At 68.1% G+C, this 56929-nt stretch carries 53 protein-coding genes (2 of these 53 running past the window's edge); 17 read left to right on the top strand and 36 right to left on the bottom strand.

Going from position 1 to position 56929, the window contains the following annotated elements; translation table 11 throughout:
- A protein-coding gene (locus tag AC1DR1_RS07770) for a ferredoxin reductase (RefSeq protein ID WP_229995123.1) crosses the window boundary here: on the bottom strand, window positions 1–25 show its 5' end (the start). It extends 1058 nt beyond the left edge of the window; 25 of the gene's 1083 nt are visible here — the first part of the coding sequence; its start codon is at window positions 23–25; its stop codon lies beyond the left edge, outside the window.
- 97 nt (window positions 26–122) lie between these two features.
- On the opposite strand from AC1DR1_RS07770, the gene AC1DR1_RS07765 reads away from it, so the two are divergent.
- The gene (locus AC1DR1_RS07765; protein ID WP_476966056.1) at window positions 123–1331 is read left to right on the top strand and encodes a PucR-like N-terminal domain-containing protein; all 1209 of its coding nucleotides are present in this window, start codon (window positions 123–125) and stop codon (window positions 1329–1331) included.
- 100 nt (window positions 1332–1431) lie between these two features.
- On the opposite strand, the gene AC1DR1_RS07760 is transcribed toward AC1DR1_RS07765, so the two are convergent.
- Window positions 1432–2790: a protein kinase domain-containing protein gene (locus AC1DR1_RS07760; protein ID WP_229994142.1), complete on the bottom strand. Its 1359-nt coding sequence runs from the start codon at window positions 2788–2790 to the stop codon at window positions 1432–1434.
- Between the two features lie 176 nt (window positions 2791–2966).
- A complete protein-coding gene (locus AC1DR1_RS07755; protein WP_229994141.1) occupies window positions 2967–4580 on the bottom strand; it encodes a peptide chain release factor 3 in 1614 nt (537 codons plus the stop codon).
- 332 nt (window positions 4581–4912) lie between these two features.
- Between AC1DR1_RS07755 and disA the strand changes: the two genes are divergently transcribed.
- A complete protein-coding gene (disA, locus tag AC1DR1_RS07750) occupies window positions 4913–5989 on the top strand; it encodes a DNA integrity scanning diadenylate cyclase DisA (protein WP_229994140.1) in 1077 nt (358 codons plus the stop codon).
- A gap of 144 nt (window positions 5990–6133) precedes the next feature.
- On the opposite strand, the gene AC1DR1_RS07745 is transcribed toward disA, so the two are convergent.
- On the bottom strand, window positions 6134–6505 hold the full coding sequence (locus AC1DR1_RS07745) for a hypothetical protein (protein WP_356815750.1): 372 nt from the start codon (window positions 6503–6505) through the stop codon (window positions 6134–6136).
- Window positions 6506–7119: 614 nt separating this feature from the next.
- Between AC1DR1_RS07745 and AC1DR1_RS07740 the strand changes: the two genes are divergently transcribed.
- Window positions 7120–7956, top strand: coding sequence for an HhH-GPD family protein (locus tag AC1DR1_RS07740; RefSeq protein WP_476992476.1), 837 nt, complete (start codon window positions 7120–7122; stop codon window positions 7954–7956).
- A 16-nt stretch (window positions 7957–7972) separates the two neighbouring features.
- Window positions 7973–8470, top strand: coding sequence for a hypothetical protein (locus AC1DR1_RS07735; protein ID WP_229994137.1), 498 nt, complete (start codon window positions 7973–7975; stop codon window positions 8468–8470).
- Between the two features lie 88 nt (window positions 8471–8558).
- Here AC1DR1_RS07735 and dhaM read toward each other — a convergent pair whose 3' ends face one another.
- From dhaM to lysS, 9 genes are all read right to left on the bottom strand, one after another.
- Entirely contained in the window at window positions 8559–9230 is a 672-nt protein-coding gene (gene dhaM / locus AC1DR1_RS07730) for a dihydroxyacetone kinase phosphoryl donor subunit DhaM (protein ID WP_364746897.1), read from the bottom strand.
- A complete protein-coding gene (dhaL, locus tag AC1DR1_RS07725) occupies window positions 9227–9853 on the bottom strand; it encodes a dihydroxyacetone kinase subunit DhaL (RefSeq protein ID WP_229994135.1) in 627 nt (208 codons plus the stop codon). Before dhaL ends, dhaM begins: the two co-directional genes overlap by 4 nt.
- A 2-nt stretch (window positions 9854–9855) precedes the next feature.
- A complete protein-coding gene (gene dhaK / locus AC1DR1_RS07720) occupies window positions 9856–10857 on the bottom strand; it encodes a dihydroxyacetone kinase subunit DhaK (protein ID WP_229994134.1) in 1002 nt (333 codons plus the stop codon).
- 623 nt (window positions 10858–11480) lie between these two features.
- On the bottom strand, window positions 11481–12014 hold the full coding sequence (locus AC1DR1_RS07715; RefSeq protein ID WP_229994132.1) for an amino-acid N-acetyltransferase: 534 nt from the start codon (window positions 12012–12014) through the stop codon (window positions 11481–11483).
- A gap of 61 nt (window positions 12015–12075) precedes the next feature.
- On the bottom strand, window positions 12076–14199 hold the full coding sequence (locus tag AC1DR1_RS07710) for a S9 family peptidase (RefSeq protein WP_476992419.1): 2124 nt from the start codon (window positions 14197–14199) through the stop codon (window positions 12076–12078).
- Between the two features lie 337 nt (window positions 14200–14536).
- Entirely contained in the window at window positions 14537–17029 is a 2493-nt protein-coding gene (locus AC1DR1_RS07705; protein WP_229994130.1) for an ATP-dependent Clp protease ATP-binding subunit, read from the bottom strand.
- Between the two features lie 392 nt (window positions 17030–17421).
- Complete coding sequence (locus AC1DR1_RS07700) at window positions 17422–17748, bottom strand: histone-like nucleoid-structuring protein Lsr2 (protein WP_229994129.1); 327 nt, start codon at window positions 17746–17748, stop codon at window positions 17422–17424.
- 135 nt (window positions 17749–17883) lie between these two features.
- On the bottom strand, window positions 17884–18081 hold the full coding sequence (locus tag AC1DR1_RS07695) for a hypothetical protein (protein ID WP_229994128.1): 198 nt from the start codon (window positions 18079–18081) through the stop codon (window positions 17884–17886).
- Window positions 18082–18083: 2 nt separating this feature from the next.
- Window positions 18084–19616 carry a lysine--tRNA ligase gene (gene lysS / locus AC1DR1_RS07690; protein WP_229994127.1) on the bottom strand — a complete coding sequence of 511 codons (1533 nt, stop codon included), beginning with the start codon at window positions 19614–19616 and terminating at the stop codon, window positions 18084–18086.
- A gap of 75 nt (window positions 19617–19691) precedes the next feature.
- On the opposite strand from lysS, the gene AC1DR1_RS07685 reads away from it, so the two are divergent.
- From AC1DR1_RS07685 to AC1DR1_RS07675, 3 genes are all read left to right on the top strand, one after another.
- The gene (locus AC1DR1_RS07685) at window positions 19692–20642 is read left to right on the top strand and encodes an alpha/beta fold hydrolase (protein ID WP_229994126.1); all 951 of its coding nucleotides are present in this window, start codon (window positions 19692–19694) and stop codon (window positions 20640–20642) included.
- 46 nt (window positions 20643–20688) lie between these two features.
- Window positions 20689–21315 (top strand): thymidine kinase, encoded by a 627-nt coding sequence (locus AC1DR1_RS07680; protein WP_229994125.1) that lies wholly within the window; start codon window positions 20689–20691, stop codon window positions 21313–21315.
- A gap of 126 nt (window positions 21316–21441) precedes the next feature.
- Window positions 21442–22275 (top strand): alpha/beta fold hydrolase, encoded by an 834-nt coding sequence (locus AC1DR1_RS07675; RefSeq protein WP_229994124.1) that lies wholly within the window; start codon window positions 21442–21444, stop codon window positions 22273–22275.
- Between the two features lie 4 nt (window positions 22276–22279).
- On the opposite strand, the gene AC1DR1_RS07670 is transcribed toward AC1DR1_RS07675, so the two are convergent.
- The 15 genes from AC1DR1_RS07670 to dacB form a co-directional block, all read right to left on the bottom strand.
- On the bottom strand, window positions 22280–23782 hold the full coding sequence (locus AC1DR1_RS07670) for a DHA2 family efflux MFS transporter permease subunit (RefSeq protein ID WP_476966053.1): 1503 nt from the start codon (window positions 23780–23782) through the stop codon (window positions 22280–22282).
- A gap of 116 nt (window positions 23783–23898) precedes the next feature.
- Window positions 23899–24801: a pantoate--beta-alanine ligase gene (gene panC / locus AC1DR1_RS07665; RefSeq protein ID WP_229994122.1), complete on the bottom strand. Its 903-nt coding sequence runs from the start codon at window positions 24799–24801 to the stop codon at window positions 23899–23901.
- A 1-nt stretch (window position 24802) separates the two neighbouring features.
- Window positions 24803–25723 carry a Rossmann-like and DUF2520 domain-containing protein gene (locus tag AC1DR1_RS07660; protein WP_364746891.1) on the bottom strand — a complete coding sequence of 307 codons (921 nt, stop codon included), beginning with the start codon at window positions 25721–25723 and terminating at the stop codon, window positions 24803–24805.
- The gene (locus tag AC1DR1_RS07655) at window positions 25716–27317 is read right to left on the bottom strand and encodes a PH domain-containing protein (RefSeq protein WP_229994120.1); all 1602 of its coding nucleotides are present in this window, start codon (window positions 27315–27317) and stop codon (window positions 25716–25718) included. The genes AC1DR1_RS07660 and AC1DR1_RS07655 overlap by 8 nt, the downstream gene beginning before the upstream one ends.
- 18 nt (window positions 27318–27335) lie before the next feature.
- Entirely contained in the window at window positions 27336–27848 is a 513-nt protein-coding gene (locus AC1DR1_RS07650; RefSeq protein ID WP_229994119.1) for a PH domain-containing protein, read from the bottom strand.
- Entirely contained in the window at window positions 27829–28353 is a 525-nt protein-coding gene (locus AC1DR1_RS07645) for a DUF3180 domain-containing protein (protein ID WP_476966052.1), read from the bottom strand. Before AC1DR1_RS07645 ends, AC1DR1_RS07650 begins: the two co-directional genes overlap by 20 nt.
- Window positions 28350–28919 carry a 2-amino-4-hydroxy-6-hydroxymethyldihydropteridine diphosphokinase gene (folK, locus tag AC1DR1_RS07640; RefSeq protein WP_476966051.1) on the bottom strand — a complete coding sequence of 190 codons (570 nt, stop codon included), beginning with the start codon at window positions 28917–28919 and terminating at the stop codon, window positions 28350–28352. The genes AC1DR1_RS07645 and folK overlap by 4 nt, the downstream gene beginning before the upstream one ends.
- Window positions 28916–29275 carry a dihydroneopterin aldolase gene (folB, locus tag AC1DR1_RS07635; protein ID WP_476966050.1) on the bottom strand — a complete coding sequence of 120 codons (360 nt, stop codon included), beginning with the start codon at window positions 29273–29275 and terminating at the stop codon, window positions 28916–28918. The genes folK and folB overlap by 4 nt, the downstream gene beginning before the upstream one ends.
- A gap of 13 nt (window positions 29276–29288) precedes the next feature.
- Window positions 29289–30239: a dihydropteroate synthase gene (folP, locus tag AC1DR1_RS07630; protein ID WP_229994115.1), complete on the bottom strand. Its 951-nt coding sequence runs from the start codon at window positions 30237–30239 to the stop codon at window positions 29289–29291.
- An 11-nt stretch (window positions 30240–30250) separates the two neighbouring features.
- On the bottom strand, window positions 30251–30895 hold the full coding sequence (gene folE, locus AC1DR1_RS07625; RefSeq protein ID WP_229994114.1) for a GTP cyclohydrolase I FolE: 645 nt from the start codon (window positions 30893–30895) through the stop codon (window positions 30251–30253).
- A gap of 9 nt (window positions 30896–30904) precedes the next feature.
- Window positions 30905–32971, bottom strand: coding sequence for an ATP-dependent zinc metalloprotease FtsH (ftsH, locus tag AC1DR1_RS07620; protein WP_229994113.1), 2067 nt, complete (start codon window positions 32969–32971; stop codon window positions 30905–30907).
- A 201-nt stretch (window positions 32972–33172) separates the two neighbouring features.
- Window positions 33173–33724, bottom strand: a complete 552-nt coding sequence (gene hpt, locus AC1DR1_RS07615) for a hypoxanthine phosphoribosyltransferase (RefSeq protein WP_091564803.1) — start codon at window positions 33722–33724, stop codon at window positions 33173–33175.
- Between the two features lie 30 nt (window positions 33725–33754).
- Window positions 33755–34792, bottom strand: a complete 1038-nt coding sequence (tilS, locus tag AC1DR1_RS07610; protein WP_229994145.1) for a tRNA lysidine(34) synthetase TilS — start codon at window positions 34790–34792, stop codon at window positions 33755–33757.
- Window positions 34793–34890: 98 nt separating this feature from the next.
- On the bottom strand, window positions 34891–36048 hold the full coding sequence (locus tag AC1DR1_RS07605) for a zinc-dependent metalloprotease (RefSeq protein ID WP_414645516.1): 1158 nt from the start codon (window positions 36046–36048) through the stop codon (window positions 34891–34893).
- Between the two features lie 111 nt (window positions 36049–36159).
- Window positions 36160–37662 carry a D-alanyl-D-alanine carboxypeptidase/D-alanyl-D-alanine endopeptidase gene (dacB, locus tag AC1DR1_RS07600; protein WP_229994111.1) on the bottom strand — a complete coding sequence of 501 codons (1503 nt, stop codon included), beginning with the start codon at window positions 37660–37662 and terminating at the stop codon, window positions 36160–36162.
- A gap of 141 nt (window positions 37663–37803) precedes the next feature.
- Here dacB and AC1DR1_RS07595 point away from each other — a divergent pair, with 141 nt between their 5' ends.
- Both AC1DR1_RS07595 and AC1DR1_RS07590 read left to right on the top strand, forming a co-directional pair.
- Window positions 37804–38295, top strand: a complete 492-nt coding sequence (locus AC1DR1_RS07595; RefSeq protein WP_018774943.1) for an inorganic diphosphatase — start codon at window positions 37804–37806, stop codon at window positions 38293–38295.
- Between the two features lie 100 nt (window positions 38296–38395).
- Window positions 38396–39148 (top strand): DUF429 domain-containing protein, encoded by a 753-nt coding sequence (locus AC1DR1_RS07590; RefSeq protein WP_476966046.1) that lies wholly within the window; start codon window positions 38396–38398, stop codon window positions 39146–39148.
- A gap of 14 nt (window positions 39149–39162) precedes the next feature.
- Here the strand turns inward: AC1DR1_RS07590 and AC1DR1_RS07585 are convergent, their stop codons facing one another.
- On the bottom strand, window positions 39163–41574 hold the full coding sequence (locus AC1DR1_RS07585) for a phosphoketolase family protein (protein WP_364747073.1): 2412 nt from the start codon (window positions 41572–41574) through the stop codon (window positions 39163–39165).
- Between the two features lie 189 nt (window positions 41575–41763).
- On the opposite strand from AC1DR1_RS07585, the gene AC1DR1_RS07580 reads away from it, so the two are divergent.
- Entirely contained in the window at window positions 41764–42363 is a 600-nt protein-coding gene (locus AC1DR1_RS07580) for a hypothetical protein (RefSeq protein WP_229994109.1), read from the top strand.
- A 40-nt stretch (window positions 42364–42403) separates the two neighbouring features.
- On the opposite strand, the gene AC1DR1_RS07575 is transcribed toward AC1DR1_RS07580, so the two are convergent.
- Entirely contained in the window at window positions 42404–43234 is an 831-nt protein-coding gene (locus AC1DR1_RS07575) for an HAD family hydrolase (RefSeq protein WP_476992475.1), read from the bottom strand.
- Here AC1DR1_RS07575 and AC1DR1_RS07570 point away from each other — a divergent pair.
- Window positions 43134–43430: a pentapeptide repeat-containing protein gene (locus tag AC1DR1_RS07570; RefSeq protein WP_476966099.1), complete on the top strand. Its 297-nt coding sequence runs from the start codon at window positions 43134–43136 to the stop codon at window positions 43428–43430. The two genes, AC1DR1_RS07575 and AC1DR1_RS07570, sit on opposite strands and share 101 nt — an antisense overlap.
- A gap of 87 nt (window positions 43431–43517) precedes the next feature.
- Here AC1DR1_RS07570 and serS read toward each other — a convergent pair whose 3' ends face one another.
- The gene (gene serS / locus AC1DR1_RS07565; protein ID WP_229995923.1) at window positions 43518–44798 is read right to left on the bottom strand and encodes a serine--tRNA ligase; all 1281 of its coding nucleotides are present in this window, start codon (window positions 44796–44798) and stop codon (window positions 43518–43520) included.
- A 77-nt stretch (window positions 44799–44875) separates the two neighbouring features.
- Here serS and AC1DR1_RS07560 point away from each other — a divergent pair, with 77 nt between their 5' ends.
- Window positions 44876–45940: a diacylglycerol/lipid kinase family protein gene (locus AC1DR1_RS07560; protein ID WP_229995922.1), complete on the top strand. Its 1065-nt coding sequence runs from the start codon at window positions 44876–44878 to the stop codon at window positions 45938–45940.
- 25 nt (window positions 45941–45965) lie between these two features.
- Here the strand turns inward: AC1DR1_RS07560 and AC1DR1_RS07555 are convergent, their stop codons facing one another.
- The 3 genes from AC1DR1_RS07555 to AC1DR1_RS07545 all read right to left on the bottom strand — a co-directional run bounded on the left by AC1DR1_RS07555 (window position 45966) and on the right by AC1DR1_RS07545 (window position 47610).
- Window positions 45966–46187, bottom strand: coding sequence for a hypothetical protein (locus AC1DR1_RS07555; RefSeq protein ID WP_018774949.1), 222 nt, complete (start codon window positions 46185–46187; stop codon window positions 45966–45968).
- Between the two features lie 94 nt (window positions 46188–46281).
- Complete coding sequence (gene pheA, locus AC1DR1_RS07550) at window positions 46282–47265, bottom strand: prephenate dehydratase (RefSeq protein WP_229995921.1); 984 nt, start codon at window positions 47263–47265, stop codon at window positions 46282–46284.
- 18 nt (window positions 47266–47283) lie between these two features.
- The gene (locus AC1DR1_RS07545) at window positions 47284–47610 is read right to left on the bottom strand and encodes a rhodanese-like domain-containing protein (RefSeq protein WP_229995920.1); all 327 of its coding nucleotides are present in this window, start codon (window positions 47608–47610) and stop codon (window positions 47284–47286) included.
- Window positions 47611–47898: 288 nt separating this feature from the next.
- On the opposite strand from AC1DR1_RS07545, the gene AC1DR1_RS07540 reads away from it, so the two are divergent.
- Entirely contained in the window at window positions 47899–49371 is a 1473-nt protein-coding gene (locus tag AC1DR1_RS07540; RefSeq protein ID WP_229995919.1) for an amidase, read from the top strand.
- Window positions 49372–49697: 326 nt separating this feature from the next.
- Here AC1DR1_RS07540 and AC1DR1_RS07535 read toward each other — a convergent pair whose 3' ends face one another.
- Window positions 49698–51641 carry a sialate O-acetylesterase gene (locus tag AC1DR1_RS07535; protein WP_476992418.1) on the bottom strand — a complete coding sequence of 648 codons (1944 nt, stop codon included), beginning with the start codon at window positions 51639–51641 and terminating at the stop codon, window positions 49698–49700.
- A gap of 366 nt (window positions 51642–52007) precedes the next feature.
- On the opposite strand from AC1DR1_RS07535, the gene AC1DR1_RS07530 reads away from it, so the two are divergent.
- From AC1DR1_RS07530 to AC1DR1_RS07520, 3 genes are all read left to right on the top strand, one after another.
- On the top strand, window positions 52008–53153 hold the full coding sequence (locus tag AC1DR1_RS07530; protein WP_364746875.1) for an alcohol dehydrogenase catalytic domain-containing protein: 1146 nt from the start codon (window positions 52008–52010) through the stop codon (window positions 53151–53153).
- A gap of 128 nt (window positions 53154–53281) precedes the next feature.
- Entirely contained in the window at window positions 53282–54787 is a 1506-nt protein-coding gene (locus AC1DR1_RS07525) for a peptide MFS transporter (protein WP_364746873.1), read from the top strand.
- Between the two features lie 4 nt (window positions 54788–54791).
- A complete protein-coding gene (locus AC1DR1_RS07520) occupies window positions 54792–55646 on the top strand; it encodes an aminoglycoside phosphotransferase/kinase family protein (protein ID WP_229995629.1) in 855 nt (284 codons plus the stop codon).
- A gap of 30 nt (window positions 55647–55676) precedes the next feature.
- Here the strand turns inward: AC1DR1_RS07520 and AC1DR1_RS07515 are convergent, their stop codons facing one another.
- Window positions 55677–56420: a DUF4190 domain-containing protein gene (locus AC1DR1_RS07515; protein WP_229995630.1), complete on the bottom strand. Its 744-nt coding sequence runs from the start codon at window positions 56418–56420 to the stop codon at window positions 55677–55679.
- A gap of 148 nt (window positions 56421–56568) precedes the next feature.
- On the opposite strand from AC1DR1_RS07515, the gene pgm reads away from it, so the two are divergent.
- On the top strand, window positions 56569–56929 hold the 5' end (the start) of the coding sequence (gene pgm, locus AC1DR1_RS07510; RefSeq protein ID WP_229995631.1) for a phosphoglucomutase (alpha-D-glucose-1,6-bisphosphate-dependent). Its footprint extends 1289 nt past the window's final position; 361 of the gene's 1650 nt are visible here — the first part of the coding sequence; it begins with the start codon at window positions 56569–56571; its stop codon lies beyond the right edge, outside the window.

The following is a 56929-nucleotide window of genomic DNA, read 5'->3' as shown; positions in this document are numbered from 1 at the left end:
GCGCCAGCTTACGGAGCCGGATCATTCACCAAGCTTATGTCAGATTGGGCCATACTTCTTCACCCAAGGCATACGATCGACTCGAGAAAACTATCCCGCCGCAACAACTCATCGGATTGTCCATGAACGCATCCCCTGCCAGGGAGCCCGCCGGCCCCGCCCCCGCCTACGATCCGCCATGGCTGGCCCTGCCGCGGGAGGTCAGCGACATGCTGCGTCCCAGGATGCCCGGCATCGTCGAGGCGATCATCGAGGCCGTCCCCCAGCTCGTTCCGGCGTACGCCAGGCCGATTGAGGGGCGCTTCGGCAGGGGCCTGAGAAGGGGCGTGGCCGCGGCGCTGGACCGGTTCCTGCAACTGCCCGGGACCCGGCTGCCGGCGTTGTCCGAGGAAAGCCGGGAGCTGGTGGCCGGGCTGGGCAGCGGCGAGTTCCGGCAGGGGCGGAGCATGGACGCGCTCCTGAGCGCCTACCGGATGGGTGCCCGCGTGACCTTCCGGGAAATGTCCAAGGTTTCCGTGGAACACCACCTGGGCCAGGGCGTCGTGGTGGATCTGGGCGAATCGATCCTCGCGTACATCGATGAGCTGTCGGCGGTCAGCGCCGAGGCCTACGCCTTTGAACAATCCGAACGCGCCGGAGCGGTGGACCGGCGACGCACAGAACTGCTGGACCTGCTCCTGCTCGGCCAGGCCGACGAGGCGGCCCTGCGCCAGACGGCGGCGATGGCGGACTGGTCCCTGCCCCAGCGCATGGCGGTGGTGACGCTTCCGCTGGACCGGGCAGCCGGGCTGCGGCTGCGCCTCGGTCCAGGCACCCTAGTGATTGAGCGCGAGACCGACGTCGTGGCCCTGGTTCCGGCGCGGAAATCGCAGTCCGCCCGGGAGGACCTGGACCGTGCCCTGAAGGGGCGCGGCGCCTCCGTGGGGCCGTCCGGCGGCTGGGAGAGGGTTCCGGATTCACTGCGGCTGGCCGTGCTGGCGGCCGCGGCGCTGCCTCCGCGCGAAGGGCCGGACGATCCCCCGATCTGGGCCGACGAGCATTTGGCGCAGGTGATTCTCGGAGCGGAGCCCTCGGCAATCACCGAACTGGCCACCCGGCGGCTCGCGCCGCTCGAAGGGCTCCGGCCCGCGCAACGCGAGCGGCTCGCCGAAACGCTGCTCTCCTGGCTGCGGCACTGGGGCCAGCGGGCACCTGTGGCCGCCGAGCTCGGGATCCACCCGCAGACCGTGGGCTACCGGGCCGCGCAGCTGCGCGAGCTCTTCGGCGACGCCCTCGAGGATCCAACGGCGCGCTTCGAACTCGAACTGGCCCTGCACGCCGGCCGGCGGTAGGCGGCCGGGCGAGGCCGGCGTTCGACGTCGGCACCGACTTCGGGGGCCGGCGGCGGGCAGCAGCGGCCGGCGAGGCCGGCGCCCGGCGGCGGGCCCCGGATTACCCGGCGAGCGCCCGCCGGCTGTGGAGCCGCAGCTCCAGGTCGTGCATCACGAGCGCCGCCAGGTCCTCCAGCGCAGCGGTGTCCTCATCGCTGAAGTCTCGGGGCTCACGGTCCAGGATGCACAAGGTGCCCAGGTTGTAGCCGTCCGGAGTGCGCAACGGCACCCCTGCATAGAACTGCAGGCCGAACTCGCCGGCCACGAGAGGGTTGGACAGCGTCCGGGGATCGTTGATGGCGTCCCGGACAATCCAGGCATCCCCTTGCAGGACGGCGGAGGCGCACAACCCGGGGTCCCGGCCGATCTCGGTAACGTCCGTGCCGTGGTGGGACTTGAACCAGATCCGGTCATGGTCCACAACACTGACAATTGCCACGGGCACCGAGAACATGCGTGCGGCCAGCGCCGCGATCCGGTCGAAGGCGCCATCCGCGGGAGTGTCGAGGATCCCGTACCGCCCGACCGCCTGCATCCGCCCGTCTTCGTCGGTCAGCAGCGCGGCCGCTTCCCTGCGGTGGCGACCCGCGCCATTGATGACTTCCTGGCGCAGGGCCAGGGACACTTCCCGGGCCGGCGGGCGGGCCGCCGGATCCCTGTCCAGCATGGAGGTCAGCAGGACCGACCACAGGGGCGCCAGCTCTTCGGGGATGTGCGGGTCCTGGAGCAGCCGGGCCAGGGCGGACTGGACCGGCGCGCCGGGGTACGCCATTTTCCCGGTCAGGCCTTCCAGCAGGACCAGCCCCAGCGAATAGACATCGCTGGCAGGGCCGGCCGGTTCACCGGCGGCCTGTTCGGGGCTGAGGTAGGCCGGGGTGCCGGAGCTGTCGTCGGGGTCGCCGCAGTGGCCCTCGCGGACGGTGATGGCCACGCCGAAGTCGCTGAGTTTGGCGCGTGGACGCCGGTCCTCGGCGCTGTAGTCCACCAGCAGGATGTTGGCCGGTTTGACGTCCCGGTGGATGATGCCGTGGTGGTGGATGTGCGCCAGTCCGTCGGCGAGATCGTGCCCGATCAGCGCCATGTGGGCCGCCGAAAGCGGGCCCTCGGCCGAGCGGCGCCGGAGGTCGGGGCCGCGGACGAGTTCCATCACCAGATAGCTGAGCCGGCGGCTCGGGTCACTCAGGTCGGTCCCGGCGTCGAACAGTGTCACGAGGGCGTGGTGGGCCATCCCTGCCAGGATCCGCACTTCCTCGCTTTGCCTGCGGGTCCGTTCCTCGTCCACAGTGCCGTCGCGGAAAAGTTTGACCGCCACTTCGCGTCCCAGGACCTCGTCCGTGGCACGGTACACACTCGATTGGCTGCCCCGGCCAATGAGTTCTTCGATCCGGTAGCGCCCGCTGAGCAGGAAACCGGGGTCCATGGTTGTCAAAAGGTCTACGTGGTCCCTCTAATGGGGCCGCCGCTGGAATCGGGCGGATCAGTCCAAAGCCGGAAAACTGATCCCGGCACCCGCATCATAAGCAAGCTTACTTATGATAGCGCGGAAACCGGATTTCGGAAGACGTCCGGGCGGTCTTCCGGCCCGGCGTCCTGCCGCTATTTCGCGGGGTTGTGGGTCCCGATCGGCACCAGGGTGAGGTCAGGGTGGTTCTTTTCGATCCGGCGCAGGGCCCAGACGTCGTTGAACAGGGCCAGATATTCCCCGTCAGAGCGCAACAGGACTTCGGCGCCGGGGACGTTGGCCAGCGCCGGCATGGCGTCGGCGGTCGAGATCCGGGCCATGGAATACGGGAGTCGTTCCAGCCGCATCGGGGCGCTGAAGTCGTGTGCCATGCGGTCTTCGACGACTTCGAACTGCATGGGGCCGACGGCGGCAAGGACGGGCGCCTGGTCGCCGCGGATATCGGAGCGGAGCACCTGGATAACGCCCTCGTGCTCGAGTTGTTCGATGCCGCGGCGGAACTGCTTGAACCGGCTAGGGTCCTTGGAGCGCGCCACCTGGAAGTGCTCCGGGGCGAACAGCGGGATCGCCGGGAACTCCACCGGCTGGTCCAGGAACAGGCTGTCCCCCACCCGGAGGGAGGAGGCGTTGACGAGGCCAACCACATCGCCCGGGAATGCCTCGTCGATCACCTCGCGTTCGCGGCCGAAGACCTGCTGGGCGTATTTGGTGGCGAAGGATTTCCCTGTCCGGCTCTGGGTGACCACCATGCCGCGCTCAAACATGCCGGAGCAGACCCGGATGAAGGCAACGTGGTCCCGGTGGGCCTTGTTCATGCCGGCCTGGACCTTGAAGACGAATCCGGCGAACGGGGCATCGACCGGGCGGGGCTCGCCTTCGACGTCGGGCCGCGGGGCAGCGGGCGGCGCAAAGTCGACGAGGGCGTCGAGGATTTCCTTTACGCCGAAGTTCAGCGCGGCCGAGCTGAAGAGGATCGGCGTCGCCTTGCCGGCATGGAAGGCCTGGACGTCGAACGCCAGGTTGGATTCGATGACCAGCCCGGCCTCGTCCACGGCGTTGGACCAGTCCTCGCCCTGGCTGGCCGCGGCCTCGTCCGGGGTGAAGTATTCGGTGAGGGCGATGTTGGCGCCGGAGTTGTTCCGCTTGAACTGCGCGAAGCGGTCGTTGCGCAGGTCCCAGACGCCCCGGAAGTCGCCGGAGATGCCCACGGCCCAGGTCAGCGGCATGGGCTGCAGTCCGGTGCGCTCGGTGATCTCGTCCATGAGGGCCAGGGCGTCCAGGCCGGGCCGGTCCCACTTGTTGATGACCGTGATGATGGGCAGGTTCCGCTGCTTGCAGACCTCGAAGAGCTTCATGGTCTGGGTTTCCAGGCCCTTCGCGGCGTCGACCAGCATGACGGCGCAGTCCACGGCTGCGAGCACGCGGTAGGTGTCCTCGGAGAAGTCCGCGTGGCCCGGGGTGTCCAGGAGGTTGATGACGGTGTCCCGGTAGCCGAACTGCAGGGCGGCGGAGCTGATGGAGATGCCGCGGTCCTTTTCCATCTGCATCCAGTCCGAGACCGTTTCCTTGCGGTTGGCCTTGCCGCTGGAGGCGCCGGCCGTGCCGATCACCTTTGCGTGCAGCGCAAGGGCCTCCGTCAGGGTGGATTTGCCGGCGTCGGGGTGCGAAATGACCGCGAAAGTCCGGCGCCGGGCCGCCTGCTTGTGAATCTCCTGGACTCGGGCGGGGCTGAGGACTTCTTGAGACACGATGCTACTTTCGCTGCGGCTGTGGACGGGTCACGGCGCGGAGAGCCCGCGGTACACCCAAGGACTCAAGTTTATCGCAGGCCGCGGACCGCGCACGAAGCGGCGGCCATTCAGCGCCAAAATGCCTTCGCGGACGGGACCCGGGACAGCCGTTCCGGGGGCTTCCGGCGGCATGCCGCAATGGACCACTTTAAGGCTTGCCTGTGCGGAAGTTGCGGTACTTTGCCCCTATCATGGGGAGAGCGGGGAACTGAGTACTTTTGATCCTGCCGGGGGACCCTGGAAACCGGCGCACTTGCAGGCTCTCGCCTGCACCTTTGAAGGGGAAATCTATGGCTCGGAGCCCTGAAGATGCGCTCAAGGCGACTCTGGCCAGGGTGGCACCGGGCACAGCCCTCCGCGACGGCCTGGAACGCATCCTCCGCGGACGGACCGGCGCGCTGATCGTGCTGGGCATCGACAGGACCATCGAGTCCATCTGTTCGGGCGGCTTCGAGATCGGCATCGACTTCTCCCCCACCCGGCTGCGGGAACTGGCGAAGATGGACGGTGCCATTGTCTGCGACAAGGATGCCAGCAACATCCTGCGCGCGGCGGTCCAGCTCGTCCCGGACTCGAGCATCGAAACGCAGGAATCGGGCACCAGGCACCGGACCGCGGAACGAGTGGCCATCCAGACGGGTGTCCCGGTCATCTCAGTCAGCCAGTCAATGCAGATCATCGCCCTGTACGTGCACGGACTACGCCACGTCCTGGAGGGCTCCGAGAAAGTCCTGGCCCGCGCCAACCAGGCCCTGGCAACCCTGGAACGCTACCGCTCGCGCCTGGACCAGGTGACCAGCTCGCTCTCCGCCCTGGAAATCGAGGCCATGGTGACGGTCCGCGACGTCGCGGTCACGCTTCAGCGCCAGGAAATGGTGCGCAGGATCTCCGAGGAAATCTCCCAGTACGTCCTGGAACTGGGCGAGGACGGCCGCCTGCTCTCCCTGCAGCTGGACGAGCTCACCGTGGGCCGCGGCCCGGGCAGCGACGTCATCATCCGCGACTACTCCGGCCCGGCCGCAACGGCGGAGGACATCGACGACGCGGTCAAAGCCCTTGTCAGCCTGGGCCCAACCGAGCTGATTGACCTCGGCAAGATCGCCGGGATCGTCGGCTTCGCCGGCGGCGAGGCCAACCTCGACGCCGTCGTCCAGCCGCGCGGCTACCGGCTGCTCTCCGGCCTTAAGGCCGTGCCGAAGGCAGTCGCCGACCGGCTCGTCGACCACTTTGGCGGCCTGCAGTTCCTGATGGCGGCAACGATCGATGACCTCATGACCGTGGACGGGATCGGTGACCAGCGCGCCAGGACCGTCAGGGAAGGCCTGAGCCGCATGGCCGAGGCCAGCCTGCTGGACCGGTTCCTCTAACCCCCTCCAACACCCGTCGGGTGCTCCCCGCCGGCCCCCTCGCCTCGCAAGCTCGGCCAGGGAACCCTGCCGGCGTGGGCCCAGATGCCCTTTTGATCGCCCAAAAGGGCACCTACCGACGGGGGTTAGCGGGGCTGACTGGGGTTAGTTGAGTTGGAACACGGCCTTGGGGCTGGTCTTGTTCGCCAGCCGGGCGGTGAAGACATAGTAGGCGCCGCCGGCACCGGGCTCGGCCTCGACGGGTTCGCAGCCCTGCACCGTGCGGTTGCGCTGCCACGGGAAGTTGGCGGTCTCGCTCTTGCCCGGCGCAATGGTCTTCGTCAGGTCCGTGCTCTCCGCCTGACAGTCCTTGGAAGAGAAAATCCGGTCCGAGCCGCTGGTGATCATGTATTCCATCTGGGAAGTGCCGATGTTGACCTCGCACGGCACTTTGTTGTTGTTAGTCACCTTGAGGCTCAGCAGCGGCTTCTCCCCCGCGGCATAGACCTGCTTGTCGGTGGCAGCTGTGACTATCACCAGGTTCTGCTCGCAGCCATCGCCCGATGATGCGGCGGGTGACGCCGAAGGATCCCTGGACGCCTTGGGGCTACCGGACGCGGACGCGGCCGGCAGGCTCGCCGGCGCCGCTGCGGACGGCTGGTCGCCAGAAGACTGGCCGCCGCTCATGGCACTCGAGACCGCGACGAAGCCACCGAAGACCACGGCGATGACGAGCAGCAGGACCAGGCCAGCAAACAGCCGGCGACGGCGGTATACCGGGCGGAGTGGTGGCCGTCCGGTTTTCCGCCCGGATTGTCCTGGGGGCGAACCTTTCGTCCTCGAACCGCCCGTTCCTGAATTGCCTTGCCTGACCATTCTTCTAGCCTAGAGAACCGTGCGGGCTATGGCGCCCGACCACGCCGCGGGACCTGCCGCCGTCCCGATCCGTTACCCCGATCTATTACGCTGAATGGATCGAAACTCTAACCCCAACACCCCCCGTATCCGCTCCGGCACAGCGGCAACCCCTGCCCGCCGGGCCGCGCGCCCGCGCCGCCGATCTCACCGCGCTTCATGCCGCCTTGGACGACTGGTTCGCAGCCAATGCAAGGGAACTGGCATGGCGGGCTGCGGAGTGCACGCCCTGGGGCGTGCTGGTCAGCGAGGTCATGCTCCAGCAGACGCCGGTGGTCCGGGTCCTGCCGGTCTGGGAGGAATGGCTGCGCCGCTGGCCGGAGCCGTCCGATCTGGCGCGCGAGCCCGCCGGGGAAGCCRTCCGGTCCTGGGGCCGGCTGGGGTATCCCCGGCGCGCCCTGCGCCTGCACGCGGCCGCCGTCGCCATCAGGGACAGCCACGACGGCGCCGTCCCCGACGCCTACACCGAGCTCCTGGATCTCCCCGGCGTGGGCAGCTACACGGCCGCGGCCGTCGCGGCGTTCGCCTACGGACGCCGCGAAACAGTGGTGGACACGAACATCCGCCGGGTCCATGCGCGGCTTCTCACCGGCTCGGCCCTGCCGGCGCAGGCCCTGACCGCTGCCGAAATGCGGCTGGCGGCGTCCCTGCTCCCGGACGACCCCGGCGCCTCGGTGCGCTGGAACGCCTCCGTCATGGAACTCGGTGCACTGGTCTGCACGGCGCGGGCCCCCAAGTGCGGCCAGTGCCCTGTCCGGGAGTCCTGCGCCTGGCTGGCTGCCGGCGAGCCGCCGCCAACGTACACGCCCAAGGGACAGGCCTGGCACGGCACGGACCGGCAGGTGCGCGGCGCCGTGATGGCCGTCCTGCGCGTAGCCGAGGACCCCGTGTCGCCGGTGCTGTTCCACGAGGCCCCTGCGGACCTGGGCTTCGAACCGCAGGGAATCGGGATCCCGCTCGCGGCCCTGCACCGGCTCAACGCGGCTCCCGAGCAGCTGGAACGGGCGCTGGCCGGCCTGCTGGGCGACGGCCTCGCGGAACTGCACCGGGGCGGCTTCCGGCTTCCGGGCTGAGGATCTACGCTGGAGCATGCGCAAGCTGGCGGCCGCGGCCGCACTGGCCCTCACCGCCGTCCTGGTAACCTCGTGCCGGCCGGAGGCCGCCTGCCCGGCGATCGCTCAGGCGCCCGTCGTGTCCCTGACCGTGGACCGGGAATACGCACCGTCGGTGCGGACCATCCACCTTTTGGCCTGCCAGGACGGCCGCTGCAAGGAAGCGGACCTGGAACTGGTTCCCGGGAGCACCACCGTGGACCAACGCTGCGAACCCGGCCGTTACGGCGGCGACGGCGTCTGTTCGGCCACGTCTTCGCCCGACGGCACCCTGACCGGCATGTTGATGATGGAGACGCTGACGGCCAGCCCCATCGGGGTGACGGCCACGGGCACGGATACCGCCGGGAACCCGCTGCCGGCACGGACCGCGGCCTTCACGCCCCGCGCGGCGCAGCCGTTTGGCGAGCAGTGCGGAACCTTCATCACGGCCGGCGTGGTGCTGGACGCGGCCGGCCTTCGGCAGGCACCCTAACCCCGGCACCCCGGAACCCCAGCCCCGGACGCTCGGCCAGCCAGACCCGCACGGCCCGCCAGGTTTGCCTGCGAAATCCAGGCCCCGCCTACGGTTCTCCGAACCCCGAACTGACCAGGCGCTCCAGGTAGCCGACCGCCTTGGCGGCGTCCGGGCCGCTGGCCTCCACATGCAGGACTGTTCCCTTGCCCGCGGCGAGCATCATGAGCTCGGTCATGGAGGCGCCATCGGCGCCGTTGACGGTCACGTCGGCGTCCATGGCGGACAGGCCGCCGGCAATCTTCGCCGCCGGCCGGGCGTGCATGCCAGCCTGGTTGACGAGCTCGAAGTCCCCCGTGGCGTCCGGCGGCTGCTGGTGTACGTGCTCGGCCTCCGCGGGGTGGGCCGGGGGCCGGTAGACGGCCTCGGCCGCGTCCTTCACCGCCGCCGCTTCGGCCCCCGCCTGGGCAGCCACCGCTGCTGCAACCAGTCCTTCCACCAGGGGTGCGTCCGCGAGCAGCACCGATCCCGGATCCGGCGCGAACTCCGCTGCGGACTCGGCCGTCATCACGGCGGATCCGAGGTCCGTGAGTACCACGACGCCGTCACCGGCGGCCTGCTCGAGCGCAGCCATGACCTTCTCCAGGCTCGTGCCGATCCGGCCGTCGTCGGTACCACCGGCGGGGAGGATCAGGACGTCGGGGGCCATCTGGGCAGCGAGCTCGGCGGCGCCGTCCGCGATCTTGGCGCTGTGCGAGACAACGACTAGCCGGACTGTCATTCGGCTGCCCCGGCGGCGGCGCGCAGGATCAGTGCGCTGGAGACCGCTCCCGGGTCACGGTGGCCGATGCTGCGCTCCCCGAGGTAGCTGGCGCGGCCCTTGCGGGCGAGCATCGGATCCGTGGACACGGCGCCGGCTTCGGCGGCCTCCGCCGCGGCAAGCAGCACCTTCCGGACGTCGCCGTCGCCAGCCGCGGCAGCGGCGGCCTCGATCGCGGGCGTCCACGCGTCCACCATGGTCTTGTCCCCGGACTCGGCCTTACCGCGGACGACGATGCCGTCGCGGGCGGCCTGCAGGGCGGCGGCCAAGGTGGCGGCGTCGACGTCGGAGGTGTTGCCCAGCGCTGTGGCGGCCCGCAGGAATGCCGTGCCGTACAGCGGACCGGCCGCCCCTCCCACCTTGGACATCAGCGTCATGGCCGTCAGTTTCAGGGCGGCGCCCGGGGTTTCCGGCGGTGTCTCGGCGAGTTTGTCCATCACGGCCTTGAAGCCGCGGTCCATGTTCTCACCGTGGTCCGAGTCCCCGATAGGCCGGTCCAGCTCGATCAGCTCCACCCGGTGATCCGCCATGGCCTGCGCCGAAAGGGTCAGCCAGCGCACGGCCCAGCCGACATCCAGCCCCACCGTCAGACGCCCCAGCGGAGGGCCGGAGTGTGGACGGGAGCGTCCCAGAGCGACGTCATTTCGTCATCGAGGCGCAGGACCGTGATGGAGCAGCCCTGCATTTCCAGGGACGTGATGTAGTTGCCCACGAGGGAGCGTGCCACGGTGACGCCCTGCTCCGCCAGTCTCTGCGCGGCCCGGCGGTACACGATGTACAGCTCGCTTGCCGGGGTGCCGCCCATGCCGTTGACGAAGAGGAGCACCTGGTCCCCGGAGCTAAGTCCGAGGTCGCTGACCACCGGGTCCAGGAGGCGGTCGGTGATGCCGTCGGCGTTTTCCATGGCAATCTTGTGCCGTCCCGGCTCGCCGTGGATGCCGATCCCGATCTCGATCTCGTTTTCCTCGAGCTCGAAGCTGGGGACTCCCGCGTGCGGAACGGTGCAGGCGGACAAAGCAACGCCCATGCTGCGCACGTTCTGGTTGACGCGGTCACCGATCGCGGCGACGGCGTCCAGGTTGTCGCCGCGTTCGGCGGCCGCCCCGGCGATCTTCTCGACCAGGACAGTACCGCCGACGCCCCGGCGGCCGGCCGTGTACAGCGAATCCTGCACGGCGACGTCGTCGTTGACCAGGACGGTGCGGACCTCGACGCCTTCTGCTTGCGCGAGTTCGGCGGCGGTTTCGAAGTTCAGGACGTCACCGGTGTAGTTCTTCACGATGTGCACGACGCCGGCGCCGGAGTTCACGGCCAGCGTGGCCGGCAGGATCTGGTCCGGGGTGGGCGAGGTGAACACGGCGCCCGGAACGGCGGCGTCGAGCATGCCCATTCCCACGTAGCCGCCGTGCAGCGGCTCATGTCCGCTGCCGCCGCCGGAGACGAGTCCGACTTTCCCCGCCACGGGCGCGTCTTTGCGCACGATGTATTTCGGGTCCGGAAAGACGGTCACGAGGTCGGCGTGTGCAAGCCCGAACCCTTCCACTGACTCGTCGACCACGGCTTTGGGATCATTGATGAGTTTCTTCATGGCGGTGCTCCCTGGATGGTGTCCTGGCTGCTTGCTTAGACCCTACTACCGGGGCACGGCCGGCGGTAGGCTCCCGATTCCCTCGGCCCGGGGGCTCCTGGCGGGGCTTCGAATCCCGGACCGGCGGGTTGTTGCGGTGCGTTCCTGCGGATGCTTCAGGCTTGTTTGTCGGCCCACGCCGGGAAATGCGGCCAGGCGTCGACGCCCAGCCATGAGAACGGCGGCGCTGCGAGCCGGCCTTTGCGGGCGCGGGACGTGGCCGGTGGCGCTGCGGCTGCAGGCGCCGGGCCAGCGGTTTGTCCCGTCACGGGAGCACCCGTGCCGGGCGAGGAGCGGTTGGTGGATTCTACCGGTGGCGCTTCCAGCGGCTGGCCGGGCAGCTGGACCGGCGGCACTGCCGGAGCGCTGGCTATTGTCCTGTGAACGGCGGAGAAATCGGGAAAAATCACGTCTTTATGCAATTTTTTGCCTCCGAAAGTATGGCGGCCCACCCCCTGGGCCGGGATCAGTTTATCCACCAAATTTATTGAAGGGAAGCCCCGGGCGGACGTCGTGTTCCAGGCGGCTGCGGGTGCCGGCCGGAATCCGCCGAAAGTTCCCCGGACGGGCACAGCCGGCGGGCGCTACAGCTCCTTGATCATCCTGGTGTTGCCGAGCGTGTTCGGCTTGACCCGGGCCAGGTCCAGGAACTCGGCCACGCCTTCGTCATGCGAGCGCAGGAGTTCGGAGTACACCACGGGATCGACCGCGCTCTGGTCAGCCATGACTTCAAAGCCGTGTTTCTTGAAGAAATCCACTTCGAACGTCAGGCAGAAGACGCGCGAGACTCCCAGCGCGCGGGCATCCCCCAGCAGACGCTCCACCAGCGCGTGGCCCACGCCCTTGCCGCGCCAGGCATCCGAAGCCGCGAGGGTGCGCACCTCGGCGAGATCCTCCCACATGACATGCAGCGCTCCGCAGCCGATCACCTCGCCGTCTTGCGATTCGGCGATCCGGAATTCCTGCAGGCTTTCGTAGTAGGCCACGGTTTCTTTGGCCATGAGGATCCGCTGGTCGGCCAGCGGCGCCACGAGCGTCTTGATGGCGCCAACGTCGCCGGTGCGGGCAGGGCGGATGCGGATCGTCTCAGTCGCGGTCTCAGTCACGGTCTCAGTCACAGCCCAATCTTACGGGTGCCCCGGGTCCGGCCGGCTCGCGGCCGGTCCCGGGGACGGAGTGTCAGAGACCCAGTTCGTCGGGGACGGGAATGTCCTTGTCCAGCAGGTTCCTGGCCAGGAAGTGCTCCACCACGCCGTACCAGACCTTGGCGTGCTGCGGCTGCAGGATCCAGTGGTTCTCGTCCGGGAAGTACAGGAAACGGTGGTCCGTTTCGCCGTTCCCGTCTGCCGCCAGTTGTGACTTGGCGAGCAGCTCGTACCAAAGCCGGAGCCCCTCACCGATCGGGACACGGTAGTCCTTGTCGCCATGGATGACCAGCATGGGAGTCCGGATGTTTTCCACGTGCAGATGCGGGGAGTTCTCCAGCGCCATCTCGGCCGTCATCTCCTTGAGCCAGTACTGCGCGGCGTCGGTGGTGGGACCGAACTGGTCGAGGGCCCAGAGGCTGGCGTGCGTGACGATTGCCTTGAAGCGGTCCGTATGCCCGGCTACCCAGTTGGCCATGTACCCGCCGAAGGAACCGCCCATGGCGGCGGTACGCGTCTCGTCGATGTCCGGGCGCTGCACGACGGCGTCGGTGATGGCCATCAGGTCGGTGAAGGGAGCCTTGCCCCATTCCCCCCAGCCGCGCTGGATGTGCTCCTGGCCGTAGCCGGTGGAGAGGGCAGGGTCCGGGAGCAGCACCGCGTAACCGCGGGCCACCAGCAGCCACGGGTTCCAGCGCCAGGTCCAGGCGTTCCAGGATCCCAGCGGGCCGCCATGGATCCACAGCAGCAGCGGGGCCGGGCTCGCGGCGGACGCGCCCTCGGGCAGGGCCAGGTACGCGGGCACACGGGCGCCGTCGGCCGCCGTCGTCTCCACGCGCTCCAGCGTCCCCGTGAAGTGCGGGCGCTCAGCGGGTGCGGGCAGGCGGACGACGCCGCCGCCGGCGAGGTCGATCCGCACAGGTTCGGCGGGGAATTCGTAGGAGCTGCGCAGGGCGTAGGCGCTGCGTCCGTCCGGCGAGACGACGACGTCGGTGTACGCGGCGGCGTCGTCCGTCAGGCGGAGCACCTGGCCAGCCTGGCCCGGGTCCCCCGCGACACCGATCCGGAATATCGGCGATGCGCCGTCCTCGTCGGCGGTGACCAGCAGGGCCGATCCGTCCGGCAGCCACGCGGCGGGGCGGGCCCAGCGGTCCCAGTCATGGGCGAGCGGCGTCAGGGCGGCCTCGCCTGTTGCCGGGCCGGCGACGTCGAGGAGGTGCAGCTTGACCTGCGGGGCCGCCAGCGGCGTGGTGTCGCTTTCACTGACCACCACCAGGCTCCGCCCGTCCGGACTGACCGGGCCCGGGAAGTAGCTCAGACCTTCCGTGTCCAGCAGAACCGTCCGGGTGCCGGTGGCGACGTCGATGGCGACCAGCACGGAACGTGAATCGGCGTTCGCGAGGGGCTTGGCGAAGCTGCTGTAAATCATCGTGCCGTCCGGGCTGACCACCGATTCGGCGTCCCTGAGCCGGGTGCCGGCGTCGGGCGTCAGGTTGCGGAGCTTCAGCGGCGGCGCGGCGTCGACGGTGGTCGGCTTACCGGCCTCCACCGGCTCGCCGGGTTCGACCGCGAACAGCCGCGGCTGCGCCGGGCCCAGGTCCGCGTCCCAGTAGCGGACGGGGTAGCCGCTGTGCAGGATGGCCGCGACCTTGTTGTCTTTGCGCGCCTTGCGGCGTTCTTCGTCATTGTCCTCGTCCGTGGAGCCGGCCAGCACCGAGGCCGCGACCACCACGGTGTCGGCGTCCTTGGCGGCGTGGACCCCGCCGATTCCGCCGGCGCGGGACAGGGCCACCCGGGCTTCGCCGCCGTCGGCCGGGAGTATCCAGAGGGCGCTGACGGGGTCAGCCTCGGGGCTCTCCGGATCGGGACGGGCCGAGGTGAAGTAGAGGTCGCCGTTGGCGGCAAACACCGCACCCGCCTCCCCCTTGGCGCTGCGCGTGATCCGGCGGGCCTTTTTGACCCCGCCCGGGTCCACTTCCCACAGCGCGGTGCAGTATTCGGTGCCCTTCGCGCCGAGTGTCGCCACAGTGGTGACCAGCCGGTCACCGTCCGGGCTCAGCGTTAAACCACTCACTTTGGGGATGGCGAGGTAGTGGTCCAGATCATGGAAGGGGGTCTCGGGTTGTTCGCTCAGGGTCTCTGAGTCCTTGGCAGCCATGCACCGATTCAACACTGTATGTGGCATCGATCACAGAAAGTTCACTGAGAGTGAAACGGTGCTTTCAGAGTACGAGCGGGCACTCCGGTCTAAGCACGTGCGATCACCGCCGGGACGCGCAGGCGCCACAGACCCGCGTATGAGGCGCTACAGGTCAGCGAATTGACGACGATGGCCGCTACGCCCGGCCCCTTAGCGGCCATCTCTGGCAAATGGCCCAGACACGTGGGGCGCTGGCAGCCCCGGTCCCCAGAACCCCCACGGAGCGCGGCCCGGGAAGAGCAAACGCGAAGGCCCCGCCGTCCTTGACAGGACAGCGGGGCCTTGGTCTTGATGCTTAGACGCTCGGAGCGATCTCCGGGATGCGCGGCTTGGCGTTGCCGGCGAAGGTGAACTTCGCGTCGTCGCCTTCGCCCTCCACATCCACCACCACGATGTCGCCGGAGTGCAGTTCGCCGAAGAGGATCTTCTCGGAGAGCTGGTCCTCGATCTCGCGCTGGATGGTGCGGCGCAGCGGCCGGGCACCCATGGCGGGGTCGTAGCCGCGGGTTGCCAGGAGCACCTTGGCCGCGGACGTGAGCTCGATGCCCATGTCCTTGTCCTTCAGKCGCTTCTCGAGSCGGCCAACGAACATGTCCACGATCTCGATGATCTCGTCCTGGGTCAGCTGCGGGAAGACCACAACATCGTCAACACGGTTCAGGAACTCGGGGCGGAAGTGCTGCTTGAGCTCCTCGGTGACCCGGGCGCGCATCCGGTTGTAGCCGGTCTGGGTGTCCGTGCCGGACTGGAAGCCCGTGGCAACACTCTTGGAGATGTCCCGGGTGCCGAGGTTCGTGGTCATGATGATCACGGTGTTCTTGAAGTCCACCACGCGGCCCTGGGAGTCGGTCAGGCGGCCGTCTTCCAGGATCTGCAGCAGCGAGTTGAAGAGATCGGCGTGCGCCTTCTCCACTTCATCGAACAGGACCACGGAGAACGGACGACGGCGGACCTTCTCGGTCAGCTGGCCGCCTTCCTCGTAGCCAACGTAGCCCGGAGGGGCACCGAAGAGCCGCGAGACCGTATGCTTCTCCGAGTACTCGGACATGTCCAGGGTGATCAGCGCGTCTTCTTCGCCGAACAGGAACTCGGCGAGGGCCTTGGCGAGCTCGGTCTTGCCGACGCCGGTGGGGCCGGCAAAGATGAACGAGCCGCCCGGACGCTTGGGGTCCTTGAGCCCTGCACGGGTGCGCCGGATCGCCTGGGACAGGGCCTTGATGGCCTCGTCCTGGCCGACCACACGCTTGTGCAGCTCATCTTCCATCTTCAGCAGGCGCGAGGACTCTTCCTCGGTCAGCTTGAAGACCGGGATGCCAGTGGAGTTCGCCAGCACCTCGGCGATCAGGTCCTCATCAACTTCGGAGATGTCGTCCATGCCGCCGGTCTTCCACTGGCGTTCCTTCTCGGCGCGCTCGGCAATGAGCTTCTGCTCCTTGTCGCGCAGCGACGCGGCGCCTTCGAAGTCCTGCGCGTCGATCGCGGATTCCTTCTCCAGCTTCATGGCGGCGATCTTCTCGTCCATGACCTTGAGCTCGGGCGGGGCGGTCATGCGGCGGATGCGCAGCCGTGCCCCGGCCTCGTCGATCAGGTCGATCGCCTTGTCCGGCAGGAACCGGTCCGAGATGTAGCGCTCGGAAAGGGCCGCCGCCGAGGCGAGGGCGCCGTCGGTGATGGTGACGCGGTGGTGTGCCTCATACCGGTCGCGGAGGCCCTTGAGGATCTCGATCGCGTGCGCAACGGAGGGTTCCTTGACCTGGATCGGCTGGAAGCGGCGCTCCAGGGCGGCGTCCTTCTCGATGTGCTTGCGGTATTCGTCCAGCGTGGTGGCACCGATGGTCTGCAGTTCGCCGCGGGCCAGCATGGGCTTCAGGATCGAGGCCGCATCGATGGCGCCTTCGGCGGCTCCGGCACCCACCAGGGTGTGGATCTCATCGATGAACAGGATGATGTCGCCGCGGGTGCGGATCTCCTTGAGGACCTTCTTCAGGCGTTCTTCAAAGTCGCCGCGGTAGCGGGAGCCGGCCACGAGGGACCCGAGGTCCAGGGTGTACAGCTGTTTGTCCTTGATGGTCTCAGGGACGTCCCCGCGGACGATCGCCTGGGCCAGGCCCTCGACGACGGCGGTCTTGCCGACGCCCGGCTCGCCGATCAGCACGGGGTTGTTCTTGGTGCGGCGGGAAAGGACCTGCATGACGCGTTCCATTTCCTGCTCGCGGCCGATCACGGGGTCCAGTTTGTTCTCGCGCGCCGCCTGGGTCAGGTTGCGGCCGAACTGGTCCAGGACCACGGAACCGGCGGGGGTGCCCTCGGCCTGGCCGGGGCCGACGCCGGCGCCGGTGGCCTCCTTGCCCTGGTAGCCCGAGAGCAGCTGGATGACCTGCTGGCGGACCCGGTTCAGGTCGGCGCCGAGCTTGACGAGCACCTGGGCGGCAACGCCCTCGCCCTCCCGGATGAGGCCGAGGAGGATGTGCTCGGTCCCGATGTAGTTGTGGCCCAGTTGCAGGGCCTCACGCAGCGAGAGCTCCAGGACCTTCTTGGCGCGAGGGGTAAAGGGGATGTGGCCGGAGGGGGCCTGCTGGCCCTGGCCGATGATCTCCTGGACCTGCTCGCGGACACCGTCGAGCGAAATGCTCAAGGATTCAAGGGCTTTGGCGGCAACACCTTCACCCTCATGGATCAGACCCAAGAGGATGTGTTCGGTACCAATGTAATTGTGGTTCAGCATGCGTGCCTCTTCTTGGGCAAGCACAACTACGCGACGGGCACGGTCCGTAAATCGCTCAAACATTTCGCCACACTCCTAGCTACGACGTACTTTGATGCTACGTGGCCGGGTTCCAGATTTGGGGCTTGTTCGCCACAGGGGAAACCGGAGGGTTTGCGCGCCCCTGCCCGGACCCCGTCCCCGGACGGGGCGGGAACCGTCCGGAAGCCTTCCCGGCGGGCGCAACCGGATGTCCCGGGCGGGACCCTCCGCCCCTTCCCGGCGGGCGCAACCGGACGTTCCGGCCCGGCCCGTCGGCGGGCCGGCGTGCGGTACGGGCGCACGGGCGCACCGCCGTCGGCATGCAAATGCCCCCGCCAGATAACGGGGGCATTGGCATTTGACTGCGACTTCATTGGGACTTGATTGCGACCTGTTACTGGGTCCTGATACGGCACCCTGACGCGCGGTCCCGGCTAGGAATTAGCCTTTTGGTACGCTTCCTGAATTTCAGCCTGGATACGTCCGCGGCTGTTTACCGCATAGCCGTTGTCCCGTGCCCACTGACGGATCTGGGCAGAGTCCTGATTCCGTCCGCTGGAAATTTTCGTACGCGTGGCGCGTCCGCTTGACGTCTTGCGTGCGTGCACCACAAAACGCTCCACCGCGGAGCGCAGTTCTGAAGCATTGCTTGACGACAGGTCTATTTCGTAGCTCACGCCGTCAAGGCCAAACCGGACAGTTTCGTCCGCGGATCCCCCATCCAGATCATCAACGAGGATGATTTTTACTTTCTGTGCCATAAAGGACTCTCTTTCCAAAGATCGAGCGTTTAGAAAAGCAGGATGTATCTGGAATAAGTATCCTCCGCGTTACAGCAGGGAGTCAAAGCGCAAAACTCTGTTCAAAGGAAAACCACAGGCGGCAATAGGGGACTATTACTTTCCCGGGTAATTAGCCCCCGAGGGCCCGGAATCCTGCTCCTTGGTTTGAGCTACCGCTCGCGTTTCCGCTTCGGCATGGGCGCGGGCTTCTGCCTGCCGCTCTGATTTGTCGGCATTGAATATGGATTTCATGGCAAACCAGAAAAGCAGGCCCACCACGATGGGGGGCAGCAATACGGCGATATAGTCCATGCTCAGTGTCCTTCAGGCTTCAACAGGGGGAAGAGGATCGTTTCGCGGATGCCGGCGCCGGTGAAGAGCATCACGAGGCGGTCGATGCCCAGGCCGATCCCGCCCATGGGCGGCGCGCCGTACTCGAGCGCACGGAGGAAGTCTTCATCCAGCTGCATAGCCTCCACGTCGCCCGCGGCGGACCGGCGGGACTGTTCGGTGAGGCGTTCGCGCTGGATCACCGGGTCGATCAGTTCGGAGAACGCCGTGCCCCGCTCCATGCCGCCGATGATGAGGTCCCAGGCCTCGATCAGGCGGCCGTCTTCGCGGTGCTGGCGGGCCAGCGGCTGGGCGGACGGCGGATAGTTGTAAACGAACGTGGGGTTGAGCAAAGTGGGCTCCACCAGTTCGCCGAAGAGTTCGACGACGAGCTTCTCGGCTTCCCAGCCGGCGTCGACCTTGACGTCGTGCTTGGCGGCCAGTTCCAGCAGTTCGGCAACCGTGGTGTCCGGGGTTACTTCCTGGCCCACGAATTCGGACAGTCCCGGGTAGACGGCCAGCCAGGTCCAGTCACCGTCGAGGTTGATCTCCCCGGCTTCGGTCTGCAGCACGCGGCCCACACCGGCGGCGTCGGCGGCGTCCAGGATGATCTCCTTGATCCGGTCCGCCATGACGAACTGGTCCGCCCACGCCTCGTAGGACTCCAAAGTGGTGAACTCGGGACTGTGCGTGGAGTCCACGCCTTCGTTGCGGAAGACCCTGCCCATGTCATAGACGCGGTCGATCCCGCCGACCACCGTGCGCTTGAGGTAGAGCTCGGTAGCGATGCGCAGCGTCATCTTCTGGTCGAAGGCGTTCATGTGCGTCTCGAAGGGACGGGCCGTGGCGCCGCCGTGAACCAGCTGCAGCATGGGGGTTTCGACCTCGACGTAGCCCTGGCGGTGCAGGGTTTCGCGGATGGAACGGGTGATCGCGGCGCGGGTGTAGACCATCTCGCGGGCTTCGTCGCGGACAATGAGGTCCACGTAGCGCTGGCGGACGCGCGTTTCTTCGTTAAGCCCGGCGTGCAGCACGGGCAGCGGGCGCAGCGCTTTCGAAGCCATGGTCCAGGAATCCGCCATGACGGACAGCTCGCCGCGGCGCGAGGAGATGACCTCGCCCTTGATGAAGACGTGGTCGCCGAGGTCCACGAGGGACTTCCACTCCGCGAGCGCCTCCTCACCGATGTTGGCCAGGCTCAGCATGACCTGCAGCCGCACAGCCTTCCCGTCCACTCCGCCCTCCTGGAGGGTGGCGAAACACAGCTTGCCCGTATTGCGGATGAAGACAATGCGGCCGGTCACGCCGACGACGTCGCCGGTGGTTTCATCGGCCTGGAGGTAGGCGTATTTCTCCCGGATTTCCGTGAGCGAGTGTGTGCGTTCGACACCCACCGGATAAGCCTCGACGCCGCGTTCAATCAGCTTGGCGCGCTTCTCCATGCGGATGCGGGTCTGCTCGCTGGCATCGTGCGGCTCGGCGGCGGTGTTCGGGGCGGGGGTGTTTTGGGAAGTCACAATCCCCAAGTTTACCGGGGATTCCACCGGGGCGGGTTCCGCCCGGCTATGGCCACGGCGGAATAGACTCAGGCTGTGGAGACGCGGAGGATCAGCACCGACGACGGCGAGGGGCACCTCGAGCTGCACTCCTTCCGTCCGGCTGCCGGCCCGGCTCCGGCGCCAGCACCCGCCCCGGGACCCGCGCCAGGTTCGACGCCCGGACGGCCGCCCGCGCCAGGCATCGTCGTCGTGCACGGCACCATGATCACCGCCGCGCTGTACCGCCCGTTCGCGCGGAAGATCAGCCGCCTGTTGGGCCGCCCCGTGCACTGCTACAACCGGCGCGGGCGCGCCGGGTCCTCCCCGCAACCGGCCGGTTACTCGGTGGCCACGGAGGTCGGTGATCTGGCGGCGGTGATGCGGGAAACGGGATCGAGCGACGTGGTGGCGCACAGCTACGGCGGCTTCGTGGCCCTGCAGGCGGCACGGACGGTGCCGATCCGCAGGATGGTGACCTATGACGCGGCCGTGTCCCTCTCCGGAAACCTCACCCACCGCTGGCGGCCCGAACTGGAGCGTTCAGTTGCTGCCGGGGAACTCGACGAGGCCTGGGCGCATCTGGTCCAGGGCATTGAGGTGGGCGGACCGGTATCCAAGCTCCCGCTGGGCGCGCTGCGGATGCTCAGCATCCTCTCCGCCCGGACCAACATGGGCGCCGAGATGCGCAAACTGCTGCCCACCGCCGTCGCGGAGATGCGGGCGGTGCTCGACGCCGACGCCGAACTGGACGACTTCGCAGCCGTGACCACCCCCACGCTGCTGCTCAGCGGCGGCTGGAGCCCGGAGTACTTTACCGAGACCGGCCGGCAACTTGCCGCCGCCGTCCCTTCCTTTGAATTTGCCGTGTTGCCAGGGCAGCTCCATGAAAGCCCGCTCCGGCCCGGGATCCGACTGCCCCGGGCAACTGCGCGTTTCCTCCTTGCCGGCGAAGGACACCTGCGGCCCCTCCCGGCGCCCAGGCGGCGGCTCAAGCTGGGCCACTGACGGGTGCGCCTTACAATCGGTGGGCGACCCTTTCGAAAGGACCCCCTTGGCCAAGCTCTACTTCCGCTACGGCGCCATGAACTCCGGCAAATCTACGGGGCTGCTGCAGGCGGCGTTCAATTATGAGGAACGCGGGCAGCACGTTCTGCTGGCCAAGCCGGACGTGGACACCAAAGGCGACTCCGACGTCGTGTCCCGCCTGGGCATGACCCGTTCGGTGGACTTCCTGATCCCCGCCGGCGCGTCGGCCCGCGAGCTCTTCACCGCCCAGGCCCACGGGGACGATCCCGACGCCCTGCTGCAGCACGTGGACACCCCGCCGGTGGCCTGCCTGCTGGTTGACGAGGCCCAGTTCCTCGAACCGGAGCAGGTGGACGATCTTTTCCGCATCGCGGTCCTGGACAACGTCCCCGTCCTTGCCTACGGCATCCGAACCGACTTCCGGACCCGCGCGTTCCCCGGTTCCCTTCGGCTCCTGGAGATTGCGCACACCCTCGAAGAGCTCAAGACCATCTGCCGCTGCGGACGGAAGGCCATCTTCAACACCCGCCGGATCGGGGACCAGGTGGTCTTCGACGGAAACCAGGTTGCGATTGACGGCCAGGACGTCTGGTACGAGTCGCTCTGCGGCGCCTGCTACCTCGAGGTCTCCGGCGGCCGCCTGGGCAACTAGCGCCAGCGCGCCGGCGCAATGCTGTACCCAATTGAACTGCGGCCTACTGAACTGCGGCTTACTGCACTGCGGCCTACTGAGTTGCGGCTTACTGCACTGGGGCGCGGCCTCGGCTAGGCTCGGAGCATGACCCGCGAGAACATCAGAACCCCCGACGGCGGAACAATCGAGCTTTTCAGCACGGGCGCCGAGCTCGCCTCGGCGGGTTCGGGCATCGTCGTCGTGCCGGCCTCGATGGTGACGGCCGCCGACTACACGCGCTTCGCGCAGAAACTCAGCGCGTCACTGGGCCGGCCGGTGCACACCTTCAACCGTCGCGGCCGCGGCTCCTCCTCCCCGCAGCCGGAGGACTACACCCTGGACGTGGACATCCACGATCTCGACGCCGTCATGAAGCACACGGCCAGCACCGACGTCTTCGGCCATAGCTTCGGCGGGGCGGTGGCCCTGCACGCGGCCCGCACCCTGCCGGTGGAACGGCTCGCCGTGTACGACCCCGCCGTGTCCGTCAACCACAGCGTGACGGCGGACTGGACGCCCGAATACGAGCGGGCGACCGCAGCTGGCGACGACGACCGGGCCCTCGCCGTCCTGCTCAGGGGCTTGGAGACCGGCAGCGCCCTGTCCCGGATGCCGCTGTCCATGCTGACGCTGGCGAACAAGCTTTCGGCGGGCACTCCGATGGGCAAGCAGCTGCGCGACCTGATGCAGACCGGTGTCCGCGAGATTAAGGCGATCATCGCCGCGGACATGCCGGCCGAACCGTTCCTGGAACTGCCGCTGGAGACGCTGATCATCGTGGGCGAGAAGAGCCCGGCATACTTCGGCGTGGCCTGTGCCCAGATCCACGACGTCCTCTCCGGTTCCAGCTATACGATCCTGCCGGGCATGGGCCACGACGGTGTCAACAAGGCGCCGGACAAACTGATCGCAGAGCTCAGCGCGTTTTACGCGGGCTGAGCCTCTAGTGGGCGGCCGGGTGCGGCGCGCCTTCGGTCTTGCGCATCATAGTGGACAGCACGACGGCGGCGACCGCTATGACGGCCGCGGTCAGGAAGGCCGCATGCATGCCGGCAACCATGCCCGAGGCTTCGGACACGAAGGCATAGATCGAGACCAGGAGCGCCGTGCCGGCCGCGCCTGCCACCTGCTGCAGCGTGCTCATGACGGCCGACCCGTGTGAATACAGGTGCGGCGGCAGCGGGTTCAGGCCGGTCGTGAAGGCGGGGGTGAACAGCAGCGCCAGGCCCAGGCTCAGTGCCACATGCAGGGCAATGATCCACCCCACCGGCGACGCGGCGTCCAGCATGGAGAACTGCCAGAGGGACAGCACCATCATGATCGACCCCGTCACTGTCAGCGGCAGGGGCCCGATCTTGTCGAAAACGCGGCCGATGAAGGGCCCCAGCAGGCCCATGGCGAGGCCGCCGGGCAGCAGCACCAGGCCGGTCTCAAGTGAGGTCAGGCCGCGGATCTCCTGCAGGTACAACGGCAGCAGAATCACGGCGCCGAACAACGCGATCATGGCCACAACCAGCAGCAGCACGGACACCGTGAACATCCGGAAAGTGAAGGCGCGCAGGTCCAGCAGGGGTCCGTCGGTTTTCTGCAGCTTCAGCTGGCGCAGGACGAACACCGCCAGGGCCACCACGCCGACGGCCAGCGACAGCACCGCCGGGGTACGGGATCCGGCCTGGCCGCCGCCGATCTGGCTCAGGCCGTAGACGAGGCCGCCGAAGGCCGGGACCGTTAGCACCACCGAAAGGGCGTCCAACCGCGTTTTTTCGGTTTTGCCGATGTTGGTCAAATACTTGGCCCCGATGGCCAGCGCGGCGAGGGCAATCGGCAGCACGAAGACGAACATGAACCGCCAGGAAAAGTGCTGGAGGATCAGGCCGGAAACCGTGGGGCCCAGGGCCGGCGCTACCGAGATGGCGATGCTGACGTTTCCCATGACGGCGCCGCGGCGTTCCAGCGGCACGAGTGTGAGGATGGTGGTCATCAGGAGCGGCAGCATGATGGCGGTGCCGCCGGCCTGGACGATGCGGGCCAGCAGCAGGACTTCGAAGCCCGGCGCGAGGGCGGCCAGCAGTGTGCCGCCGGAAAAGAGTCCCATGGCCAGCATGAAGACGGCACGGGTGCTCAGGCGCTGCAGGATGAACCCGGTGGTGGGAATGACGACAGCCATGGTGAGCATGAAGCCGGTGGAGAGCCACTGCACGGTGGGCGCATCGATGTTCAGGTCCACCATCAGCCGCTGCAGGGCCACGTTCATGATGGTTTCGTTGAGGATCACCACGAAGGTGGCCACCAGCAGCGTGACGATGATGGTGACGGACTCCCGGGACATCTTCGCCGGCGCGGTTGGCGCCGTCGTCGCTGCTGCAGACGCGGCAGGCGCTGCGAGGGCCGGGGCAGCGCCCCGTGCGGGATCGCCGGCGGCGTTGGAAGAGATGTCTGTTGACATGGGAATTCCCTCAGGGAGTTGGGTGTGGGTCCGGTGAGCGTCGGCGCTGCTGCAGATTCCAACAGTCTAGGCCCCGGGGGCATTCCCGTCGCCGGAAAACCAATGTGGGGTATGTGTCAGGAGTTCAGGGGCGCGTTGTCGATGAGGCGGACGGGACCGACCTTGGCGGCGATGATCGCCAGCCCCTCGCCGCGGAACGGGGTGTCCCTGCAGTTTTCCGCAAGGGGCTCGAGGGTGCGCGGATCCACCACTTCGAAGTAGTCCAGTTCCACGAGCGGCTGGGACCGGACCAGGTCCTGCGCGGATTCGATGTCCAGCGGCTCATGCGCGTTGGCGCGCTCCCCGATGAGCCGCAACGCGCGGGAGAGCACCAGGGCGGCCTCGCGCTGGTCCTCGGAGAGGAAGCGGTTGCGGCTGGACAGTGCCAGGCCGTCGGCCGAGCGCACGATGGGCACGGGCACGATCTCCACAGGGAAATTCAGGTCCGCCACCATGCGCTGGACGAGCGCCAGCTGCTGCGCGTCCTTCTGGCCGAAATAGGCGCGGTAGGCCGGCTGTCCGCCGCCGGGCAGGCCGGTCCCCGGGAAGCCATAGTGGAGCAGTTTCGCGACGACGGTCAGCGCGCCGTCGAAGTGGCCGGGCCGGGACGCGCCCTCCCATTTTTCCCCCAGGGGTCCCGCCGTGATCCGTACCAGGGGTGCCCCGCCGGGGTAGACCTCCTCGACGCCGGGCGCGAACGCCAGGTCCACGCCCTCGGCGTCGAGCAGCGCGAGGTCGGCATCGAGCGCCCGGGGGTAGCGTTCCAGATCCGTGGCCTCGCCAAACTGCAGCGGGTTGACGAAGATGCTGGCCACCACGACGTCGTTCTGGGCGACGGCTGTCCGGGCCAGCTGGGCATGCCCCTCATGCAGTGCGCCCATGGTCGGCACGAGCCCCTGGGACGTGCCACCTTTCTGCGCCAGCAGCCGGGCGCTTCCGGCGCGGAGCTGGGCGGCCGTGGTCACGAGTTGGATTGCCATGTCAGGGTCCTTCCGGGGCGTGCGTCCCGTTCTGGTCGGGGCCGCCGAGCGCCTGTTCGATGCCGTCGATTTGTTCCGGCTTCAGGAGTCCGCGGCTTCCTGCCCGGCGGGCTGTCGCCCGGGCCATGGCCAGGTACGCCTCAAGAATATCGCCGGCGGCCCCGCCGTCGTATTCGCGGAGGGCGCCGGCGTGCGCGGCAACCGTGCCGGTGTCGCCGCGGGCTACGGGCCCGGTCAGGGCCGATTCGCCGGAGGCGAGGGCGTTCTCGAGGGTGGCGCGCAGCAGCGGGCCCAGCATCCGGTCCGGGGCCTCGACGCCGACGTCGCGGAGCAGTTGCGAGGCCTGCGCCACGAGCGTGACCAGGTGGTTCGAGCCGTGCGCGAGGGCAGCGTGGTAGAGGACGCGGTCGGCCTCGGCGATCGCGACGGGCTCGGCGCCCATTTCGACGACGAGTGCCTGGGCGATCGGCAGCATCGCGGCGTCGGCCGTGACGCCAAAGGTGCAGTCCAGGAGCCTCGTGAGGTCCAGGCTCATGCCCGTGAACGTCATGGCCGGGTGCAGCGCGAGCGGCACGGCGCCGGCGGCACGGACCGGGTGCAGGATCCCGACGCCGAAGCGCCCGGAGGTGTGCGCCACGAGCTGGCCGGGTTGCCAGGCGCCGAGCTTGGCCAGGCCGTTCACGAGCGGGCCCAGGGCATCGTCAGGGACGGCGAGCAGGACCAGCTCGGCGCGCTCCACGATGTCCTGCACGTCCAGGATCGGGACGCCGGGCAGGAGTGTTTCGACGCGTTCCCGGCTGGCGTCCGAAACGGCGGACGCCCCGATGACAGCGTGCTCGGCTCCGCGCAGCGCCGCCCCCAGGACGGCACCGACCTTCCCGGCGCCAATGATTCCGACGCCGAGGCGTCCTGGTTTAGCCATGATGCGGGCCTTCCTGGGGGTCGTCTGCGGGTGGTGCGGCCGGCTTGGCCGCCGGCTCCATCCAGTGCTCGCTCTTCTGGCGCTTGCGCGCGGCGCGGGCACGGGACGACTGGGCATCGAGCAGGGCCCGGGCTTCGTCGAGGCCGGCCTGGATGAGCCGCGGGGCCACCGGACCTGCCGTGGTGTGCAGGACCAGGTCCGCCACGCGGAATCTGCGGGCGAGCGGGCCCTGCTGCAGGGCCATGGACTGGGTGCGCTGATGCGGCACCACCACGAGGTTCCGCCACCACCGGCCCGATCTCAGGAGCAGGGCGGTCTCCGTTGCCGTGAAGCCGTTGCGCCGCCAGCCCAGCGGTGCCAGGAACCGGGCCCGGCGCGGGCTGGTCACGAAGCCGCCGTCGGTGTCCTGCCCGCCTCCGCTGCCTGGCGTCCCGGCGGCGTCCGCGAGGCCGGTGATCCCTGCGGTGAACACGCCCAGCGGATCCGGAGTGCCTGGATCCGGGAGCACCAGGGCGAGGATTTCCAGGACGTCGGCGAGGGATCCCACCGGAAGCAGCGTGGTCCGGGCTGATCCTTCGCCGGCGCTGGCGGCCAGGCCGTAACCGGCCACATTGACCTGGATCCGGTACCAGCCGAACAGCCGCCACAGCGGCGGCTGGCTGACCTTCAGCGCCTGGATCCTGCCCGGCGGCACGGTCTGCGCCTGTGTGTCCAGCAGGCCGTAGCGCAGCCGGATGCCGTCCGGGGAAACGGCGGCGGTGAAGTTGTAGCCCTTGTTGAACGAGGACCAATAGGAGGCCACGAGTCCGATCGCGGCAGGGATCAGGAAGACCGCGAAGCTCCGGTTTTCGGTGACGGCGGAAAGCAGCACTGAGGCGATGCCGCCGGCCAGGATCACGACGCTTTGTTCGCTCAGGAGCAGCGAGCCCATCAGGCGTGGCGGCGGCACGGTCAACACCACTCGTTCCGGGGCCTCCACGGCGGCGGTCTCGGGCTGTCCCGGCTCCGGCGACGGCGACAGCGACCCGCCGGAGGTGCCTGAGGCGCCTGAGGCGCGGGCCAGGATTGTCGCGCGGAGCTGTCGGGCCTCGTCCGCGCGCAGGTACGCCAGGCGCACGGCGGATTCGCCGGCGTCGGCGACTTCGAACCTCAGTTCAGCGAGTCCGAAGATCCGTGCCAGCAGGGGCTGCACGACGTCGATTGCCTGCACCCGGTCCAGCCTGGCCTGCCGCTGCTGCTTGAAGAGGAAACCAGTGTTGACGCGCACGTAGCCGCCTGCGACCTGGTAGCGGGTGAAGTACCAGCTCAGGACGTAACCGAAGACAGTCAGCAGCAGCAGGATGCCGCCGCCGGCCAGCAGCCACGGCGCCCGTCCGGCCAACCGCTCGTCAAAGAGCGGGCCACCCTGAAGGAGACGTTCGAAACTGTCACGTCCAAAAAAGAACAACAGTGCGGCCAGCGCCACCCAGCCGCGGACAAAGGGGGACGCCGGGTGCACGCGCAGCCAGACGTCGTCGGCGGGTCCGCCGGCGTCTGCCGTTCCGGCGGCGATTCCGTCGCCGGCGGGTCCGGCGCCCTGCGGTGTCAGCGCCATCCCGTCACGCTCTTCCCGTCACAGCCCGGCCAGCCGGGCTTCGCCGCGGGCGGACAGCTGTTCGCGGAGCCTGGCCCCTTCGCTGGCGGGCAGGCCGGGAATCTCGGCGCTGGTCGCGGCTGCGGCGGTGTGCAATTTCAGGGTGCACAGGCCCAGCGGACGCTCGACCGGGCCCACCGAGATGTCCACGTACTGCATCCGCCCGTAAGGGACCACGAGGGTGCGCTGGAAGAAGATGCCCCGCCGGATCAGGAGGTCGTCCTCCCGCTCGGCGTAGCCGATCGAGCGCACCTGCCGGGGAATCAGCACGAGCCGCCACAACGCCAGAAGCAGCCAGGCGGCGGGAATGGCGATGCCCAGCCAGACCGGCGGCCAGGTCCACGCGCCGGCAAGCACCAGGACCAGGGGAAGCGACAGCAGGGACACCGCGATCAGGTTTCCCAGCGCCCACCCGGCGAGGCGCACCGTGACGTACTTCGGGGACACCCTGAGCCAGTCGATGCCCGGGGGATCAATCGCTTCGGTACGCATATTCGCCTTCCGCCGAGGGCTTGCTGCGCTTTCCCTGCACGCCGGGCCGGGATTCGGCCTCGCCGTCCTCGGGCGGAATCCGGCAGAACCGCTCGACGACGAGCCCCACGATCACCATGATCAGCCCGCCGCCGGCCATTGCCAGGGCCTGCCAGGTGAGGTCCTGGTTGCTGCGCAGGTTCCACAGCCGCAGTTGCTCCAGCACAATTCCCGCGTGCCAGCCCAGCAGGACCGTGCCGGTATAGGCGCAGGCCTGGGCGAGGACCAGGGTCCAGGCCGCCAGGATGGGGTTGAGGATTTTCTTCTTCTTGCCGTTGCGCCACCGGAGCACGCGGATGCCCAGCACCAGGGTGAGGGCCACGATCACGCCCATGGTCAGCAGCCCCGTCAGCGGCAGCACCGGGGAGGCCAGGCCGTAGCGGCCCGAGAGCATGGTGGCGAACCAGCCGGCCACGGCCAGGACCACGCAAATGGCCAGCAGGAGCAAGGGGCTGGTCAGCTTCACGGCCGCTCCGCCGCGCCGGACACGCCGGAGCGCCCTGTGGCTGCGATGTCCGCGCCAGCGGTGCTCTGGAAGCCGTCAAACGTGGCGAGGTCGCCGAAATCGGCGGCTTTCGCGGCGAGGTCGCCCACGCGTTCGCCGTTGAGCTCCGCCGCGGAATCGATCAACGACCACGGGTAGAGCACGAACGCCCGTTCCGCGGCCCGGGGGTGGGGCAGGGTGAGCTCSGGGTCGGAGCTCACCACGTCCCCGTAGGTGATGATGTCCACGTCCAGGGTCCGCGGCCCCCACCGGACCTCGCGCACACGCAAATGCTTCTGCTCCACGGCGTGGCAGTGCTCCAGCAGGGCGCGCGGCGGCAGGGACGTCTCGACGGCAATCACCATGTTCAGGAAGTCAGGCTGGTCGGGCGGGCCACCCACGGCCTTCGTCTGGACGATCGGCGAGATGGCCAGCAGGCGCACCTCCGGCGGGTCGACGAGGTCCGCGACGGCGGCAGAGAGCGTGTCGCTGCGCTCCCCCAGATTGCTGCCGAGCGCGATCACGGCGCGGGTGTAGAGCGGGCTCACGGCCGCCTCCGGTGCACGCTGACGGAAACGTCGCCGAAGTCGACTTCGATTGGGGCCTTGGGCTTGTGCACGGTGATGTCCACAGCGGCCACCGGAAATTTCTGCAGCACGTCCTCGGCAATCCGCACGGCGAGGGCCTCGATCAGGTTCAGCGGAACACCCGTGATCCAGTCCCGAATGCAATTGGCCACTTCGCCGTAATGCGCCGTGTCCAGGACGTCGTCGGAAGTCGCGGCCTTGCTGAAGTCCAGGTGCAGCACCGCGTCAACGACGAACGGCTGGCCGTCGCGGCGCTCGAAATCGAACACACCGTGATGGCCGACGGCGGTGACGCCGCTCAGCGTGATCTGGTCCATGGCGCCGGCCGGATCAGTTGGTGCCGGCGTCGGCGGAACCAGCCGTTGCCGGGGGCGTCGGGGGTGCCATGCGGGCGGCGACCTTGACGGCGTCGAGGCTCGCGCCGACGTCGTGCACGCGTACGGCCCAGGCGCCGCGGAAGGCGCTGATGGCGGTCACGGCGGCGGTCGCGGCGTCGCGTTCAACGGGCTGGGCGGCCTTGCCGGCGACGGTCAGGAGGCTGCCGAGGAAGCGCTTGCGTGAGCCGGCGACGAGGACCTTGTGACCCATGGCCTGCAGCACATCCAGGTGCTGCAGGAGCTCCCAGTTCTGGACCTCGTTCTTGGCGAAGCCCAGTCCCGGGTCCACAATGATCTGCTCCGGCGTGACGCCGGCGGCGTAGAGCTTTTCGCGGACACCGGCGAGTTCCGTCACCACTTCGCCGGCGACGTCACGGTAGTCCGTCAGGGAGTTCATGGTGCTGGCGTCGCCGCGGCGGTGCGTCAGGATGTAGGGGACCTTGGTGCGGGCGGCCAGTTCCGCCATTTCAGGCTCCATAGTCAGGCCCGAGACGTCGTTGATGATCGCGGCGCCGGCTTTCAGGGCCGCAGCCGCCGTCACGGCGTGGGTGGTGTCGATGCTGACGAGGGCGCCTGCCTTGACCAGGGCCTCGATGACCGGCAGGACCCGGCGCTGTTCCTCGTCAACGCCGACTGCCGTGGCACCCGGGCGGGTGGATTCGCCGCCGACGTCGATGATGTCCGCCCCGGCGTAGAACATCCGCAGTCCCGCCGCGATCGCCGTGTCCGGGGTCGCGTGCGCTCCGCCGTCGCTGAAGGAGTCGGGGGTGACGTTGAGGATTCCCATCACGAGTGTCCGGTCCGCGGGCAGGTCCTGGAACTTCGCCGCCGGGCGCGGTTTGCGCAGGATGGGCAGGGGCGAGGTGGCGGGCCCGGTCCCCGGGGCTGCAGCTAGGGAGTCCATAGTCTGTGTTCTTACCTTCCGAGTATGAGGCTCATGGCTTCGGCACGGGTGGCCGGGTCATGCAGTTGCCCGCGCACTGCGCTGGTGACGGTCTTGGCGCCGGGCTTGCGGATTCCCCGCATGGACATGCACAGGTGTTCACATTCGACGACGACGATCGCGCCGCGCGGTTTGAGGTGCGTGACGAGGGCCTCGACGATCTGGGTGGTCAGGCGTTCCTGTACCTGCGGGCGCTTGGCGAACATGTCCACGAGCCGGGCCAGCTTGCTCAGGCCCGTAACCTTGCCGTCATGAGACGGGATGTAGCCCACATGCGCCACCCCGTGGAACGGCACCAGGTGGTGCTCGCATGTGGAGTAGAACGGGATGTCCTTGACCAGCACGAGTTCCTCGTGGTCGAGGTCGAAGGTGGTGGCCAGGATCTCGGAGGGGTCGTGGTGCAGGCCGGCAAACATTTCCGTATAGGCCTTGGCCACCCGCTTCGGGGTGTCCAGGAGACCGCCGCGATCCGGGTCCTCGCCGATGGCCAGCAGGATTTCCCGCACGGCGGCTTCGATCCTGGGGCGGTCCACCTTGGACCGTGAATGTGGGGTTTCCCCGTCCCCCGCCGAAGCAGCAGCGGGGGCGGGAACGTCGTCGTCGAAGTTAGAAGTCACAGAAGAAGCCTAGCCGGGATGACCATCAGTCCCGATATCCGTTGCACCGCCCTGGAAGGACTCCTGTCCGGACACGCCCTGGGCATGCGGGGGCTGGGCATCCAGGGGCTCTTCGAGCCGGGCCTGCGTAGCTTCCTCCTGCGCTTCACGCTCCGCCTTTTCGCGGCGCGACTCCACCGGGCCGGCGGACTGGAGCGTGCGGGTCTCCTTGGAGAGCCAGACGTCGCGGAAGTCGCGCTTGCGGATGTTGGTGAAAACTTGCGCGATTTCGGCCTGGTTCAGCGTCTCGCGTTCGAGCAGTTCCAGCGCCAGTTCGTCCAGGACGTCCCGGTTCTCGGTCAGGATGGCGTAAGCCTCATCATGCGCGCCGTCGATCAGGCGGCGCACCTCTTCGTCGACGATGTAGGCGATCTGGTCCGAGTAGTTGCGCTCGTGGCCTGCGTCGCGGCCCAGGAACGGCTCGCCGCCGCCCTGGCCGAGGCGCACCGACCCGACCCTTTCACTCATGCCGAACTCGGTGACCATCTTCCGGGCGATTCCGGTGGCCTTCTCGATGTCATTGGAGGCACCCGTGGACGGATCGTGGAAGACGAGTTCCTCGGCGACGCGGCCGCCCATGGCGTAGGCCATCTGATCGAGCAGCTCGTTGCGGGTGATGGAGTACTTGTCGTTTTCCGGGACCACCATGGTGTAGCCGAGGGCACGGCCGCGGGGCAGGATGGTGATCTTGGTGACCGGGGCGGAGTTCCGCAGGGCAGCCGCCACGAGGGCGTGGCCGCCTTCGTGGTACGCGGTGACCTTGCGTTCGTGTTCCTTCATGACCCGGCTGCGCTTCTGCGGGCCTGCCATGACGCGGTCGATCGCCTCGTCGAGGGCGCGGTCATCGATCAGGTTGGCGTTGGAGCGGGCCGTCAGCAGGGCGGCCTCGTTCAGGACGTTGGCCAGATCCGCGCCGGTGTAGCCGGGGGTCTTCTTGGCAACAGCCTTGAGGTCGACGCCCGCAGCCATCGGCTTGCCCTTGGCGTGCACCTGCAGGATCTGGTCGCGGCCGATCAAATCGGGGGCCTCGACCGAGATCTGCCGGTCGAAGCGGCCCGGACGCAGCAGTGCGGGGTCCAGGACGTCGGGGCGGTTGGTGGCGGCAATCAGGATGACGTTGGTCTTGACGTCGAAGCCGTCCATTTCCACCAGCAGCTGGTTCAGGGTCTGCTCGCGCTCGTCGTTGCCGCCGCCGATTCCTGCGCCGCGGTGCCGGCCGACGGCGTCGATCTCATCGACGAAGATGATTGCCGGCGCGTTGGACTTGGCCTGCTCGAAGAGGTCGCGGACGCGGGAGGCGCCCACACCGACGAACATTTCCACGAAGTCGGAGCCGGAGATGGAGAAGAAGGGAACGCCGGCCTCGCCGGCAACCGCGCGGGCCAGGAGGGTCTTGCCGGTGCCCGGAGGGCCGTAGAGCAGCACGCCCTTGGGGATCTTGGCGCCGACGGCCTGGAACTTGGCCGGCTCCTGCAGGAATTCCTTGATCTCCTCGAGTTCCTCGACGGCCTCATCGGCGCCGGCGACATCGCTGAAGGTCACCTGGGGCATGTCCTTGTTGACGAGCTTGGCCTTGGACTTGCCAAACTGCATGACCTTGGACCCGCCGCCCTGCATCCGGGAGAGCAGGAACCAGAACAGGACGCCGAGCAACAGCACGGGCACCAGCAGGGAGAAGAGCCCGGAGAACCAGTTGTTTTCGAGCGGCTGGTCCGTGAAGCCGCCCGACGGTTTAGAGTCCGTGACCGCCTTGACGACGTCCTGGGCCCGGGCGTTTACGAAGTAGAACTGGACGTTCTTGCCCTTGTCCTGCCCGTCGACCTGCAGGTTGTCCTTAAGGACCAGGTCCACACGGTTCTCGGCGTCGAAAATCTTGGCCTGTTCAACCTTGCCGCCGGCCGTCAGCAGTTCAAGGCCTTTGTCGGTGTCGATCCGGCTCGCGCCGCCCGGTGCCAGGGTGGCAAATGCCAGCAGCAGCATGGCCACCACGACGACAATCCAGATGCCGGGGCCCTTGAAGAAACTCTTAGCTTTCATCTGTTCGGGGCTGGCCCCGTCCCTCCTGGTAGTGCTGCACGGCGACCGTTCTGCGCGCGTGTGGTGCTGCGTCAGGTTCTAGCTATACACCGTCGCACTAACTCACGCACGGCGGAGTGCAAAAGTTCCCTGTGGGCGTAGCGGGGCCGGGCCTCCCCGGCACCCGGGCGCCGGGCGGAGGGGTGCCTCTGCACGAACGATTTACTCGTAGACGTGCGGGGCCAGGGTGCCAACGAAGTCCAGGTTGCGGTACTTCTCGGCGTAATCCAGGCCATAGCCCACGACGAATTCGTTGGGAATGTCGTAGCCGACATACTTGACGTCGATCTTGACCTTGGCGGCCGTCGGCTTGCGGAACGCGGTGCAAATTTCCACCGACGCCGTGCCGCGGGATTCCAGGTTCGTCTTGAGCCAGGACAGTGTGAGGCCGGAATCGATGATGTCCTCGACGATCAGGACGTCCTTGCCCATCAGATCGGTGTCGAGGTCCTTCAGGATGCGGACCACGCCTGAGGACTGCGTGCCGGAGCCGTACGAGGAGACGGCCATCCAGTCCATGGAGACGTGGCTGTGCAGTGCACGGGCCAGGTCCGCCATGACCATGACGGCGCCCTTGAGCACGCCGACGATCAGGAGGTCACGGCCCGCGTAGTCCTTGTCGATCTGCGCCGCGAGTTCGGTGATCCGTTCCTGGATCTGTTCCTTGGTGTAGAGAACGTGTTTGAGGTCTGCCTGGACGTCGTTTGAATCCACCAATGGCTCCTGTGTAGATGCGGGGTGCGACTAATTTCGGGGCGGCTGTTGAGGCCGGAATACAAGCTTCCCACAGCGGGCGGCTTCGCGGGGAACACCGGAGGCACCGGACGGCTCCGCAGCAAGGAGCTGCGCGAGCGAGAGCCGGTAGACGCTGACCGCACCGGGAAGCTCCACCGGACCGGCTGATCCCTGCCGGCGCAAGAGTGCTTCCGCTGCGAGCAGGCGCTGGTAGCTGGGCTGCTGGCCTCCGACGGCGGCGGCGGCCTTGGCGATCACCCGGAACCTCACGGCCGGGGCAAGATCGCGCAGCTCAGCTTCCGGGAGGCTGATCTCCTCCCCGGTCTGCTCGCGCAGCCGGTCGAAGGTGTCGTTCGCCACGTCCTCCAGGTAATCGGCGTCCAGCTGGAGGATCGCGGCCGTGCGGGCGAGCGATTCGGCGACGCCGGGGCCGAGCTTGTCCTCAAGCAGGGGCAGCACTTCAACCCGGGTCCGGGAGCGCGCGTACACCGGGTCCGTGTTGGACGGGTCGTGCCAGGGCACCAGGGCCTCCACCCGGCAGATCTCAAGGGTGTCCGCACGCCGCAGGCCCAGGAACGGGCGCAGCAACCTGCCCCGGGAAGGTCGCATCCCGGCGAGGGACCGGGTGCCCGACCCCCGCGCCAGGCCGAGCAGCACTTGCTCGGCCTGGTCATCGAGGGTGTGGCCGAGCAGGATCGCGCCTGCACCCGCCTCATCCGCGGCGGCCTCGAGGGCCGCGTGGCGGGCGTCCCGGGCTGCCGCTTCGGGGCCCACGCCGGTGGATGCGACGTCGACAGTCCGGATCTGCACGGGAGAGAGCCCGAGGTCCTCAAGGGTCCGGGCGGCGGTGGCGGCGACCCCGGCCGAGCCCGGCTGCAGCTGGTGGTCCACGACGACGGCGCCAATGGACACAGGGCGGCCGCCCACGTGACCGCGGCGGGCGAAGTAGGCGGCGACGGCGGCGAGAGCGAGCGAGTCCGGCCCGCCGCTGCAGGCGACCAGGACGCGCTCGGGGTAGCCGGCCCCGGCAAGGGCGTCCTGCAGCATTTTTCGCGCCGTGCCGACCACCGGCGCGAGGCGGCCGGGCCGGCGTCGTCCGCTGGAAACTGAGGTCGAACCGGCCCCGTTGCGGGCAGTCATGACGGTTAGAGGCCCATCCGGTCGAGCCAGAGCTTGGAGTCGTGGATCTCGGGTTCGCTGGGGAGATGCTCAGCGGACTCCCAGACCTTGTTGAAGCCTGCCATGCCGGCGGCGTCCACCACTTCCCGGACGAACTTGGCGCCGTCAGTGTACTGGCGCATCTTGGCGTCGAGGCCGAGCAGGTTGCGGATGAACTTCTCGATCATGCCGCGGTCCTGGCCGCGGGCATTGAAACGCTGCCGGATGGTCTTCACCGAGGGGACGATGCTGGCGTCCACGGCGTCCATGACAACAGTGGCGTGGCCCTCGAGCAGGCTCATGAGAGCCGTCAGGCGGGACAGGGCCGCCTTTTCCTCCGGGTTCTGGAGCAGGTCCAGGATGGCGCCACGTCCGGGCGCGGCGCCGGGTGCCGCGCGGTCCTTCAGCGACTTCGCGGCCGCGGAGGCCCGTTCCATCAGGGAATCGACGTTGCCCAGCAACAGCCCGCTCAGGTTTTCGATCTCTTGGAGCATGTGGTGCCGCAGCCACGGGGCGGCGGCAAACTGCACCCGGTGCGTCTGTTCGTGGAGGCAGACCCAGAGCCGGAAGTCCGCGGGCTCGACGTTCAATTCGCGTTCCACGGAGATGATGTTCGGAGCGACAAGCAGCAGGCGCCCGGATGCGGGGGCCGTGGAGTTTTCAGCCAACGCGGAGAAGGGATCGTACTGGCCCAGGACTTTGCTGGAAAGGAAGGCCAGGATGGCGCCGAGCTGGCTGCCCGTGATGGCCGCGCTGACGCCGGCAGCTCCGGGGCTGAGGGATCCGCGGCCCTCCAGCAGCTTTTCCATGGCGGGCTTGAGCATGACGGCGAAGCTTTGCGTGTTGGCCTTGGCCCATGAGGCCCTGTCCACCACGAGGACCTCGGAGTCGCGCAGGTCCCGGGCGGCGTCAAGGCCGGTGATGTCGTGGACGTGCGGCACGGAAATGTCCGCCATGAGCCGCAGGTTCTCGACGGCGGCGCCGATCTCGGCAGCGCTCAAAACAGGGCCCGCCGGGGTCAGGCGGGCCGCCGTGGACGCGGCGAGCTCCCAGTTGATGAGATCTTGGGCCTGGACCTCGCTTGATGTCCCACTCGGCGTCCTTGGTGATGGCTTGCTTGATGTCTCGCGTGCAGAGGGCTCCATGGGATCCATCAGAACACAGAGGCCCGACAATCCGCCTTAATTTTCGCTGACCGGCGAACCAGCCGGCCCAAGTCACGGGCGGGCACCGGGGTCCAGCCGGGCCGCCGACTGTCAGCGGCAGCCGCAGCCGGCGAGGACAGCGGCGGAGCGGTCCAGCGCGGCCTTGTTCGCGGCACCCGGGGTCAGCCCGTTGCCGACGAACGAAAAGACCAGAAGCCGGCCGTCGGCGTCGACGACGTAGCCGCTGAGCGCAATGACCGTGTTCAGCGTGCCCGTCTTGGCGCGGACCAGCCCGGCGCCCGCGGCCGAAGCCGCGTCCGTGTACCGGTCCCCCAGCGTGCCGGTGAGACCGGCTACCGGGAACCCGCTGAGGGCGGCGCGCAGCCGGGCGTCTGTCCCCGAGGTCATGGCCCGGACCACGTCCGTGAGCTGCCGGGCCGAGACCCTGTTGGCCAGGGCCAGGCCGGAGACGTCCGCGGCCCGGAGGGCGTCCGTGGGAACGCCCATATCCCGGACCTGCGCCAGCACGGCGGCAATGGCGTCGTCGCTGCTGCCGGGCCGGCCGGCGCCGAGGGCGGTCATCCGTCCCATCACCTCGGCGAGATAGTTGTCCGAGGTCTGCAGCATGAAGTCCACCTGCTGCCCCACCGTGGCGGACTGGACCTCGGCCAGGACCTTGGCGTGTGCGCTGTCGTATGCGCTGTCCGGTGCGCCGGCGCCGATCCGGGCGACCCCGGGGGCCACGGACAGCCCCGCGGCCGCCGCGGCCGCCGCGAGCCGGGCGGCGAACGCCTCGGCGGCGGTCATGGCCCCGTCCTGCGGGCGGGGTCCGGTGGTCTTGGCGGGATCGAACCTGGCGGAGTTCAGGGCCAGCGGGTACAGCGGGGCCATCTCCCCGGCGGCCACGTCCTCGGGGCTCCATGCCTGGCTGAGCGAGGGGCCGGTGAAGAGGGAGTCATCCAGCAGGACGCTCACGGCGCCGGTCACGCCGCCGGCCTGGAGGGCCTCGACCGTCGCGTCGGCGAGCGTCGCGAGCCCGGCACGGCCCAGAACGGCCCCGGGGGCGGATTCTCCGGAGCCCAGGAGGACGTCGCCCCCGCCGGTCAGGACCACCGAGCCGGGGGTTGGCCCCGCCACCACCCGGGTGCTGAAGCGGCGGTCCGGGCCCAGGACGCGCAGGGCCGCGCCCGCTGTGAGGAGCTTCATGTTCGACGCCGGAATGCGGGCCTCGTCGGCCGCGCGGTCAAAGAGCACCTGCCCCGTGGTGGCATCCTGGACGATCCCGGTGAAGGAGCCGGCGCCGTCGGGCTTTAGCGTCCCGTTGAGCTGCGCCGCGAGGGCAGCGCCGGCTGGGACTGGCGCGTTATCGCTGAGGGGCCCGATTCCAGCGGCACCGCTGCCGGGGGCGCTCAGCGTGGCGGGGATCTGCTGCCAGGGCGGGGCTGCCTGCGAGGCGCCGAAGGGCCGGTCAGGGCCGAGGAATGCCGGGGCGATGGCGATGCCGGCGGGCAGTGCCACCGCTACCACCAGGAGGGTCTGGAGCAGCAGTACGGGGATCCCGCGAATCCTGCCGGCCGCCTGTTCGGTGCCCGCGCGGCTGGTTCTCGGTTTCATGCTGCTGCTGGTCCTTAGTCCTGAAATGTCCCCACTAGTTCCTGAAACCAGCGCCTCTCGCTATATCCTCAATAGTAGTCGGCGGCACCGACAGCCCTTATGCACGTGCCGCGCACCCCTGAATTCGTCAAGGAGCATTCCATGAAGCATGACGTGACCATCGAGATCCCCAAGGGATCGCGCGTCAAGTACGAAGTCGACCACGAGACCGGCCGCGTCCGCCTGGACCGCGTCCTGTTCACGTCGATGCAGTACCCCACCCACTACGGTTTCTTCGAGAACACCCTGGGTGAGGATGGAGATCCGCTGGACGCACTGGTGCTCCTGCAGGACTTCGACCTTTACCCCGGCGTGATCGTCGAGTCCCGCCCGATCGGCGTTTTCAACATGACCGACGACGGCGGCGGGGACGCCAAGGTCCTGTGCGTCCCGACCGATGCCCGGTTCGACCACATCAAAGAGATCAGCGATGTCAGCGAGTTCCTGATCAAGGAAATCGAGCACTTCTTTACCCGCTACAAGGACCTGGAGCCGGGCAAGTGGGTCAAGGCCGAAGGTTGGGGCGACCGCGCCGCCGCCGAAGCCGAACTGGCTGCGTCCATCAAGCGCTACGTTCCGGCAGCCGGCCACTGACCGTTTCTGCGCTCCAACGCGGGGTTACTTGCCGCCCATCCGGACCTCCGGACCGGGCGGCAAGTGACCCCGCGTTTCTTTATTTACTGACGGCGCAACGGTGAGGACCCTCGGCGTCGACCTCGCTGCCGCCGAGAAGAAAACGGCGGTGGCGGTCATCGAATGGGCCGACGGCGCGGCACGCCTGGCGCAACTGTCCCTGGACGTTGGCGACGAGGAGATCCTCCGGCTCTTCGGCACCAGCGACATGACGGGAATCGACTGCCCCCTGGGCTGGCCGGACGCGTTTCTTCCCTTTATCGCCGGGCACCTGAACTTCGACGCCCATCCGGTGCTGGACCATGACGGGATCGAAGGCCGCCGGCTGCTGGCCTACCGGGACACAGACAGGTTCGTCACCGGCCAAACGGGCCTGATCCCGCTCAGCGTCTCCGCTGACCGGCTGGCCCACCCGGCGATGCGTTGTGCCGTCATCCAGGCAAAGATCGCCCGGGAATTCGGGGTGCAGGCCAGGGACGGCAGCGGCCGGCTCGCCGAGGTGTACCCGGCGGCTTCGCTGAAATTGTGGGGCCTGCCGACCCGCGGCTACAAGGGGCGGGGCGCACCGGAAACGGAGCGGCTGGCAGTGGCCCTGGACGCGCTGTCGACGGCCGCACCGTGGCTGGACCTGGCCGGACATGATGACCGGCTGGCCGCCTCCGATGACATGTTCGACGCCCTCATCGCCTCCCTGACCGCGCGGGCAGTGGCCCTGGGCAGGACGCTGCACCCCGATGACGGACATCGCCGGGCCGCCCTGACCGAGGGCTGGATCCACATCCCCCGGGGCGGGCTGCAAGAGCTCTCGGGCTAGCCCCGACGGAGGGGCTACTCTCGCAGCGACCAGTTGCTGATCGCGGCCGGGTCCTCGCCGTGCTCCCGGGTGTGGTCACGGGCGCGCATGCGGCTGTCCTGCAGGGACTGGCGCAGCAGCGAGTGCTTCTCGGACAACCCTGGGACCCGGTCGATCGCGTCAATTGCCAGCTGGAACCGGTCGATCCCGTTCAGCATGGCCATGTCGAAGGGGGTCGTGGTGGTGCCTTCCTCCTTGTAGCCGCGCACATGCAGGCCCTCCTGGTTGGTGCGCCGGTACGTGAGCCGGTGGATCAGCGCGGGATAGCCGTGGTAGGCGAAGATCACCGGTTTGTCCGCCGTGAAAATGCCGTCGAAGTCCCGGGACGTCAGCCCGTGAGGGTGCTCGCTGGCGTCCTGGAGCCGCATGAGGTCCACCACGTTGACCACCCGCACTTTCAGCCCGGGCGCCCCCTGCTTCAAGAGTTCGGCCGCGGCAACGGTTTCGACTGTGGGGACATCGCCGGCGCAGGCCAGGACGACGTCGGGCTCCTCACCGCTGACTTCGGAGCCGGCGAACTCCCAGATGCCCAGGCCGCGGCGGCAATGGTGCGAGGCCTCGTCCGGCCCGAGCCAGGTTGGCGAGGGCTGCTTTCCGCTGACCACGATGTTGATGTAGTCGCGGGAGTCCAGGCAGTGCTCCATCACGGCCAGCAGTGTGTTGGCGTCCGGCGGCAGGTAGACCCGGATGATCTCGGCCTTCTTGTTGACGGCGTGGTCAATGAAACCGGGGTCCTGGTGCGAAAAACCGTTATGGTCCTGCTGCCACACATGGGAGGACAACAGGTAGTTCAGCGAGGCCACGGGCTGGCGCCACGGCAGCTGCCGGTGGACCTTGAGCCACTTGGCGTGCTGGTTGAACATCGAATCGACAATGTGGATGAACGCCTCATAGCAGTTGAACACCCCGTGCCGGCCGGTCAGCAGGTACCCCTCGAGCCAGCCCTGGCAGAGGTGTTCGCTGAGGACTTCCATCACCCGCCCGGCGCGGGCAATATGCTCATCCAGCGCATCAATCCTGTACTGCCAGACCTTGTCGGTGGCGTCGTAGACGGCCTGCAGCCGGTTCGATGCGGTCTCGTCCGGGCCCAAGAGCCGGAAGGTGTCCGGGTTCAGGGCAATAACGTCCCGCAGCCAGGGTCCGAGCGTCGTCATCGGACTGATCCGCTCGACGCCGGGTTCGGCGACGTCGACGGCGTGCCGGCGGTAGTCCGGCAGGGTGAGCGGACGCAGCAGCAGCCCGCCGTTGGCGTGAGGGTTTGCGCTCATCCGCAGCGGGCCGGCAGGGGCGTTCCTGGCCGTCTCCGGCAGCAGCCGTCCGCGGCCGTCGAAGAGTTCCTCGGGCCGGTAGGACTCGAGCCACTGCTGCAGCTGGCTCAGGTGCTCGGGGTTGGTGCTGACCCCGCCCAGCGGAACCTGGTGGCTGCGCCAGGTTCCCTCCACCTGCAGCCCGTCCACCTCCTTGGGCCCGGTCCAGCCCTTGGGGGAACGCAGCACGATCATCGGCCACTGCGCTGCCCCGTCCTGCGCAGTGCCGTCCTGCGCCGTCCGGCCGCTGCGGTGGGCCTGCTGGATGGTCCGGATCTGGGCCAGGCAGGTGTCCAGCGCGGCCGCAAAATCCCGGTGGGCCGCGGCCGTGTCCGCCGGATCGGCCACGGTGACGAAATGGGGGACGTGCCCGTAGCCGCGCAGCAGCTGTTCCAGCTGGGCTTCTGGCATGCGGGCCAAAATCGTGGGGTTGGCGATCTTGTAGCCATTCAGGTGCAGGATGGGCAGCACCGCGCCGTCGGCCGCCGGGTCCAGGAAGTTGTGCGAATGCCAGCTGGCGGCCAGCGGCCCGGTCTCGGCCTCGCCGTCACCGATGACGACGGCGGTGATCAGCTCCGGGTTGTCGAAGACGGACCCGTACGCGTGTGCGAGTGAGTACCCGAGCTCGCCGCCTTCGCTGATCGAGCCGGGGGTCTCAGGGGCGGCGTGGCTTGGAATGCCTCCCGGGTAGGAGAACTGCCGGAACAGCTCGGCCAGGCCGGCTTCGTCGTCGCCGACGTGCCCGTAAATCTCCGAATACGTGCCTTCCAGCCAGGCGTTGGCCACCAATGCGGGGCCGCCATGGCCGGGACCGGCGACGAACAGCATTTGCTGGCTGTCCCGGCGGATGGCCCGGTTCAGGTGGGCATAGACGAAATTCAGTCCGGGCGTGGTCCCCCAGTGGCCAAGGAGCCGGGACTTTGTGTGTTCTGCGCTGAGGGGTTCGCGCAGCAGCGGATTGGACCGGAGGTAGATTTGCCCCACTGAGACATAGTTCGCCGCCCGCCACCAGCGGTCCACCAGGTCCATGGCCGCACCGTCCGGGATCGGGCCGGCCAGAATCGGGCCGTCGGCCGGCATTTGAGTGCGGGTGCTTCCATTCACGTCACTGCTGGACATGTCACTGCTCACTGGGGTCCTCGCATCCGTGGTCCTGCCTCGGCGTATTTTGTCCATCGCAACACGTCCGGCGGACGGGACACAACCCCGGTCCACGGGCGCTGCCGGCGACTTGCCCCCCAAGTGCCAGCAGGTAGTGTGTCATCCAGAATGTTCACGCTGACCATCAATCAAACCGACAGCCGGCGCGACGGCGACCGCGTGCCGCAGCTCCTGAGGGACCTGCGGCACATTCCGGCGCGCCTCGATTTCGACCGTTCCGTGGAGGACGAGGTACAGGGGATCGTGGACTGTCCGCATCAGGCGGTGGAAGCGGCCATGATCGCCCTGCGCAGCGGCAGCTGGTACGTCGGCATTGGCGTGGGACCGGTCAATGAACCCCTGCCGAACCAGATCAAGGACGCCTCCGGACACGGGCTGATCTATGCCAGGCGCGCCGTGGATCGCCTCCGGAACCACAAGGACCGCGTTCGGGTGGCCGTGGAGGGACCGCTGGCCGATATTGCGGCAGAAGCCGAGGCCGTCCTGCGCCTCCTGGGCCACATTGTGCACGACCGGAGCCACGCGGAATGGCGGGTGCTGGACCTGCTCACTCCGGGAGTACGGGGTCAGCAGAAGGCAGTCGCGGAGGAACTCGGGATCACTACGCAGGCCGTGAGCAAAGCCGTGGCCCGGTCCCAGTGGAACGAAGAGCACGCGGCCCGGCCGGGCGCGGCACGGCTCCTGGGCCTCATCCTGGACGTCCGCTAGCCGGCCCGGTCCCTTCCGGGAACCGTCCGCCCCGCGATGCCTAGAGGAGGCTGCGAAGCACGTGCGCGGCGCCGTCGTCGTAGACCGATTTCGTCACTTCATCTGCGGCGGCAATCACTTCAACGGGGGCCTGGCCCATGGCCACGCCACGGCGCGCCCAGGTCAGCATCTCGATGTCGTTGCGGCCGTCCCCGACGGCGATGGTGCGGTGGGCTTCAATGCTGAGCCGGTCCCGGAGCTGTTCCAGCGCGCTGGCCTTTGTGACTCCGGCGGCGGCAATGTCCAGCCACGCCGTCCAGCCCACCGAATACGTCACGCCGGCGAGCCCGATGTGGCGGATCGCGGTGTTGAACTCTTCGGGCGTGTTCTCCGAGCTGAAGACCACCACGCGCACGGCGGTTGCCTCAAGCATGGTCTGGAAGTCGACGCCGACCGCTTCGACGCCGAAGCTGGCGTCCTGGAAGCGTTCGGTGGACAGGAAGTTGCCGTCCGCGTCCTCGAGCGCGTACTTGGCAGTGGGCAGCCGCTTACGCAGGGCGCGGAGCACCGGCCCGGGGTCAAATGTTGCCTTATGGAGGATTTCATAGCCATCCGGCAGCCCGGAGTCGACGCGCAGGATCACACCGCCGTTGGAGCACACGGCGTAGCCGTTGTCGATCCCGATGTGTTCGATCACGGGCAACGTTGCGTTGAGGGAGCGGCCGGTGGCGATCATGACGTGGTGGCCGGCGGCCACGACGGCATGGGCGGCCTCGCGGACGGGAACCGACATGTGCCCGTCGTGGTCCACGAGGGTGCCATCGACGTCCAGGGCGATCAGCATCTTTTCGCCGGCGCCGTTCCGGGCGCTTCTGTCCCGCGCTGACTTGATCGGGGCTGACTTGATCGGGGCTGACTTGACCGGGGCTGCCGTGATCGGGGCTGCCGTGTTCTTGTCTGTCGTGTTCTGGTGTGTGGTGCGCCGGTCATCGTTGCCGGCGACTGAGGATTCAGTCATGGTTGTCATCTCACAAGTAGAGCAGACACCCCCGACGGCCGCTAGGACACACGCCACAGCAGCGTGTTAACTTGTGGTAAACACCCACAGCTTCTCCCCAGTGTGAATGTTTACCCGGCGGCCACCGGAGGCCTGGCTGGGGTTAGGGACGGGGGGGTTAGAGGACGGGGAAGACCGTCATGCCGCCAAGGTACTTCTGCAGCGCGGCGGGGACGTTGACGGAGCCATCGGGGTTCTGGTGGTGCTCCAGGATGGCCACGATCCAGCGCGTGGTGGCCAGGGTGCCGTTGAGCGTAGCCACGGCCCGCGTGCCCTTGGGCGCACCGTCCTCGTTCACAACCCGTTCCCGGATGTTCAGGCGGCGCGACTGGAACGTGGTGCAGTTCGAGGTCGAGGTCAGCTCCCGGTACGCGCCCTGGGTGGGGACCCATGCCTCACAGTCGAACTTCCGCGCCGCCGAATTGCCAAGGTCCCCGGCAGCGGTGTCAATGACACGGTACGGGAGCTCGCACTTGGCCAGCATCTCCTCTTCCCACGCCAGGAGGCGGTCGTGCTCGGCGGCCGCCTCCTCAACCGTCGTGTAGATGAACATCTCCACCTTGTTGAACTGGTGGACCCGGATGATGCCGCGGGTGTCCTTGCCGTGCGAGCCTGCCTCGCGGCGGTAGCACGAGCTCTGGCCCGCGTAGCGGATGGGGCCGGCCGAAAGGTCCAGGATCTCGTCGGCGTGGTAGCCGGCCAGGGCCACTTCCGAGGTGCCCACCAGGTACAGGTCGTCTTCGGCGAGACGGTAGATCTCGGCGTCGTGCTTGACGTCGAAGCCGGTGCCCTGCATGGTTTCCGGGCGGACCAGGGTGGGCGTGATCATGGGGACGAACCCGGCGTCGATCGCCTGTTCCATGGCCATCTGGAGCAGTGCCATTTCCAGCCGGGCGCCGACTCCGCGCAGGAAGTAGAACCGGGATCCGGAAACCTTCGCCCCGCGTTCCATGTCAATGGCCCCGATCAGCTCACCGATCTCCAGGTGGTCCTTCGGCTCGAAGTCGGGGAATTCGCGCGGCGTGCCCACCTTCTTGACCACAATGTAGTCGTCCTCGCCGCCAGCCGGGACGCCGTCCTCGATCAGGTTGGGGATGGCGCGGAGCAGTTCCTCCTGGGCCGTTTGAGCTACATCGGCCTCGGCCGATGCGCTCTTGACGGAGGCAGCCAGAACCTTCAGCTCGGCGAGGAGGGCCTGCTTTTCCTCGCCCTTGGCCTGGGCGACCTTCTTGCCGTAGGCATTCTGTTCGGCCCGGAGGTTCTCGAACCGGATCAGCGCCGCTCGCCTGGCCGAGTCCGCAGCGATGATCGCGTCCACCACGGATTCGTCGGCGCCGCGGGCGCGCTGGCTGGCACGGAACTTGTCCGGATATTCGCTGAGGTCTTTTACGTCGATCACCAGACAAGAGTATCCAATCCGGCCACCGTTGCCGGGCAAGCCGGTCGGGGGCGCTGGCGGGATACTGTTGGATCACAATGCGCGACTGGCTGCTCTACCTCGTCATCGCTGGGGTCTTGGTCTTTGCCGCCTCCAGTTGGTGGGGGGTGCGCCGGCTCAAGGCCAAGCACACCCGCCCTGCCGTGTGGGAGGAAACCCACAGCCCTGGCACGGGCCGCCAGAAGGTTGCCGTGGTCCTGAACCCGATCAAGGCGAGATCGGCCGAGGCCCGGGGCCTGATTGAAGCCGCGTGCGCGGAGGCGGGCTGGCCGGCGCCGCGCGTCTTCGAAACCACCGCGGAGGACCCCGGCTTCTCGCAGGCGCGGGCGGCGGTGGCCTACGGGGCCGACGTCGTACTGGCCGGTGGCGGCGACGGTACCGTGCGTGTGGTGGCCGAGGTCCTTGCCGGGACGGACATCCCGATGGGCCTGGTCCCGCTGGGCACCGGGAACCTCCTGGCCCGCAATGTGCATCTGGAGGTGAACGACCTCCCCGGCAACGTGCAGGCCTCTTTGTTCGGACACCAGCGGTTCATCGATACGGCGCGGCTCACCTTGGAGAATTCACGCACCGGGGAATCCGCGCAGTACACGTTCCTCGTGATCGCGGGCATCGGCATGGACGCCGAAGTGGTCACTGACACCCTAGATGGCCTGAAGAAGGCCGTGGGCTGGCTGGCGTACACAGAAGCCTGGGTCCGGCACCTTGCGGGGCGTCGCAAGAGGGTCTCGATAGCGCTCGATGACCAACCCGAGCAGACCCGGAAGATCCGCAGCGTTTTGTTCGCGAATTGCGGCCTGATCCCCGGGGGAATCGACTTCATCCCGCAGGCCATGATCGATGACGGGATGCTGGACATCGTGGTGATGAGCCCGCGCAGTGCAATCGGCTGGCTGGCCATGTCCACAAAAATCGTGCTAAAGCACAAGAAAGACCTGCCGGTCATGACCTATTACCGCTCCGGCAAGATCACCATCCGATGCCCCGAACCTATGCCCACCCAGGTGGACGGCGATCCTTCCGGGGAGGCCACGAAGGTCGTCGTGGAAGTGGCCCCGGGATCCCTGCTGGTCCGGGTCAAGGACGGTATCAAAGGCGGCTAGGCGCCGACGGCGGCTGGAGCGAGGGCTAGGCGCTGGCGGCCTTCTTCGCCTCAGCCGCTTTTTTCGCCTCTGCTGCAGCCTTGGCGGCCCGGGCTTCGGACTGCTCCCGGATCATTGCCTGCTCCTCTTCGAAGCGCAAGCGGTCCGCGCGGTCGGCGTCGTCGCCGTCCCAGTCCTGGTTCTCAGCAGTCGGCTTGGGATTGACAATCATTCCCTGGCCGTCATTTTCTGTGCTGGTGCCTGACATGACCCGCTCCCTCCCGTAGGGGACTTCCCCAATATGGATCAGGCAAGCATACGCACAGTTGGGAAGTGGTGGAAGTGCGCCATATGGCATTTGCCTACGCTCTGGGCGAAGCCCCCGGGGTATATTCCGCCTCAGCAGATGCGCCGCCCAGAATGTCTTTCACCCACGCATGCGCGGCGCGGAATGCGTGGTCCGAGGTATGCGGGGCAACGCTGGTGCGGTGGCCGTCGGCACGCTCGTAGGAACCGAGGAAGCGTGTGGCCGGGCTGATCCGGTGCAGACCCGCGAGCGCGTCGGCCACCCGGGCGTCCGCCACGTGGCCGTCGGCGTCAATGCTGAAAAAGTAATGGCCCAGGTACTGCCCGGTCGGCCGGGATTCGATCCGGCTCAGGTTCACGCCGCGGGTGGCGAACTGGTCCAGGATCTCCATCAGCGCACCCGGCCGGTCCTCGGGCAGGGGCACCACCACGGTGGTCTTGTCCGCGCCGGTGGGGGCAGGCAATTCGCCCGGCCGGCCCACGAGCACGAACCGGGTGACCGCGCCCGGGTTGTCGCCGATGTTTTCCGCAAGCACCTTCAGGCCGGGCTGCTCTGTGGCCACTATCGGGGCGCAGATCGCGGCGTCGTAATGGACGCTGTCGCCGTCCAGCAGGCCTATGGCGGCAGCGGCGGTGGAAGACCCGGGGATATATTCCGCATTGGGAATATTAGCTTCAACCCAGAGCCTGCACTGGGCCCAGGCATGACCGTGGGTGGAGACGCGCCGGATGTCCCCGATTGCGACGCCGGGCCTGGCCACCAGGACGAAGCTGATGGGCACCAGGGCCTCCCGGAGGATCCTGAGTTCCTGGCCGGTGGCGATGGCGTCGAGGGTGGCCGTGACGCCGCCCTCGACCGAGTTTTCGATCGGCACCATGGCCGCATCGGCGGAGCCGTTCCGCACCTTGTCCAGCGCCGTGTTCACATTCGAGGACGGGATGCGGATGGCCTCGGCCGCGTCCGGGACCTGCATCAGGGCAGCCTCGGTGAAGGTGCCCTCGGGTCCGAGGAATGTGTAGGTGAGCGTTGGTGCGGGCATCAGTTCTTCCTTCTTCGGTTACAGGACGACCGGTTTAAGCCCGTTGTCGGACACCAAAGGCATGCCGGACTCGACCCACTGGTCCATGCCGCCGGCCACATTCACCGCGGAATATCCCATTCCGACCAGCCACTGAGTGGCCCGGTAGGAACGGCCGCCGGTGCGGCAAATAACATAGAGGTCCTCGTCCGGGTCAAGCTCCTCGACCCGGGCCGGCAGCTGGTCCATGGGAATGTGCAGGGCACCCTCGGCGTGGCCCGCAACCCATTCGTAGTCCTCGCGGACGTCCACGATCTTGGCACCATCGGGGATGCCCGACACGCTCACGGTCTGGAAGTCGCTCATGTTCACCCTTTCCGCAGATTTGAAGCTCCGATCCCAGCGTATCCCCCGCCGCTTCCAGCGCGCCCACGCCGGCGGCAGGTTACGCTTCTGGAGACCGCAAAGGAGACCTCATGGCAGCCCAACACCCCGCGGAGCGGTCCGTCCGCGGCCCCCGCCACGGGACATGCCCTCCCCTGGCCGCGAGCGCTGGGCATAATGCCATTGTGTCCTTCCGCAGTTCCCAAGAATGGGCATGTCCCGCGGGGATTCGGGCCGCGCGGCCCACGGAACGGCCGGGACCCCGCCTCCTTGGCTGAGATCCACGAGCTCTCGGCCGTCGAGCTCCGCGATGCGCTCCGGTCCGGGGAACTGTCCGCCAGGCAGGCCACCGATCATTTCCTGGACCGCATCGAAGCCCACAATCGGCAGCTCGGGGCCTTCATCACCGTCACCGCGGAGCAGGCGCAGAAGGACGCCGCGGCAGCTGACCGGCTCCACGCCCTCCGGAGCCGGAACGGCGGCGCCTTGCCGCCGCTGCATGGGATACCGGTCGCGTTCAAGGACCTGACGGATGTGGCAGGGGTCGTTACCACGCATGGCAGCGCCGCACTGGAGCGTAAACCGGCGCTGGCCGACGGCGCACTTCCCGTCGCGCTCAAGACTGCGGGGGTCATCTCGCTGGGCAAGACCCAGGTCCCGGAGTTCGGCCTGACAGCCTACAGCGAGAACCGGGTCGCTCCGCCGTCGCGCAATCCGCATGCGCTCAGCCGCAGTTCGGGCGGCTCCTCGGGCGGCAGCGCTGCCGCCGTGGCCGCGGGACTGTTGCCGTTCGCCCCCGGGTCCGACGGCGGCGGCTCCGTCCGGATCCCGGCCGCGGCGTGCGGGCTGGTCGGGCTGAAGCCCGGACGTGGGCTCGTGCCGGCCGGGGAAAGCTCCGGCGATCCCGCGCAGCTCGTGGTTGCCGGACCGCTCGCCCGCTCCGCCGCCGATGCCGCCCTGCTGCTCGATGCCCTGATGCCCGGCGCGGCCCCGCACGGTGCAAGCCAAAGTGAGGACGGACCGGCCGCGGCAGGCCCGGCGGAGGCCGGATATCTCGAACTGACTGCCAGGGAGCCGCGCCGGCTGCGGATCGGGATAAGCCTCGACAGCCCGTGGCAATCGATCTTCCCTGTGATCCCGGACCCGGAGGCGCTCGACGCGCTGGCCGACGGCGTCGCGCGGCTTGAGGCGGCGGGCCACGAGACCTCGACTGCAGCGATTCGCTATGACAACCGCTACCCGGATGCCTTCACCACAGCGTGGACCGCCGGCATTGGCAGCGCGCGAATCGCGCCCCAGCGCGAGGCGCTGCTGACCCCGCTCACCAGGACGTTCCGCCGGCGCGCACAGCAGCGCAGTGCGGCCAAAGTCAACGAATCGGTCGGGTTCCTCCGGCAGTTCCAGCGGGACACGATCGCGCAGTACACCCCATGGGACCTCATATTGACGCCGGCCCTGGCACAGACACCCCGCCCGGTGGGCTGGTTCACGGGCGCGACCCACGGCGGGGGCTACTGGCCGGTCGCGGAATGGGCGGGCGACGCCGACGACGACTACCGCAAACAGTGCGAATACGCGCCGTGGTCGTCCATGGTGAACGTCTGCGGGCTGCCGGCGATCAGTGTCCCGGTGCACTGGACCGGCGGCGCCCCCGGTTCCGGCCTGCCGATGGGCATCCAGCTGATCGGGCCAATGGGTTCCGAGGGGCTGCTGCTGCAGGTGGCCGCCCAACTGGGGTTCTAGCCAAGGACCCGCCACTCACCGGGGACATGCCCAGTTCTCACGCCGGACACGGGACATTTTCGGAACGCAGGTCAAACAGGGGACATGCCCACCCTCCACCGTTGAGGACATGCCCATTCCCCACGCCGCACCCGGGACATGTCCGGTGCTCATCGGGGACATGCCCACCCCTTGCCGCGGCCGCTGGACACAATGCCATCATGTCCACCCGCGGGCGCCAAGAATGGGCATGTCCCCCGGCCGGGCCCAGGAAGCCAGCCAGACACCTACCCCGTGGCACCCAGGAATCCAGCGGGCCGCCCTTCGTTCCGCGACGGATCGGCCCCCTACCCGCGGAAGTAGCCGGCGACGTCGGCGATGATCTGGACGGATCCGCTCGAGTTATTCGTAATCTTGACGTTGCCGTCCGGCCCCACCGGAACCACGGCCAGATTGGCGATCGTCTGGCCGCGCACGTAGAACAGGCTCGAGGCGTTCGGCGTGGGCGACCCCGAGCCGAACGCCGTGAGGAACCCGGTGGACTTTGCCTCGGTGGTCGTCAGGTTGACCACCACGGCGGCCACGGTTGTCGCGATTCCCTTGACGCCGCGCACGTGGAACGTCAGCGAGGCCCCGGCCGCGACGGGGCCGGAGGAGACCCGCGTGTCCAGGAAGCGCGTGGGATACAGCGCGCGGAGGGCGCCTGCCTGGACGGGTTTGCCGGGCAGGAAGTATCCCGCGACGTCAGCAATGACCTGCGCGGCCCCGGATGAGGTGTTCGACACCGTCACTTTCCCGTCCGTCCCGACGGGGACCACGACGAGGTTGGGCACGGTCTGCCCCGCCGAGTAGTTGACATTGGACGCCCTCGGCATCAAGGAACCCGCGGCGTACGCGGTCAGGAAACCGAAGCTCGCTGTCTGGGTCGCCGTGAGATTCAGGACCACCGCCGAGGCGTTCGTCGGGATCCCCAGCTTGCCACCGACCATGAAGGACACCGATTTTCCGCCGGCAACCGGCCCGGAGGACAGCCGCGTGTCCAGCAGCCGGGTGGGCGCCACGGAACTGAACGTCCCCGGCGACGACGGCTTGCCCTCGTGGAAATAGGCGGACACATCTACGATCAGATGCGCTGTCCCGGACGAGGTATTGGTGAGCGTCAGCCGGCCGTCCGCGCCCAGGGGCACCATGGCGAGGTTTGAAACGGTCTGCCCGGCAACGTAGTTCAGGTTTGAGGTGCCTGGTTTGTTTGTTCCGGAGGCGTAGGCGGTGATGACGCCGTACGACGTCGGCGAGGTCACCGTCAGGTTCACGACGACGGCGGACGCGTCGGCCGGCACGCCGCGGACGCCGGCAACGCGGAACGTTACCGACTTGCCCGCAGCCACCCGGCCCGGCCAGACCCTGGTGTCCAGGAATCGCGTCGGATCGATGGCAATGGCCCGGCCCGCACAGTTCGGCACTGCGAGATCCGGAGTGGCAATGCCGGACGCTTGAGTGTTCGCGATCGCCTTCCGATACGCGGAAAGGTATGACCTTCCCAGGTATTCGATGCCGGCCCGGGAGAAGTGGGTCATGTCCCCCGGATTCAGGGCGCAGGCCAGGGAGGGCGCGAAGCCGGTATAGGCGACGCGGCCCGGAGTCTGGTACTGGCTCTTGTCCACGTTGCCCCTGCCCGGAGTGGCCGCGATGCCTTCCGGCGACATCCGTCCCAGCACAAAGGGCAGCTTCGGCGCGGACAGCCGGTCGCGGAAGAAGGCAATGAGCTGGTCCAGCCTCGCACTGTAGGTGGCAGTGCTTGTGGCGGAGTTGCTCTCGCCCTGGTGCCAGAGGATGCCCTTGAGGCTCACGGTGTAGCCGGCCGTTTTCGCCGCCGCGATGCCGCTCAACGTCTGCTTGACGGCGAGCGTCGGCAAATCGAACTCCGGGGCCGAAGCCGCGCCGACGGCCCAGGTCAGGGTCCCCGGCAAGCTGGTGAATGCGGTGTCGCCGTGCGCGGCCGGGATGATGAGGACTCCGACGTCGGGGGGCTGGGTCTTCAAATACTCGCGGGCCATGGTCATCGCGGGGGAAATGCCGCTGGGCGTGTCGTGCATGTCCAGCGGGACGGAGGCAGAACGGAGCGTGCGGGTTTTGGCTCCGTACTGGAAGATCCGCGGGTCCGGCGCCGTGTCTGCCAAGCCAAGGATGGGGAGGCCCCGCCCGGACATGTTCGACTGCCCGGCGGCAAGAAAGACGTGAAGAGTGGTGACGGCGTTTGCGGCCTGCGCCGGCACGAGGCCCGCGATCATTAGGGCAGAAACCGTCAGGCCGATCAGGAAGCGGTGAAGCCACCGGCCGCGGGCCCAACTCGCGGACCTTCCTGGCGGGTCCGGTGCCCAGGGCCACCGGAGTGGCAACGGAACAGAGGCCGCTGTGGAGGAAGGCATTGCCCTCACCGCCGGCCTTGCCGAGTTCGGGGGACGACAAAGCTTTCCCCAAGCAGCCATGGCTCACACTCTGGCCCAGTCACCTTGAGGTTTTCTTGTCCTCCGCCACCCGACCCCGGCCCTCCGGCCGGCGTCAACGCCGCCGCCGTCGGGAAGCCCCAAATGGACGCTGGCTGCGGCCGGCGGCTATCGTTCACTCAAACCCGACCAGGCCGCGAAAGAGGATCAATGAAGATCACCGGTGCAGTACTTGAGGAAATCGGCCGCCCGCGCCCCTTCGCGGACTCCAGGCCCATCAGCATCTCCGAGCTGGAACTCGCGGCTCCCGGACCCACCGAGATCCTCGTCCGGATGGAGGCCGCCGGGATCTGCCACTCGGACCTGAGCGTTGTCGACGGCAACCGGGTCCGGCCGGTACCCATGCTGCTGGGCCACGAAGCGGCGGGCCGCATCGTGACGGTCGGTTCCGACGTCACGGACCTTCAGCCCGGCCAGCGGGTGGTCATGTCCTTCCTGCCCCGGTGCGAGAGCTGCGCGAACTGCGCCGAGGACGGCCGGCTGCCCTGCACGGCAGGCTCGCAGAGCAACAACGACGGAACGCTGCTGCACGGATCCAGGCACCTGAGCCGCGACGGCGAACCCGTCCACCACCACCTGGGCGTCTCAGGTTTCGCCACCCACGCCGTGGTGGACCGCGCTTCCGCCGTGCCGGTGGACGACGACATCCCCGCGGACATTGCGGCGGTCCTGGGCTGCGCCGTGCTGACCGGCGGCGGCGCGGTGCTCAACGCGGCCCGGCCCCGCCCGCAGGACAGCATCATGATCGTCGGTCTCGGCGGCGTGGGGATGGCGGCGCTCATCACCGCCATCTCCCAAGGAATCTCGCGGATCATCGCCGTGGACACGCTGGAGCAGAAGCTCGATCACGCCCGCCGCCTCGGCGCCCACGAGACATACACTCCGCAGCAGGTCCTCGAGGCCGGGGTTAAAGCCAGGTTCGTGATCGAGTGCGCGGGAAATCCGCGCGCGTTCGAAACCGCGTTCGCTGCGACCTCCCCCGGCGGCACCACCGTCACGGCCGGGCTACCCTCCCCCGATGCCCGCGCCCAGCTGGCGCCCCTGACCGTCACCGCAGAAGCCAGGACAATTGTGGGCAGCTATCTTGGCTCGGCCGTCCCGTCGCGGGATATCCCGAAATACGCCCAGTTGTGGCGGGACGGGAAACTCCCCGTCGAGGAGCTGATCTCGGACCGCATCGCCCTGGCCGACATCAACCGGGCCATGGACCAGCTGGCAGACGGCCACGCTATCCGGCAGATCATCATGTTCGACGCGGACGAGCCCGTCGGCGAGCCCGCCGGGGAGACCGCCTAGGACATAGCCGCGCGGCCCGGCACGCCCCGGGAAGTCCTCCCGAAAGAGAGGCAAAACACGGTTTGGGTTGCTTGCCTGGGGCCTGCGCGAATGTGACAATCGCGCGTCACAATGTCACCATTAAGTAAATGAGCACAACTCATTTATCCCATCCCCCCGCTACAACGCCGGGCGATCCCTCGTTCAGTCCCCCCACGAAGACGCCGGACGACACGTCGTTTTTTGGCCACCCAAAGATGCTGGCCAGCCTTTTCTCCGTAGAGATGTGGGAGCGCTTCTCCTTCTACGGAATGCAGGGGATCCTCCTCTATTACATGTACTTCTCGGCCGCCCAGGGTGGCCTTGAGATTCCGCAGGCCCTGGCGGCCGGCCTGGTCGGCGCCTACGGTGGCGGCGTCTACCTCTCCACAATCCTCGGCGCCTGGCTCGCGGACCGGCTCTTCGGGTCCGAGCGCGTGCTGTTCGGCGCGGCCGTCCTGATCATGGCCGGCCACATCGGGCTGGCACTCGTGCCCGGCGTACCCGGCCTGATCGCCGGACTGGTGCTGGTGGGCGTCGGCTCCGGCGGGCTGAAGGCCAATGCCACCGCCCTCGTCGGCAGCCTGTACGGCGAGAAGGACGAACGCCGCGACGCCGGGTTCTCCATCTTCTACATGGGCATCAATGCCGGTGCGCTGATCGGCCCGCTGGTCACCGGCTGGCTGCAGGAAAGCCAGGGCTTCCACTGGGGCTTCGGCGCCGCCGCCGTCGGCATGGCCGTGGGCCTGGTCATCTACTCGCTGGGCCGCAAGAAACTGCCCGCAGAAGCACACCGGGTACCGAATCCCCTCCCGGCCGCCCAGCGCACCCGGTACGGCTTGATCTTCGCCGGCATCGCCGTGATCATCGCCGTGCTGCTCGTGACCGGCACCGTGAACGCCGAGAACCTTGCCGTGTCCATGGCCTACGCCGCCATTGGCGCGTCTGTGCTGTACTTTGCCCTGATCTTCAGCAGCAAGAAGATCACCGCCACCGAGCGCGGACGGGTGGCGGCGTTTATCCCGCTGTATATCGCCTCGGCCGCGTTCTGGGCGCTGTTCCAGCAGCAGTTCACGTTCATTGCCGTGTACTCGGAGGAGAAACTGGACCGGAATCTCTTCGGCTGGGAAATGCCTGCCGCCTGGGTCCAGTCCATTAACCCGGTGTTCATCATCATCTTTGCCGGCATCATGGCCGCCCTGTGGACCCGGCTCGGCCGGAAGCAGCCCGGTTCGGCGCTGAAGTTCTCGATAGGCCTCTTCGTGATGGGCCTTGCTTTCCTTGCCTTCATCCCGCTGGCCGGCGCCGGCAAGACCCCTCTGCTGGCACTCGTTGGAATCCTGCTCCTTTTCACTCTCGCGGAGCTGTTTCTCTCCCCCATCGGCCTGTCCGTCACCACCAAGCTGGCGCCCAAGGCCTTCCACACCCAGATGGTGGCGCTGTTCTTCCTCTCCGTGTCCCTGGGCACCACGGTGGCCGGCATCCTGTCCGGCCTGTACAACCCGCAGGACGAGCTGCCCTACTTCATCGGCATCGGTGGAACCGCGATGCTGCTGGCTGTGGGCCTGGCGGTCGCCTCCCCGGCGATCAAGAAGCTCATGGGCGGCGTACGCTGACCCGATGAACCCCGTGCATCGCGTCCCGGTTGCTTCGCGCGTCTACACCCCCGCCCCGGGCGAGGCGTCCGACGTCGAAAGTATGCCGGCGGGCGATGTCACCGCGGGTGTGGTGCGGGTTGGCGGAACCATCCGCCGCCCGCACCAGGAACAATCATTCGCCGTCGCCGAGTATCTCGACTGGCTCCACGACGCCGGCTTTGAGGGCTCCCCGCGCTTCCTCGGCCGCGACATAGAAGGCCGGGACGTCCTGACCTTCGTGCCGGGACAGTGCGCCGGGGCGCCGCCGGAAGCCTGGGTGCAGTCCGAGGACCTGCTGGCCTCCGTGGCCCGCCTGGTGCGGCGCCTGCACACCGCGTCAGCGGGCTTCGTGCCGCAGGTCCACGCGTTCCCGCCCCGGCCGGTCCGGCCGAACCCCTCCGATGCCGCCGGGCTCATCTGCCATCTGGACGTCACACCCCAGAACGTGGTGGTCCGGGACGGCCTGGCCGCGGGACTGGCGGATTTCGACCTCGCCGGACCCGCCACGGCACTCCACGATTCGCTCAATACCGCCATGCACTGGGTGCCGCTCCGCGACCCGTCAGACGCGTGGCCGGGCTGGGATGACCACGACCCGTTCCGCCGGCTGCGCACCTTCGCCGACGCCTACGGCTGGACCGAGGATGAACGACGCCGGGTGCCCGGCGCCGGGATCGAGGCCGCGGCGCTCAGCTTCGAACGGATGCGGCACAACGCCGCGGCCCTGGGCGGCGGCTGGGCGCGGATGTGGCAGGACGGCGTGGGCGGCCAGATCAACCGGCGGCGTGCCTGGCTTGAGGCCAATGCCGGAGCGCTCGTGGCTGCGCTGACACGCTGAGCCGACGCAGGCCCCGGCCGCAGGGCAGGCCTAGACGCCGTATCCGCTGTTGCGTGCGGTGCCGATGACCAGTCCGAAAATGACCAGCACCAGGATAGTGACGGCGATGCCGACGTATCCCATCACGAGGCCGGCGATCGCCATGCCCCTGCCGGCCGGTTCGCGCCGCAGGGCCAGGTGTCCCAGGATGACGGCGGCCAGCTGCGGGAGCAGGAAGAATCCGAATCCCACCAGCGCGGCGATGCCGCAGCACATGCTGGCGATGCTCAGGCTCTTGGGCGCCGCCGGTGCGCCGTAGTACGCGGGCTGACCGTAGGCGTTGGGACTGCCCGGCTGAGCGTACGGCGACGGTTGGCCATACGGTGGGGCCGGCTGGTTGTAGGCCGCTTGGCCGTAGCCCGGCTGGCCCGCCGCATATGGCGCCCGGTCGGACTCGCCGTAGATCGGAGGGTACGGGCTTGAGAACTGGCCATGGCCAGGTGCCGCCTGGCCGGGCTGCTGCTGGCCGGGCTGCTGCTGGCCCGCGTGGGGCTGCTGGCCGACGTGGGGCTGCTGGCCCGTGTCGGGCTGCTGCCCGGACCCCGGCTGCGCGCCCGCATAGGGCTGCTGCCCTGACCCCGGCTGCGCGAACTGCTGCGTCGCCGACTGTCCGTGGTCCTTACTGGCGGGCGGTGCCTGCTCTGGCGGAAAGTCCGGTTGGTGGTCCGGGAGCCGCAGGGTCGGCTGGTAACCCTCCGGGGTCTCGTCTTTGCCTTGTTTTGGCTGTTCAGTCATGGCATGTCCCCTCAAGAAGTCTCTGGATCCAGCGTACCGCCGCAGGGTTGGCTTGGGACCGGGCCGATCGGCGGGTTTTCTTTCGTCACAGGAACGGGTTTGACGCGAAACCGTGCTGCACCCCGCCCTCGTCTGGCATGCTGGTGCCATGGCTAGCCGCGCGGGCACTGTTGCCCAACCCCAAGACCTTGTTGACCTCACTGCGCTATTGGATGCGTACTACGACGTTTCGCCGGACCTCTCGGACCCGGGCCAGCGGGTGGCCTTCGGTACCTCCGGGCACCGGGGATCGAGCCTGAAGGCGTCCTTTAACGAACCCCACATCCTCGCCATCACGCAGGCGATCGTGGAATATCGCGCGGGCCAAGGCATCACCGGCCCCCTTTACATGGCGAAGGACACCCATGGCCTGAGCGAGCCCGCACAAAACTCCGCCCTTGAGGTGCTGGCGGCCAATGGCGTGCACGTCCTCATCGACGCGCGCCACGGCTACACCCCCACCCCTGCCC

The organism is Arthrobacter sp. P4_F10, assembly GCF_056401435.1.
The sequence above is the reverse complement of the archived record's forward strand: the minus strand, read 5'-3'. Positions and strand labels throughout refer to the sequence as shown.

Excerpts from the sequence above, each read along its gene's own strand:
- folP (WP_229994115.1), bottom strand. The coding sequence starts at position 30,239 with ATGGACTCCCTAGCTGCAGCCCCGGGGACCGGGCCCGCCACCTCGCCC.
- AC1DR1_RS07710 (WP_476992419.1), bottom strand. The coding sequence starts at position 14,199 with ATGGCTGCCAAGGACTCAGAGACCCTGAGCGAACAACCCGAGACCCCC.
- AC1DR1_RS07765 (WP_476966056.1), top strand. The coding sequence starts at position 123 with ATGAACGCATCCCCTGCCAGGGAGCCCGCCGGCCCCGCCCCCGCCTAC.
- AC1DR1_RS07650 (WP_229994119.1), bottom strand. The coding sequence starts at position 27,848 with ATGCGTACCGAAGCGATTGATCCCCCGGGCATCGACTGGCTCAGGGTG.
- AC1DR1_RS07560 (WP_229995922.1), top strand. The coding sequence starts at position 44,876 with ATGCGCGACTGGCTGCTCTACCTCGTCATCGCTGGGGTCTTGGTCTTT.
- ftsH (WP_229994113.1), bottom strand. The coding sequence starts at position 32,971 with ATGAAAGCTAAGAGTTTCTTCAAGGGCCCCGGCATCTGGATTGTCGTC.
- AC1DR1_RS07605 (WP_414645516.1), bottom strand. The coding sequence starts at position 36,048 with ATGGAGCCCTCTGCACGCGAGACATCAAGCAAGCCATCACCAAGGACG.
- AC1DR1_RS07660 (WP_364746891.1), bottom strand. The coding sequence starts at position 25,723 with ATGGCTAAACCAGGACGCCTCGGCGTCGGAATCATTGGCGCCGGGAAG.
- AC1DR1_RS07585 (WP_364747073.1), bottom strand. The coding sequence starts at position 41,574 with ATGCCGGCCGACGGCCCGATTCTGGCCGGCCCGATCCCGGACGGTGCG.
- AC1DR1_RS07555 (WP_018774949.1), bottom strand. The coding sequence starts at position 46,187 with ATGTCAGGCACCAGCACAGAAAATGACGGCCAGGGAATGATTGTCAAT.
- dhaK (WP_229994134.1), bottom strand. The coding sequence starts at position 10,857 with ATGAAGAAACTCATCAATGATCCCAAAGCCGTGGTCGACGAGTCAGTG.
- AC1DR1_RS07570 (WP_476966099.1), top strand. The coding sequence starts at position 43,134 with ATGTGCCCGTCGTGGTCCACGAGGGTGCCATCGACGTCCAGGGCGATC.
- AC1DR1_RS07760 (WP_229994142.1), bottom strand. The coding sequence starts at position 2,790 with ATGGACCCCGGTTTCCTGCTCAGCGGGCGCTACCGGATCGAAGAACTC.
- panC (WP_229994122.1), bottom strand. The coding sequence starts at position 24,801 with ATGGCAATCCAACTCGTGACCACGGCCGCCCAGCTCCGCGCCGGAAGC.
- AC1DR1_RS07675 (WP_229994124.1), top strand. The coding sequence starts at position 21,442 with ATGACCCGCGAGAACATCAGAACCCCCGACGGCGGAACAATCGAGCTT.
- AC1DR1_RS07700 (WP_229994129.1), bottom strand. The coding sequence starts at position 17,748 with ATGGCACAGAAAGTAAAAATCATCCTCGTTGATGATCTGGATGGGGGA.
- AC1DR1_RS07580 (WP_229994109.1), top strand. The coding sequence starts at position 41,764 with ATGTTCACGCTGACCATCAATCAAACCGACAGCCGGCGCGACGGCGAC.
- folB (WP_476966050.1), bottom strand. The coding sequence starts at position 29,275 with ATGGACCAGATCACGCTGAGCGGCGTCACCGCCGTCGGCCATCACGGT.
- AC1DR1_RS07525 (WP_364746873.1), top strand. The coding sequence starts at position 53,282 with ATGAGCACAACTCATTTATCCCATCCCCCCGCTACAACGCCGGGCGAT.
- AC1DR1_RS07595 (WP_018774943.1), top strand. The coding sequence starts at position 37,804 with ATGAAGCATGACGTGACCATCGAGATCCCCAAGGGATCGCGCGTCAAG.
- AC1DR1_RS07515 (WP_229995630.1), bottom strand. The coding sequence starts at position 56,420 with ATGACTGAACAGCCAAAACAAGGCAAAGACGAGACCCCGGAGGGTTAC.
- disA (WP_229994140.1), top strand. The coding sequence starts at position 4,913 with ATGGCTCGGAGCCCTGAAGATGCGCTCAAGGCGACTCTGGCCAGGGTG.
- tilS (WP_229994145.1), bottom strand. The coding sequence starts at position 34,792 with ATGCTGCAGGACGCCCTTGCCGGGGCCGGCTACCCCGAGCGCGTCCTG.
- AC1DR1_RS07735 (WP_229994137.1), top strand. The coding sequence starts at position 7,973 with ATGCGCAAGCTGGCGGCCGCGGCCGCACTGGCCCTCACCGCCGTCCTG.
- pheA (WP_229995921.1), bottom strand. The coding sequence starts at position 47,265 with ATGCCCGCACCAACGCTCACCTACACATTCCTCGGACCCGAGGGCACC.
- AC1DR1_RS07695 (WP_229994128.1), bottom strand. The coding sequence starts at position 18,081 with ATGGACTATATCGCCGTATTGCTGCCCCCCATCGTGGTGGGCCTGCTT.
- dacB (WP_229994111.1), bottom strand. The coding sequence starts at position 37,662 with ATGAAACCGAGAACCAGCCGCGCGGGCACCGAACAGGCGGCCGGCAGG.
- AC1DR1_RS07530 (WP_364746875.1), top strand. The coding sequence starts at position 52,008 with ATGAAGATCACCGGTGCAGTACTTGAGGAAATCGGCCGCCCGCGCCCC.
- AC1DR1_RS07535 (WP_476992418.1), bottom strand. The coding sequence starts at position 51,641 with ATGATCGCGGGCCTCGTGCCGGCGCAGGCCGCAAACGCCGTCACCACT.
- AC1DR1_RS07655 (WP_229994120.1), bottom strand. The coding sequence starts at position 27,317 with ATGGCGCTGACACCGCAGGGCGCCGGACCCGCCGGCGACGGAATCGCC.
- AC1DR1_RS07670 (WP_476966053.1), bottom strand. The coding sequence starts at position 23,782 with ATGTCAACAGACATCTCTTCCAACGCCGCCGGCGATCCCGCACGGGGC.
- AC1DR1_RS07545 (WP_229995920.1), bottom strand. The coding sequence starts at position 47,610 with ATGAGCGACTTCCAGACCGTGAGCGTGTCGGGCATCCCCGATGGTGCC.
- AC1DR1_RS07520 (WP_229995629.1), top strand. The coding sequence starts at position 54,792 with ATGAACCCCGTGCATCGCGTCCCGGTTGCTTCGCGCGTCTACACCCCC.
- dhaM (WP_364746897.1), bottom strand. The coding sequence starts at position 9,230 with ATGACAGTCCGGCTAGTCGTTGTCTCGCACAGCGCCAAGATCGCGGAC.